The sequence below is a fragment of the Treponema vincentii F0403 genome (assembly GCF_000412995.1).
Taxonomy (GTDB): Bacteria; Spirochaetota; Spirochaetia; order Treponematales; family Treponemataceae; genus Treponema; species Treponema vincentii.
In genome coordinates, this window is the sequence record NZ_KE332512.1 from 937,847 (window position 1) to 995,517 (window position 57,671).

Annotated in this window: 53 protein-coding genes, 1 tRNA gene and 1 pseudogene (1 of these 55 cut by a window edge); 25 read left to right on the plus strand and 30 right to left on the minus strand. The window is 45.9% G+C overall.

The genetic code is table 11. From position 1 onward, the window contains the following. Positions 1–603 precede the first annotated feature (603 nt). The 7 genes and pseudogenes from HMPREF1222_RS04135 to HMPREF1222_RS04165 all read left to right on the plus strand — a co-directional run bounded on the left by HMPREF1222_RS04135 (position 604) and on the right by HMPREF1222_RS04165 (position 7,247). Positions 604–2,205: a peptide ABC transporter substrate-binding protein gene (locus HMPREF1222_RS04135; RefSeq protein WP_016518342.1), complete on the plus strand. Its 1,602-nt coding sequence runs from the start codon at positions 604–606 to the stop codon at positions 2,203–2,205. A 94-nt stretch (positions 2,206–2,299) separates the two neighbouring features. After that, entirely contained in the window at positions 2,300–3,229 is a 930-nt protein-coding gene (gene oppB, locus HMPREF1222_RS04140; protein ID WP_006189604.1) for an oligopeptide ABC transporter permease OppB, read from the plus strand. An 8-nt stretch (positions 3,230–3,237) separates the two neighbouring features. Continuing rightward, on the plus strand, positions 3,238–4,338 hold the full coding sequence (locus HMPREF1222_RS04145) for an ABC transporter permease (RefSeq protein ID WP_016518343.1): 1,101 nt from the start codon (positions 3,238–3,240) through the stop codon (positions 4,336–4,338). A gap of 2 nt (positions 4,339–4,340) precedes the next feature. Then, a pseudogene (locus tag HMPREF1222_RS04150) lies at positions 4,341–5,402 on the plus strand (ABC transporter ATP-binding protein). Positions 5,403–5,416: 14 nt separating this feature from the next. After that, on the plus strand, positions 5,417–6,427 hold the full coding sequence (locus HMPREF1222_RS04155; RefSeq protein WP_016518346.1) for an ABC transporter ATP-binding protein: 1,011 nt from the start codon (positions 5,417–5,419) through the stop codon (positions 6,425–6,427). Positions 6,428–6,610: 183 nt separating this feature from the next. Further along, complete coding sequence (locus HMPREF1222_RS04160) at positions 6,611–6,967, plus strand: type II toxin-antitoxin system RelE/ParE family toxin (protein WP_016518347.1); 357 nt, start codon at positions 6,611–6,613, stop codon at positions 6,965–6,967. Then, positions 6,960–7,247, plus strand: coding sequence for a helix-turn-helix domain-containing protein (locus HMPREF1222_RS04165; protein ID WP_016518348.1), 288 nt, complete (start codon positions 6,960–6,962; stop codon positions 7,245–7,247). The genes HMPREF1222_RS04160 and HMPREF1222_RS04165 overlap by 8 nt, the downstream gene beginning before the upstream one ends. Before the next feature lie 306 nt (positions 7,248–7,553). Here HMPREF1222_RS04165 and sppA read toward each other — a convergent pair whose 3' ends face one another. Then, positions 7,554–9,374, minus strand: coding sequence for a signal peptide peptidase SppA (gene sppA, locus HMPREF1222_RS04170; protein ID WP_016518349.1), 1,821 nt, complete (start codon positions 9,372–9,374; stop codon positions 7,554–7,556). A 211-nt stretch (positions 9,375–9,585) separates the two neighbouring features. Further along, a tRNA-Leu gene (locus tag HMPREF1222_RS04175) sits at positions 9,586–9,669 on the minus strand. Between the two features lie 80 nt (positions 9,670–9,749). On the opposite strand from HMPREF1222_RS04175, the gene HMPREF1222_RS04180 reads away from it, so the two are divergent. The 4 genes from HMPREF1222_RS04180 to HMPREF1222_RS04195 are packed head-to-tail and all read left to right on the plus strand — an operon-like array spanning position 9,750 to position 11,777. Further along, positions 9,750–10,232 (plus strand): flagellar basal body-associated FliL family protein, encoded by a 483-nt coding sequence (locus tag HMPREF1222_RS04180; protein WP_016518350.1) that lies wholly within the window; start codon positions 9,750–9,752, stop codon positions 10,230–10,232. 25 nt (positions 10,233–10,257) lie between these two features. Next, positions 10,258–10,626: a hypothetical protein gene (locus HMPREF1222_RS04185; protein WP_006189610.1), complete on the plus strand. Its 369-nt coding sequence runs from the start codon at positions 10,258–10,260 to the stop codon at positions 10,624–10,626. A 10-nt stretch (positions 10,627–10,636) separates the two neighbouring features. Continuing rightward, positions 10,637–11,290: an RNA polymerase sigma factor gene (locus HMPREF1222_RS04190; protein WP_016518351.1), complete on the plus strand. Its 654-nt coding sequence runs from the start codon at positions 10,637–10,639 to the stop codon at positions 11,288–11,290. Between the two features lie 10 nt (positions 11,291–11,300). Further along, positions 11,301–11,777: a hypothetical protein gene (locus HMPREF1222_RS04195; RefSeq protein WP_006189612.1), complete on the plus strand. Its 477-nt coding sequence runs from the start codon at positions 11,301–11,303 to the stop codon at positions 11,775–11,777. Positions 11,778–12,009: 232 nt separating this feature from the next. On the opposite strand, the gene HMPREF1222_RS04200 is transcribed toward HMPREF1222_RS04195, so the two are convergent. Continuing rightward, entirely contained in the window at positions 12,010–12,561 is a 552-nt protein-coding gene (locus tag HMPREF1222_RS04200; RefSeq protein WP_016518353.1) for a phosphoglycerate mutase family protein, read from the minus strand. Between the two features lie 132 nt (positions 12,562–12,693). Between HMPREF1222_RS04200 and HMPREF1222_RS04205 the strand changes: the two genes are divergently transcribed. Further along, positions 12,694–12,981, plus strand: a complete 288-nt coding sequence (locus tag HMPREF1222_RS04205) for a BrnT family toxin (protein WP_016518354.1) — start codon at positions 12,694–12,696, stop codon at positions 12,979–12,981. After that, positions 12,953–13,294: a BrnA antitoxin family protein gene (locus HMPREF1222_RS04210; protein ID WP_006189617.1), complete on the plus strand. Its 342-nt coding sequence runs from the start codon at positions 12,953–12,955 to the stop codon at positions 13,292–13,294. The genes HMPREF1222_RS04205 and HMPREF1222_RS04210 overlap by 29 nt, the downstream gene beginning before the upstream one ends. 34 nt (positions 13,295–13,328) lie before the next feature. On the opposite strand, the gene HMPREF1222_RS04215 is transcribed toward HMPREF1222_RS04210, so the two are convergent. The 12 genes from HMPREF1222_RS04215 to HMPREF1222_RS04270 form a co-directional block, all read right to left on the minus strand. Beyond that, positions 13,329–14,786, minus strand: coding sequence for an ABC transporter ATP-binding protein (locus tag HMPREF1222_RS04215; protein ID WP_016518355.1), 1,458 nt, complete (start codon positions 14,784–14,786; stop codon positions 13,329–13,331). 2 nt (positions 14,787–14,788) lie between these two features. Continuing rightward, entirely contained in the window at positions 14,789–15,448 is a 660-nt protein-coding gene (locus HMPREF1222_RS04220) for an energy-coupling factor transporter transmembrane component T family protein (protein ID WP_016518356.1), read from the minus strand. A gap of 2 nt (positions 15,449–15,450) precedes the next feature. Continuing rightward, positions 15,451–16,038 carry an MptD family putative ECF transporter S component gene (locus HMPREF1222_RS04225; RefSeq protein ID WP_016518357.1) on the minus strand — a complete coding sequence of 196 codons (588 nt, stop codon included), beginning with the start codon at positions 16,036–16,038 and terminating at the stop codon, positions 15,451–15,453. A gap of 91 nt (positions 16,039–16,129) precedes the next feature. After that, entirely contained in the window at positions 16,130–17,101 is a 972-nt protein-coding gene (locus tag HMPREF1222_RS04230) for a helix-turn-helix domain-containing protein (RefSeq protein ID WP_016518358.1), read from the minus strand. Positions 17,102–17,105: 4 nt separating this feature from the next. Then, positions 17,106–18,149 carry a HoxN/HupN/NixA family nickel/cobalt transporter gene (locus tag HMPREF1222_RS04235; protein WP_244870111.1) on the minus strand — a complete coding sequence of 348 codons (1,044 nt, stop codon included), beginning with the start codon at positions 18,147–18,149 and terminating at the stop codon, positions 17,106–17,108. Positions 18,150–18,152: 3 nt separating this feature from the next. After that, a complete protein-coding gene (locus HMPREF1222_RS04240) occupies positions 18,153–18,809 on the minus strand; it encodes a DUF1007 family protein (RefSeq protein WP_016518360.1) in 657 nt (218 codons plus the stop codon). 142 nt (positions 18,810–18,951) lie between these two features. Then, positions 18,952–19,143, minus strand: a complete 192-nt coding sequence (gene rpmB, locus HMPREF1222_RS04245) for a 50S ribosomal protein L28 (RefSeq protein ID WP_006189625.1) — start codon at positions 19,141–19,143, stop codon at positions 18,952–18,954. A gap of 139 nt (positions 19,144–19,282) precedes the next feature. Further along, positions 19,283–19,684 carry a DUF6672 family protein gene (locus HMPREF1222_RS04250; protein WP_016518361.1) on the minus strand — a complete coding sequence of 134 codons (402 nt, stop codon included), beginning with the start codon at positions 19,682–19,684 and terminating at the stop codon, positions 19,283–19,285. After that, positions 19,684–20,811, minus strand: coding sequence for an ABC transporter permease subunit (locus tag HMPREF1222_RS04255; RefSeq protein WP_016518362.1), 1,128 nt, complete (start codon positions 20,809–20,811; stop codon positions 19,684–19,686). Before HMPREF1222_RS04255 ends, HMPREF1222_RS04250 begins: the two co-directional genes overlap by 1 nt. A 3-nt stretch (positions 20,812–20,814) precedes the next feature. Beyond that, positions 20,815–21,855, minus strand: a complete 1,041-nt coding sequence (locus tag HMPREF1222_RS04260; RefSeq protein WP_006189628.1) for an ABC transporter permease subunit — start codon at positions 21,853–21,855, stop codon at positions 20,815–20,817. Next, complete coding sequence (locus HMPREF1222_RS04265; RefSeq protein WP_016518363.1) at positions 21,856–23,436, minus strand: sugar ABC transporter ATP-binding protein; 1,581 nt, start codon at positions 23,434–23,436, stop codon at positions 21,856–21,858. It lies immediately after the preceding gene. Between the two features lie 353 nt (positions 23,437–23,789). Continuing rightward, positions 23,790–25,046 carry a DUF3798 domain-containing protein gene (locus HMPREF1222_RS04270; protein ID WP_016518364.1) on the minus strand — a complete coding sequence of 419 codons (1,257 nt, stop codon included), beginning with the start codon at positions 25,044–25,046 and terminating at the stop codon, positions 23,790–23,792. Between the two features lie 338 nt (positions 25,047–25,384). Here HMPREF1222_RS04270 and HMPREF1222_RS12480 point away from each other — a divergent pair, with 338 nt between their 5' ends. Then, positions 25,385–25,957, plus strand: a complete 573-nt coding sequence (locus tag HMPREF1222_RS12480) for a GTP-binding protein (RefSeq protein ID WP_016518365.1) — start codon at positions 25,385–25,387, stop codon at positions 25,955–25,957. Here the strand turns inward: HMPREF1222_RS12480 and HMPREF1222_RS04280 are convergent. Together HMPREF1222_RS04280 and HMPREF1222_RS04285 are read right to left on the minus strand one after the other, a co-directional pair. After that, the gene (locus tag HMPREF1222_RS04280) at positions 25,854–26,570 is read right to left on the minus strand and encodes a hypothetical protein (protein ID WP_016518366.1); all 717 of its coding nucleotides are present in this window, start codon (positions 26,568–26,570) and stop codon (positions 25,854–25,856) included. The two genes, HMPREF1222_RS12480 and HMPREF1222_RS04280, sit on opposite strands and share 104 nt — an antisense overlap. Before the next feature lie 73 nt (positions 26,571–26,643). Further along, on the minus strand, positions 26,644–27,216 hold the full coding sequence (locus HMPREF1222_RS04285) for a C40 family peptidase (protein WP_016518367.1): 573 nt from the start codon (positions 27,214–27,216) through the stop codon (positions 26,644–26,646). 81 nt (positions 27,217–27,297) lie between these two features. On the opposite strand from HMPREF1222_RS04285, the gene HMPREF1222_RS04290 reads away from it, so the two are divergent. Beyond that, on the plus strand, positions 27,298–29,040 hold the full coding sequence (locus HMPREF1222_RS04290; protein WP_016518368.1) for an AMP-dependent synthetase/ligase: 1,743 nt from the start codon (positions 27,298–27,300) through the stop codon (positions 29,038–29,040). Positions 29,041–29,125: 85 nt separating this feature from the next. Here the strand turns inward: HMPREF1222_RS04290 and HMPREF1222_RS04295 are convergent, their stop codons facing one another. From HMPREF1222_RS04295 to HMPREF1222_RS04315, 5 genes are all read right to left on the minus strand, one after another. Next, positions 29,126–31,240 carry a methyl-accepting chemotaxis protein gene (locus tag HMPREF1222_RS04295; RefSeq protein WP_006189635.1) on the minus strand — a complete coding sequence of 705 codons (2,115 nt, stop codon included), beginning with the start codon at positions 31,238–31,240 and terminating at the stop codon, positions 29,126–29,128. Between the two features lie 311 nt (positions 31,241–31,551). Further along, the gene (locus tag HMPREF1222_RS04300) at positions 31,552–32,607 is read right to left on the minus strand and encodes an ATP-binding cassette domain-containing protein (RefSeq protein ID WP_016518369.1); all 1,056 of its coding nucleotides are present in this window, start codon (positions 32,605–32,607) and stop codon (positions 31,552–31,554) included. A gap of 29 nt (positions 32,608–32,636) precedes the next feature. Then, positions 32,637–33,353 (minus strand): GTP-binding protein, encoded by a 717-nt coding sequence (locus HMPREF1222_RS04305; RefSeq protein WP_006189637.1) that lies wholly within the window; start codon positions 33,351–33,353, stop codon positions 32,637–32,639. Positions 33,354–33,438: 85 nt separating this feature from the next. Next, on the minus strand, positions 33,439–34,026 hold the full coding sequence (rdgB, locus tag HMPREF1222_RS04310) for an RdgB/HAM1 family non-canonical purine NTP pyrophosphatase (protein ID WP_006189638.1): 588 nt from the start codon (positions 34,024–34,026) through the stop codon (positions 33,439–33,441). Beyond that, positions 34,011–34,925, minus strand: coding sequence for an HTH domain-containing protein (locus tag HMPREF1222_RS04315; protein WP_016518370.1), 915 nt, complete (start codon positions 34,923–34,925; stop codon positions 34,011–34,013). The genes rdgB and HMPREF1222_RS04315 overlap by 16 nt, the downstream gene beginning before the upstream one ends. 567 nt (positions 34,926–35,492) lie before the next feature. Between HMPREF1222_RS04315 and HMPREF1222_RS04320 the strand changes: the two genes are divergently transcribed. After that, positions 35,493–36,296, plus strand: coding sequence for a MetQ/NlpA family ABC transporter substrate-binding protein (locus HMPREF1222_RS04320; protein ID WP_016518371.1), 804 nt, complete (start codon positions 35,493–35,495; stop codon positions 36,294–36,296). A 261-nt stretch (positions 36,297–36,557) separates the two neighbouring features. Then, positions 36,558–37,238, plus strand: a complete 681-nt coding sequence (locus HMPREF1222_RS04325) for a tetratricopeptide repeat protein (protein ID WP_016518372.1) — start codon at positions 36,558–36,560, stop codon at positions 37,236–37,238. 57 nt (positions 37,239–37,295) lie between these two features. Here HMPREF1222_RS04325 and HMPREF1222_RS04330 read toward each other — a convergent pair whose 3' ends face one another. Genes HMPREF1222_RS04330 through HMPREF1222_RS04340 form a run of 3 tightly spaced genes read right to left on the minus strand, consistent with a single transcriptional unit; the run spans position 37,296 to position 42,901 of the window. Continuing rightward, the gene (locus HMPREF1222_RS04330; RefSeq protein ID WP_016518373.1) at positions 37,296–38,198 is read right to left on the minus strand and encodes a TIGR03943 family putative permease subunit; all 903 of its coding nucleotides are present in this window, start codon (positions 38,196–38,198) and stop codon (positions 37,296–37,298) included. 59 nt (positions 38,199–38,257) lie between these two features. Further along, positions 38,258–39,301: an FAD:protein FMN transferase gene (locus tag HMPREF1222_RS04335; RefSeq protein WP_016518374.1), complete on the minus strand. Its 1,044-nt coding sequence runs from the start codon at positions 39,299–39,301 to the stop codon at positions 38,258–38,260. Positions 39,302–39,304: 3 nt separating this feature from the next. Next, positions 39,305–42,901: an alpha-amylase family glycosyl hydrolase gene (locus HMPREF1222_RS04340; protein WP_016518375.1), complete on the minus strand. Its 3,597-nt coding sequence runs from the start codon at positions 42,899–42,901 to the stop codon at positions 39,305–39,307. Positions 42,902–43,084: 183 nt separating this feature from the next. Here HMPREF1222_RS04340 and HMPREF1222_RS04345 point away from each other — a divergent pair, with 183 nt between their 5' ends. Continuing rightward, a complete protein-coding gene (locus tag HMPREF1222_RS04345; protein ID WP_016518376.1) occupies positions 43,085–43,972 on the plus strand; it encodes a fructose bisphosphate aldolase in 888 nt (295 codons plus the stop codon). Between the two features lie 186 nt (positions 43,973–44,158). Here the strand turns inward: HMPREF1222_RS04345 and HMPREF1222_RS04350 are convergent, their stop codons facing one another. Next, positions 44,159–45,640, minus strand: coding sequence for a HEAT repeat domain-containing protein (locus tag HMPREF1222_RS04350; protein ID WP_016518377.1), 1,482 nt, complete (start codon positions 45,638–45,640; stop codon positions 44,159–44,161). 269 nt (positions 45,641–45,909) lie between these two features. Here HMPREF1222_RS04350 and HMPREF1222_RS04355 point away from each other — a divergent pair, with 269 nt between their 5' ends. From HMPREF1222_RS04355 to HMPREF1222_RS04380, 6 genes are all read left to right on the plus strand, one after another. Beyond that, positions 45,910–47,124 (plus strand): DHH family phosphoesterase, encoded by a 1,215-nt coding sequence (locus tag HMPREF1222_RS04355; RefSeq protein ID WP_016518378.1) that lies wholly within the window; start codon positions 45,910–45,912, stop codon positions 47,122–47,124. Further along, complete coding sequence (locus HMPREF1222_RS04360) at positions 47,121–47,747, plus strand: epoxyqueuosine reductase QueH (RefSeq protein ID WP_006189649.1); 627 nt, start codon at positions 47,121–47,123, stop codon at positions 47,745–47,747. The genes HMPREF1222_RS04355 and HMPREF1222_RS04360 overlap by 4 nt, the downstream gene beginning before the upstream one ends. 477 nt (positions 47,748–48,224) lie before the next feature. Beyond that, positions 48,225–48,545: a TfoX/Sxy family protein gene (locus HMPREF1222_RS04365; RefSeq protein ID WP_016518379.1), complete on the plus strand. Its 321-nt coding sequence runs from the start codon at positions 48,225–48,227 to the stop codon at positions 48,543–48,545. Between the two features lie 168 nt (positions 48,546–48,713). Then, positions 48,714–48,974 carry a type II toxin-antitoxin system RelB/DinJ family antitoxin gene (locus HMPREF1222_RS04370; RefSeq protein ID WP_002681992.1) on the plus strand — a complete coding sequence of 87 codons (261 nt, stop codon included), beginning with the start codon at positions 48,714–48,716 and terminating at the stop codon, positions 48,972–48,974. Further along, entirely contained in the window at positions 48,974–49,240 is a 267-nt protein-coding gene (locus HMPREF1222_RS04375) for a Txe/YoeB family addiction module toxin (protein ID WP_016518380.1), read from the plus strand. The genes HMPREF1222_RS04370 and HMPREF1222_RS04375 overlap by 1 nt, the downstream gene beginning before the upstream one ends. Before the next feature lie 74 nt (positions 49,241–49,314). Next, a complete protein-coding gene (locus tag HMPREF1222_RS04380; protein WP_016518381.1) occupies positions 49,315–50,940 on the plus strand; it encodes an ATP-binding cassette domain-containing protein in 1,626 nt (541 codons plus the stop codon). On the opposite strand, the gene HMPREF1222_RS04385 is transcribed toward HMPREF1222_RS04380, so the two are convergent. From HMPREF1222_RS04385 to HMPREF1222_RS04400, 4 genes are read right to left on the minus strand one after another with little or no spacing between them, the layout of a single operon-like run. Continuing rightward, positions 50,895–52,112 carry an ABC transporter permease gene (locus HMPREF1222_RS04385; RefSeq protein WP_016518382.1) on the minus strand — a complete coding sequence of 406 codons (1,218 nt, stop codon included), beginning with the start codon at positions 52,110–52,112 and terminating at the stop codon, positions 50,895–50,897. The two genes, HMPREF1222_RS04380 and HMPREF1222_RS04385, sit on opposite strands and share 46 nt — an antisense overlap. A 5-nt stretch (positions 52,113–52,117) precedes the next feature. Then, positions 52,118–52,603, minus strand: a complete 486-nt coding sequence (locus HMPREF1222_RS04390; RefSeq protein ID WP_016518383.1) for an FMN-binding protein — start codon at positions 52,601–52,603, stop codon at positions 52,118–52,120. Positions 52,604–52,634: 31 nt separating this feature from the next. Then, entirely contained in the window at positions 52,635–54,623 is a 1,989-nt protein-coding gene (abc-f, locus tag HMPREF1222_RS04395; RefSeq protein WP_016518384.1) for a ribosomal protection-like ABC-F family protein, read from the minus strand. Next, positions 54,623–55,951: an SH3 domain-containing protein gene (locus HMPREF1222_RS04400; RefSeq protein WP_016518385.1), complete on the minus strand. Its 1,329-nt coding sequence runs from the start codon at positions 55,949–55,951 to the stop codon at positions 54,623–54,625. Before HMPREF1222_RS04400 ends, abc-f begins: the two co-directional genes overlap by 1 nt. Before the next feature lie 139 nt (positions 55,952–56,090). Here HMPREF1222_RS04400 and HMPREF1222_RS04405 point away from each other — a divergent pair, with 139 nt between their 5' ends. After that, positions 56,091–57,671, plus strand: partial view of a tetratricopeptide repeat protein gene (locus tag HMPREF1222_RS04405; protein WP_016518386.1) — the 5' portion only. It continues 1,071 nt past the right edge of the window; the window shows 1,581 of its 2,652 coding nt (coding positions 1–1,581); its start codon is at positions 56,091–56,093; its stop codon lies off the right edge, out of view.

The window sequence follows — 57,671 nt, forward strand, 5'->3', positions numbered from 1 at the left end:
TACAATCAATGCAAAAGATGCTATGCGATTCTTTTTCATACGTTTTTCCCCCATTCGTTCGGTAAAACGCTCAACACACGTATCCGCCTCAAATATCGGCAGAACTAATCCGGAACTTTAAAAATTAACTTTTATAGGAATTCTCTAAAAATCCTATTTTTAAAGAATCCTTGTTTTTAGTATTACGTTTAACGGATGATTGTTAGAACACGGTATGCTGCCGTATATACTGTTATGGGAACCTCTAAAAACTGCAAGCCTATCGGCTTGTTCTGTAAAGAAATTCATTAAGTTATCCGCTTCGCGGACTGCGAATCAATTTTTAGAGGTTTTCCTTAGATGTAATTTGCTTCCCGCTAAAATATGGAAAGCTTTAGAAAATATCAATTAAATACTGTTTAATATATACAGCTAATAGACTGCTTTGTCAAGGATTTAGTTCGGTTCTCACCCGCTTTACGCCGCTGTATTTGCCGTCACCTTAAAAAATGCAAAAATATACGGTTTTTTATGATTTATTGTATAAATATACTTGATATAAAGAACGGATTGTGTATAATTTAGCTACTACCTATAACTACAGTTTAAAAGGAGAAGTAGAGTATGAAGCACAAGATGTTATGCTTATTAGCTGCTTTGATGAGCGCCGCACTTATTTTAGCAAGCTGCGGCGGACAGAGCGGCGAAAAAAGCGCTGCTGCCGGTAATGCCGACGCAGAGTTTATTATCGGTAACGGTGCCGAACCGCAGAGCTTGGATCCTGCAAAAGTTCAGGGTGTACCGGAACACCGCATTAATCTGGCGTTGTTTGAAGGTCTGGTTACCTATGATCCCAAAACCGGTAATGCAATACCGGGCGTCGCCGAATCATGGGATATCAGCGAAGACGGCATGACATATACCTTCCACTTGCGGAATACCGAGTGGAGCGACGGTACGCCGATTACTGCAAAGACCTTTGTCGATTCATGGCTGCGCACACTTGCCCCCGAAACGGCTTCTCAATATGCCTTTATGATCAATATGATTGTAAAAGGAGCCGAGGATTACAACTCCGGTAAAGCGGATGCTTCTACCGTCGCTATCAAAGCTGTTGACGATAAGACGTTTGAAATGCAGCTGACCGGTACAGCCCCTTATGCGATCGACGTTGTTGCGCACTATGCCTTTAATCCGGTTCCGCTGCATACAATTGAAAAATTCGGCGCCGATTGGATTAAACCCGGCAACTTTGTCGGAAACGGCCCCTTTGTGCTTGAAGCATGGACGCCGCAGGAAAAGGTTACCGTCGTACCGAACGAAAAATACTGGAATAAAGCAAACGTTCATCTTTCACGCATAACATTCTTACCGATCGAAGACAGCAATACGGCTTTTGAAAAATACAAGGCCGGCGAGATAGATTGGAATACCGGTATTCCTGTTCCGCGTATCGATGAAGTAAAACTGCTGCCCGACTATCAGGTCGCACCTCAGCTTTCTACTTACTACTACATCTTTAACGTAAAGCGCGGCCCGCTGCAGGATGCCCGCGTACGCAAGGCATTAACAATGGCACTTGACCGTCAAGAGTTGGTAGAAAAAGTAACAAAGGGCGGCCAGCTTGCAACCCGTTCCATTGTTCCTCCGATGGCAGGTTACACACCCGGTGAAGGTGCAGGCTATGATCCCGAACAGGCAAAAAAACTGCTTGCGGAAGCGGGATATCCCGACGGAAAAGGCTTCCCCTCATTAACGGTTATCTATAATACGTTGGAAGGGCACAAGCTTATTGCCGAGTATGTACAGGCGTCATGGAAGCGCAATCTCGGCGTCGATATCAAGATTCAGAATTATGAATGGAAAACATTCCTTGATATGCGTAACCAGCATGAGTTCGATATTTCCCGTGCAGGATGGGTAGGAGACTATCAGGATCCCAATACCTTCTTAGAGATATTCCTAACCAACAGCGGCCTTAATGACGGTCAATACAGTAACCCCAAGTATGATGAATTGGTGCGTAAAGCTGCGAATATGAAAGGCGGACCGGAACGTTTCCAAGTTCTACACGATGCGGAAGCGGTATTCTTGGAAGAAGATCAGGGAATATTGCCGATGTATTCGTATGTCAGCCAGAACCTTATCGATACGACAAAGTGGGAGGGTTGGTATGTCAATCCGCAGAATATTAATCCCTACGTCGGTATTAGAAAAGTGAAATAACGGGCAACATCAAAAATCTTAAAAAGTAATAAGCTCTGCAGGTTATCTGCCGGCAGAGCTTATTTTTTAGAGAGTCAGAGAATTTGGGGGAAGCATGATTCGATTTATCATACGTCGGTTAATCAGTTTAATACCGACGCTCTTTTTAATTGTAACATTCAGCTTTTTTATCATGAAAGTTGCGCCCGGAGGCCCTTTTTCCGCTGAACGGAATCCTCCGCCTGAGGTGCTTGCAAACATCAATAAGGTCTATCATTTGGACGAGCCGTTACCCAAACAATATGTGCGGTATTTGGGGAATATGCTGCGAGGAGACCTCGGCCCGTCTTTCAGATACAAGGACTATACCGTTAATGATTTAATAGGCAATACCATGCCGAACTCGCTTATTCTCGGTATTACAGCCCTTTGCAGTGCTCTTGTTTTCGGATTACTGGTCGGGCTTGTTTCTGCAGTAAAGCGCAATTCAGCTGCCGATTATGCTGCGATGTCCGTAGCGGTTATCGGAATTTCGGTTCCGTTGTTTGTTGTCGGCCCGCTTTTAATGCTCCTTTTTGCAATAAAATTGAAATGGCTACCTACCTCCGGCTGGATCACCGGTCGTCAAGGGCTTAAAACGCTTATTATGCCGGCGCTTGCGCTGTCTCTGCCTTATTTTGCATATATTGCTCGTCTTTCCCGTGCCAGTATTTTGGAAGTGCTGCGTTCGGATTATGTCCGTACTGCGTATGCAAAGGGGCTTTCGTATCCGGTAGTTCTCTTTAAACATGCACTAAAAGGCGCAATGCTGCCGGTTATCAGCTATCTCGGCCCTGCTTTTGCCGGTATTATCACCGGTTCCGTTGTTATCGAAAGAATATTCTTGGTTCCCGGGCTCGGTACCTTCTTTGTACAGTCCGCGCTTAACCGCGACTATACGCTGATTATGGGAACGGTGGTTATGTATTCCATCATTTTAATATTTATGAATTTTGTTGTTGATATTCTCTATGCGGTTATCGACCCCCGCATTTCATATAAGTGAGGCTTAAGATGGACGTTAAACAAACGGACGGTACAAACCAAACTACGGACGGCGCACCGGTTAAAAAGAAAGGCGGCGTTCCCGTTAATGAATTCAACCAATCGATGAAGCCGATATCCCTTTGGGATGATGCATGGAGGCGGCTGAAGAAAAATAAAATGGCGCTTATGGGACTGTTCATCGTAGGCTTTTATGCAGCGCTTTCGCTTTTGGCGCCGCTGCTGCCGATTTATTCTTATTCGGAGCAGGCGATTATCCATCAAAACCTGCCGCCTTCTCTTAGTAAGGCTGGAGATGTGATGGTGCGCGCACTCCGTGCGGATATGATGCGGACGGCAAAAAAAGAAGGCCGAAATGAGCTTTCCGAAAAGCAAAAAGCCGAGCTTGCCGCTTTGCAGCAGGAGGTAAAGAATAATCCGGTACATAACCGCCGCTATCTTTTGGGCACCGATGCCCTCGGACGGGATATGTTTGCCCGTGTCGTATACGGCGGACGTATTTCCATTATGATCGGCCTTATCGGTACGATTACCTCGCTTTTTATCGGTGTATTGGTCGGTGCTGTCAGCGGGTATTTCGGCGGCTGGCTCGATAATATATTGATGCGCTTTGTCGATATTATGTACGGTTTACCGTATATGCTTGTCGTTATCATTATGATGGCGATCTTGGGGCAAAATATCGTCATTCTGTTCGTCGCAATCGCACTCGTTTCATGGCTGACCATTGCACGCGTTGTACGCGGACAGGTTATCAGCTTAAAGAACGCCGAATTTGTCGAGGCAGCCCGTTCGATGGGAGCTTCCACGCCGCGTATCATCTTTAGGCACATACTGCCGAACACGCTCGGTATTATCATTATTTATTCAACGCTTTCCATTCCGGGTTTTATTATGAACGAGAGCTTCCTTTCGTTCTTAGGACTCGGTGTTTCCGCCCCGCGCGCTTCATGGGGTTCGCTTGTTTCCGACGGAGTAAACGTTATGACGCTCTACCCGTGGCAGCTGTTGGTTCCGGCAATCGCAATGACGGTTTTCTTATTTGCAATGAACTTTCTCGGCGACGGCCTCCGCGATGCCTTCGATCCTCAGAGTAAAAACAGGGTGTAACGATGAACAATCAAAAATCAGACGAGAAAATCTTACAGGTTAAAAATTTACAAACATGGTTCTGGACTGATGCCGGTATCGTAAAGGCTGTTGACGGCGTTTCTTTCGATTTGCACAAGCGCGAAATGCTTGCGATAGTCGGCGAGTCCGGTTCGGGAAAGAGCGTAACCAACTTAGCGATTATGAACCTCATTCCGAATCCGCCGGGTAAAATTATCGGCGGCGAGGTATGGTACGGCGGAAAAGACGTGCTCAAGATGGATAAAAACGAGATCCGCCAGCTACGGGGAAACAAAATCTCGATGATTTTCCAAGACCCGATGACGAGTCTTAATCCTTTCTTAAAAATCTCTACGCAGATGATCGAAACGATTCGGCTGCATCAGGGCTGATCAAAAAAGGATGCGCGCGATAGGGCGATTGAAATGCTCAAGCTTGTCGGCATTCCTGCGGCAGAAAAACGGGTAGACTGCTATCCGCACCAGTTTTCCGGCGGTATGCGCCAGCGCGTTATGATTGCAATGGGCCTAAGCTGCGATCCTGAGGTGCTGATTGCCGACGAGCCGACCAGCGCATTGGACGTTACCATTCAGGCGCAGATTTTGGACTTAATCGGCGACTTGAGTGCACGGCTCGGTACTGCCGTTATTCTTATTACCCACTCGCTCGGATTGGTTGCCGGTATGTGCGACCGCGTATGTGTTATGTATGCAGGGCGTGTTGTTGAACAGGGCGAGGTAGATGAATTATTTGCAAATCCTGCGCACCCTTATACGCGCGGACTGATTAAATCGGTGCCGCGGATGGACAAAAAAAATGCCGGACGGCTCTTTTCCATCAGCGGACAGCCGCCGAACGTTATCGATTTGCCGCCGTGCTGCCCGTTCTATCCGCGCTGCAGCGAAGCGATGCCGCAGTGTAAAACGGAGTACCCCGCTTCATATAGCCTTTCCCCTAGTCACCGCACCAGTTGCTGGCTCTATCAGTCGGGGAAGCCGGCAGGGGAAGCGGCTGCAACGGTATCGAACAATGCTGCAGCTGAATCTGCGGGAAATAACGAATAGGAGGATGCGGATTTATGGAAGAAAGATATAACGAATCGGAAGCATTATTGACCGTTAAAGACTTAAAGATGCATTTTCCGTTTGCGGAAGGGGGACTCTTTTCGCGCAAAAAAGGCGCTATCCGTGCGGTAGACGGTATCAGTTTTTCGGTTAAAAAGGGAGAAACCCTCGGTTTAGTCGGGGAGTCCGGTTGCGGAAAATCAACCGCAGCGCGCGCCATCGCGCAGCTGTATACGCCGACATCGGGTTCAGTCCGGTTTAAGGGGATGGAACTTGCGGGATGTTCGCCCCACACGCTGATGCAGGCGCGCAAGGATATGCAGATGGTATTCCAAGACCCCTATGCATCGCTGAATCCCCGTATGACGGCCGGAAACATTATCGCGGAGCCGATGCGGATTTTAATGCAGCGCGGTATCCTTTCGTACACCAAACAGGAAATTGACGACCGGGTTGAAGTGTTAATGGAAAAGGTCGGGCTATCTCGCTTTTTCCGCAACCGGTACCCGCATGAGTTTTCAGGCGGGCAGCGGCAGCGTATCGGTATCGCCCGTGCGCTTGCGCTTCAGCCGGAACTGATCCTTGCAGACGAACCGGTCAGTGCGCTCGACGTATCCATCCAAGCGCAGATTTTAAACCTGTTTAAGGATTTACAGGATGAGTTCGGCCTGACCTACGTGTTTATCGCGCACGACCTTGCCGTTATTCAGTACATTTCCACGCGGGTTGCTGTTATGTACCTCGGCGTTATCGTGGAAATTGCGAATGCCGAAGAGCTTTACTCAAAGCCGCTGCATCCGTACACGGAAGCGCTCCTTTCCGCAGCGCCTATCCCGGATCCGGAAATCGAACGCAAGCGCAAGCGAATTATCTTATCGGGAGATGTGCCTTCACCTACGGAACAGCGCACGGGCTGCTACTTTTATGACCGCTGCCCCAAGCGTATGGAACACTGCAAAAACACTATCCCGCAGCTGAAAGACAAGGGAAACGGCCATCAAGTAGCGTGCTTCCTCTGCGAATAAGCCGCTGCCATTTTCGGCAAGCAGCTGAAAATTGCTATGCTGTAAGGACTAAGACGGCAAACTTTTAGCTGCTATTATTAACACAAAAAAGCGCTGATTAATTCGAAAACGGATAAATTAGCGCTTTTTTGTATTTTTAGGGAATATCTTGCAAAGTATAAGTGGATATGTTAAGGTTCTACAGTGTATAGAAAAGTAACATTTTATAAAACGATTGATGGGAAATGTCCTGTTGCCGAATTTATTGATGCCCAACCGTTGAAGGTCGCAGCAAAAATAGCATGGGTGTTAAAGCTTGTTCAAGAATTGGAGGTTATTCCTAAAAGCTATTTAAAAAAAATAACAGATACGGAATTTTATGAATGTCGAATAGAAATGAGCGGTAATATATATAGAATTTTAGGATTCTTTTATAACGGTAATTTAGTAGTTCTTACCAATGGGTTTCAGAAAAAAACACAAAAAACACCTACAAAAGAAATAAACATTTGTAAAGAACGGATGAAAGATTTTATTAGCAGAGGAGACATCAATGGATAATAGAACTTATGATCTGGACGATTATATTATCGCAAAGAGTATAAAAAATCCTGAATTTGAAAAAGAGTTTAATGCAGGATACGAAGAATTTAAAATCGGTGCAATAATTAAAGGGCTGAGAATAGAATCGGGAATGACACAAGAAGAACTTGCAGAAAAACTCGATATAAAAAAAAGTGTTATTTCAAGGATGGAAAATCATTCTGATGATGTAAAGCTTTCTACTCTACAAAAAGCTGCCGCCGTTTTCGGTAGGCAGCTGAAAATGGCAATACTGTAAGGACTAAACTTTTTTCAGGAGTAGCAGAGCAAACGCATCAGACGGAATCAACACCCCCGACGCAAGCGTCGGGGTATGTTGTTCTCATAAGGTGGTTGCAGTCGGCTTTAATACCCTTTGTTACGACGCAAGCGTCGGGGTATTAAACCCTCCGCACGAATAAATGAGAATTGCAAAATAAATAGGCTGTGAGACCATTTGAACCATCTTCAACTGATGTACATCCGTGGCGGTTCTGATTAGATAGGGGCGTAGGGGAAGACTTTCCTTTTTATCGAAAAAAAAGAAAAGTCTTCCCCTACACTATTACTCTTCCGTTGGCGCTTTAATAGGCGTGTATACGTAAAAGCCTTTTTTGGAGCGCAGGCCGAAAAGCTCGTGCAATACTTGCAGATCGGCGGTTTTATAGAATCGGGCATTTTCTGCGAGCAACGTTTTTAAGATTTCATCGGCTACGGGTGGCTCTTTATATAAAACCTTTAACGAATATGTTTCCTTTATGCCTGCCTTTGTCGCTGCATAATTGACGGCATCGGTAAAACCGCCCAGCTCATCGGCAAGCTGAAGCTCCTTTGCCCGTGTGCCGGAATATATCTTCCCTTGAGCCAATTCTTCAACCGTTGCACGCGGGAGATTTCTGCCTTGCGCCACCTTATCTAAAAAGACCGAGTACGTATGCATCACTTCCAATTCCGATTGCGTTTTTTCTTCATCAGTCGGATTGCGGAAAAGCGAATAAGGCATACGGCCTGTTGCACTGATGCCGTCTACATGAATCCCGAAGTACTCTTTTACGGCATTTTGGATAGTCGGGGAAACGGCAAAGACACCGATTGAACCGGTAATGGTATAGGGGGAGCAAAAAACATAGTCGGCGGAAGATGCAATCCAATACGCGCCCGATGCCGCGATACTGCCCATCGATACTACGACAGGTTTACCGATCTTTTTAGAGAGCCTATCCACGCTTCTTCTAATGTCCTCCGAAGCATTGACTTCCCCGCCGCCCGAATCAATCCGCAATACAACCGCTTTAATTGAATCGTCGTCGGCAGCTTGATCGAATAAGTCCGTCAGGGTGGGGCTATCCGCGTTATCGGCGGTATTGTCGGCTGTCCCCGTAATCGAACCGGTTAAATAAATAACGCCGATTTGATTATCCGTTTCTTTCTTTTTAAAGGTCTTGTTGTAGTCGTCATAGTTGATAAAATCCCGAGAAGAAAGATTATATGTTTCTTCGTCCAACACACCGAGTGCAACACCGCATTCTTCGTAAGTACCGATGTCGGTAATCAAATTTGCATCTAACGCCGCTTGAGCGCTGTCGCCCTTTGCTTTTTGAAGTGCATCGTTATAATGCACTGCGTACGCTTCCAGAGAATCTGCATCGGATGCCCTATTTGCCGCTATATCCTGTAAGTATGTCTGCCATAAGTCTGTAAACACGGATAGGTGATTACTGTGTACCCCGGCAGACATACCGGTGCGGGTATAGGTTTCCGCCATCGACTTGAATGCTCCGGCATGGACGGCATTCCACTGAATACCGAATTTTTTTTCCATTTCACCGTAAAAAAGCGATTCGGTATAAAAGCCCGATAAATTCACCTCGCCCATCTGATCAAGGTATATATGATCCGCAAAAGAAGCGATGTAATAGCGCCCTAACCCGTAGCCGGTAGAAAATGCGTAGAGCGGTTTATTGGAGTCCTTGTATTCAAGAAGTGCCGTTTTTAATTCGGTAAAATGGCCTGACGAAATACCGTAAAGTCCGCTCAGGTCGACCAAAACCGCTGTAATCCGCCGGTCATGTGCAGCGCGGCGTAACGCATCGGTAATATCCGATAAAAGAATTGAATCGGATGCCGTTTCGGACAGCAGATAATTCCGCCAGATAAATTCGTCGGGTTTTTCGGTCAGACGTCCGGCAGGATTAATCAGTAGGAGGGAATCGGCATAAACCGTAATGCGGCTATTCTTTGCTTTTCCTTTGTCGTCATTATATTTATAAATACCTGCAATAACTAAAAAGAGACAGAAGAAGAATATAAGATTGAGGATAATAAGGCGGATAAGATTGAGGCCGCGAAAGAGCGAATAAAAAAAACCGCGTTTTTTATCTTTCATATTGAATTCCTCCGATGCAGCGCTTTCAGAAAAATGATTGTGTTAAAGCTATTGGAAGCCTCTAAAAATCTAACCTAGTTGTTAGAGATGCCCTATTGCCGGTTGAAAAAGCTTATGCGGTGTAGTTTGGAATAAGAGGACGCGGCCAGGGATTATTCGGCAATCTTATCACGGCTGCCGAAGTTATACTTGCCACATCTGATAGAAGGACTGCCCTGGGGGGGACTTGAACCCCCATGCCCGTGAAAGCACTAGTACCTGAAACTAGCGTGTCTACCAATTCCACCACCGGGGCAAAAAGCGCATTGCAATGAATTCATTATAGATAAAAAGAGGCTTTTGTCAATTGCTTTTTTTTGATATACTTCGCTAAATATGAGCGTATATCCGTCGGACAAACTGTTTAAACTGTTGCGAAGCATCATTATTGTTCTAATCGCAGCGATTGTGATCGGAACCGTTATAGCCTTTGTCAAAAAGGCAAAGGAACAAACTTCCGGCCGGCAAGATGAAGATTCGGAAACGGGCGCCGCCTATATTCCCCCTAAGGAATATGCGTTGTATGGGGATCTCGGCCAGCTGCGCGCCGTTACCGCCGATAATCCGCCGATTACCGTTGTTCTCAAGCCGTTCCTTGAATATAAGGCTTCGGATACTGCGTTTCAGGAAGAGTTGGTTGCAAAAAAAGAAGCGCTTAAAAAAAGCATCCTCGACTGGTTTTCGCTCGAAAGCGCGTATCGGTTAAGCAGCGAATTGCCGCAGGATGTAAAGCTGGCGCTTATGGACAGGATAAATAAACAGCTTGTATTGGGAAAGATACATAATATCTATTTTGAAGAATTCGTTATTCTTTATTAAATTAATGGATGGAGGAAACATAAAAATGGTTGCAGTACAGATTATTATCGCAGTAATTCCGATTGTCGGAATTGTGATGGGAAGCGTTCTTGTCTTTTTTTATTTTTTGTGGAGACATCAGCAGATCATGCTCCAGATTAAGACAAATACTTATATCCGTCCTGTCTTTAATGTCCGTCTCTTTTGTCTGCTGTTGGGTATTATGCTTACGGTAATCGGCAGCGTTTTATTCTGTTTGTTCTATTTTATTGCAGGCGCCGGTTATATTTTACTCGGCGGCCTTATTCCGCTTGCACTCGGTATCAGTCTTACACTCTTTTATACGATTACACAGCGCAGCCGGAATAAGGAAGTGCAAAATTCTTCAGTGCCGGACTCATCAACGGAAGGATAGGTAGGTGACGATGAATGACGATTATACCGGCGTACATAACCATAAAACGGAAGGGCTTAATCAAGCGCTGCGGGATTATGAGGTGTGCAAAGCGGTGTTAAACGGCAATACACAGGCCTTTGCCATATTGGCGGCACAGTATCAAAAGCGGGTCTACATGCTCGGCTTGAGTTTTTTTGACAATACCGACGATTGTGAAGACTTTGTACAGGATGTAATGCTAAAGGCTTATTCTGCACTAGGAACATTCCGTGCCGAAGCTCCGTTTGCGACATGGCTGATGCGTATTGCCTATAATACGGCGCTCAATTCGGTTAAAAAACGGAACCGTTACAGCTCGCTTGCAGACGGTACCGAAATCGAATATCGGGGGGATAATCCCGAAGAAAAACATCTCAATGAATGTATTGTGTTATCGGTGCGCGAGGCGGTAAATAGCTTACCCGATAATTACCGTATTTGCATCGACCTGTATTTCTTTTACGACATGAGCTATACCGATATCGCGGCCGTTACCGAACTGCCGCTGAATACGATTAAATCCCATATCTTCCGTGCCAAAAAGATTTTACGGGAATATCTTAAAGAAGACCGTACCGTCTTTGAATACACTCATCGGAGACCGAGTCTTTCCTACCCGGCCGTTGTACAGCAACATCATTAATGGAGAAACTATGAACTGCGATATTTTCTTAAATCGGTATTTGTCACTTGATAAAAATGAGCCGCTTTCTGCCGGTCTTAGGCTGCATATTTTATGCTGTAAATCATGCCGGCATAGTGTGAACCGGCTAACTGCCGCAGAAAACGTTCAACGGCGGATATTGGATATGCCTATCGATGCAGACGAACGGATGCTAAGCGCCACCATGAATGCGATATACTTACTCAACAAACAGGCTGCTCCGGTTGCTGCCCTGCAGGAAGAAAGTAAAACACTGCTCTCGTGGCTTGCTGTCGGCGCCGTTTTGATAATCGGATTTATTCTTTTGCCGTTCAGCGATATTGGAAAAATCGGTCTAATGCAATTCGGCGATTCTTTTTGGATTTCGTTCTCCTTGCTGTGCGCCTGCTCCGTTATCGTTTATTTTGCCGTGTTCCTTGCAAAGAATTTGGTCTTTTTTACCGAAAAATTTACGAGGCAAGTGTAAGGCGGAGTACAAGGTAAGCCGATTTTAAAAATGCATTTTGCAGCTTAGAGAAGCCTTTGTATATGGTGGAGATAACCGGGGAATTTTGATGTGTGTTCATAAAATGCTCCCTTCATTTACTGTGTAATTGACAATGTTAAGCGGAGAATGAAGAAGTGTGTTTTCTCATTACCCATTATGCATAATTTTTGTTCCAAGCACTTTCTCCAATCTCCACTGAGGCGGAACTCCGTCATTGCTTCTCATAAACAAAACATTTCACTATGTCTAAATTTTTTATGTGAATCGGTTTTTGAACGGGATAGCGCCGTGCTAATATGCTCAGCATTGTCCGCATCTGAAAGCCGTGTCCTACAATCACTGTATTTTTATTTTCTATTAAAGATATCAATGCTTCGACTTCATGCTCGACCATCCGCTTTGTTCTTTCCTGCCGCGGATTGTTGCAAAACCACTGCATCCGTCCCCAGAATAGCCACCGCCAGAGCGAAAGCGGCTTATCAGAATCTCGATACGGATAAATCGGTATTTCCGAAAGCTCTGGCAACCGCATCGGTGTTTTATCAGGAAAGAGCAGTACCGCCGTGTCAATGCTTCTTTTTAACGTACTCGTATAAAGTTCAAAATACTCCGGTAATTCATCTCTGATAGAGCGAAGCTGCGAATCGTTGATCTGTTCTATCGGTGCTTCATCATACTCAGCCTGTGCCTGAGCAAAGCCCTCAGCCGTATATTTCTTTTCCCAATTAAAAAGCACGTGTGCATGCCGTATCAAAATAAGCATAGGATAAAAATGGTATGGCAAAGAGGGGGGAGTGTCAAGCGTAGATAACTCAGGTAACTATTAATCACATAAATTGAAAAGCACTTGACTGTGTACACAAAATAATGCAAACTAACAATGGAGCAGATAACAATGCTGACCTTTGAATGGGATGTAGAAAAAGAAAAATCCAATATTGAAAAGCATGCAGGAATAACGTTTACAACAGCTTCAAAGGTTTTTCTTGATAGCCATGTTCTCATAAAATATGATAGTAAGCATTCGTCTTTTGACGAGGATAGATGGAATGCGATCGGTATGGTTAAAGATATTTTATTTGTTGTTTTTGTAGAATATACACAGGATAGCATTAGAATAATTTCCGCTCGCCCGGCAGAACAGGAGGAAATCGATGAGTACTATCGTAACTATGACGCTTGAAGAAGTTATGAATGCACCGCTGACGCAGGAAGAGATATTGAATATCCGTCAAGCTGCCGCTAAAGTACCATCAAAGCAGACAGAATACGACCCTGAATGTCCAAAACAAACCAAAGAGGAACTTGCTCAATTCCGCCCGCTCAAAGAGGTAAAACCTGAACTGTATGCGAAACTTCATCCTGAATGGTGCAAACCTAAAAAGACGGAAATTCATATAAGAGTTGATACCGATGTCTTAGAATGGTACAAAGCACAGGGCAAAGGATATCAGACAAAAATGAATGCCGTTTTACGCGCTCATGCGTTCGGGTAATCAATACCTTCGATGCAGAGTATCGAGGCAAGGTTTATTCCTGTTGCAAAATGTTCAATATCTTGTCTTTATCGCTTGCAGCAGTGTATTCCGTAAATGAATTTCCGTTTAAGTGTAACACAATACTGCAAATCTCCATTAAAAATTCATAGTCGTGAGAAATAACAATAACGATTTTATCTTGTGCTTGCAATTCCTGCATTTTATCGGCTATAAGGCGCATATTCTTTCCGTCTAAGCCGCTCGTCGGTTCGTCGAAAATATACGCGTTCCTTTTTAATAATGAGGCGGCGGCGATTGCCAGTCGTTGTTTTTGTCCGCCGGAGAGGATTTGCGGATGTGTCTCCGCAACGGTATCTAAACAGTAATCTTTTAGGATTTCAGTAGTGTCGGCGGCGGAATCGTTTAATCGCAGTTCTTCTGCAGCGGAAACTTCAAAAAGATTACTGTCAAGGTTATTTGACAAATAGTATATCGTTTTCCTCCGTGTACGGCTGTTGAGTTTTATGTCATTGCAGCTGTCTTTTCCGCACGAATAAATACTGCCGTGTTTTTCACGCAGCAATCCGCTCAGTACTTTTGCGAAGGTGCTTTTACCGGCGCCGTTACCGCCGATGATGCCGTATATCGTGCCGCTTATAAAACAATAGCTTAAATTTTTCAGTAACGATTGTCTGTTGTATGAAAAAGAGATGTTATCGATTTTCAGGCACCGTGTTCCGGACATTGTTTTTCCGTGCGGTTCAATACAGTCAAGGGAATATAAGCGTAAGCCCTGCTGCCGAAAAAATTCAACCGGTGAATGTTCAAATATTTCCTTTGTATAGCAGCGGATAATTTTTCCGTCTTCTATGTAATAATACCGATCGATGATATCTTTGAGATAGTAGATTCGATGTTCGGAAACGATAAGCGTTTTCCCTTTCTTTTTTAACAAAGCCATTAATCGTTTTAGCGCTTCCACACTTGCCATATCGAGATTTGCGGAAGGTTCATCAAATACATAGACCGGCGGATCAAGTGCATTGATTGAAGCAATCGCGACTTTCTGTCTTTCGCCGCTTGAAAGCTGAAATAGATTTCTTGTTCGTAGCGTTTCGCCGTTAATCATACGTAGAGAGTCGGTAATACGCTTGACAATTTCGGTACGTTCGATGCCGTAATTCTCCAAGCCGAATGCAATTTCATCTTCTACAACTTCTGCAAAAAACTGACTTTTAGGATTTTGAAAAATAGAACCGACCATTCGTCCTATCTCATATAATTCCTTTTTAGTCGTGTCGATACCGTTAATCGATATACTGCCTTTCATTTTGCCTGAAAAAAATGTATAGGCAAGCCCGTTGAGGATTCGTGTTATCGTTGTTTTTCCGCATCCGCTCAATCCGATTAAAGCGATAGCCTTTCCGTCTTGTATCTCCATCGTTATATCATCAAGATTTTCTTTTGACGATTGCGGATATGAATAGTAGATATGATCTAATGTAATCATTTTTAATGCAGCTCCCAATAATATAATCCAGCGGATATAACAAGAGCGATCAGTGTGATAGCCCAATCGACAGCGGTAAATACGATAGCCCGCTTAGAGGTGTGTACTCCGGCAGCGGATATCCCCCGTACTTCCGCAGCAGCAGCTAATTCTTCCGCTGTTTTAGAAGCGGAAAACATCATTGGGATAAAGACATATTCCATTGTTTGCGGTGGTTTTGTTAAGGTAAATAATCCGCGCAATTTTAAGGACTCGATAATCTCTTTAAATTCATTTCCGATAACCGGAAAAAAACGCATCATAAAAATAAAAGATAACGCAATATTTCTATTGATTTTCAATTTGTTTATAACAGCGGTCAATTCTCCCGGCGGTGTTTTAATGATTGGAATAACCGATATAAGCACAGCGATCATTCGAGTGATAATAAATAAAAACATTTCCGGCAGCAGTGTTCCTAATCCGTTACCCTTTGAAATAAGCTGTATTGTTTCGACAATGAGTAAAACAAAAACGCAGCGGAATATACTGCGATAGTGTTTTTGAAAAACGCCATACGCTGCCAATAAACCGATTAAACAGAAAAATACGGTATTCTTGGAAATAACCGACACCAAAAATACCGTACAAAAGAATATCGCCAATTTAGTACGGAAATCCATACCTAATTTAACAACCCTGTTTTTATAAAATGTTTTTTAAGCATTTTATTGCCTATATAGCAACCGAGCATTGCAGCAATAACAGTAAGGATTAACGAGATTGCGACCCATTTAGGATCGGTATAGTATTGCGTTTGTATATCTATTTGTTCCTTCGAAACACCGGTCTTTACAAAAGCATTATAGAAAAACCAAATTTCGCTCATACCGTGTGTGGCTCGTGTAAGTGAAGTAATAATCCACGCTATGGTAATTCGCTTGCAGTTCCGGTAGCTGTCTTTACCCCACATGGAAAGTTCGCCGATAATTCCGCCGACAAAAAACCAAGGGAACATAAACGGCCCCATAAAGACGGTTGTTAAAACAGCATGCAGCGTATTATAAATAAGAACCACGCCCGGTTTATTGACCTTCATTGCCATATACACAAAAAACGGTGCAAGTATAAACGCTGCAAACACGGCATTCAACACCATATTAAAAAATAAGGATGCGCCGGTGATCATCGAGAATGCAATAAACACAACGATCATTATTGCCGAAAAAATACCGATCGTTGCCAAATCCTTTACGGATAACCTATTTGACATAATAATACCTCCAGGTAGGAAGATATTACCATCGGTTTACATTATTGTTCTTTCCGAATCGGACAAGTTGTACCAAATAAGTCGGATGGTTTTATTCGTGCTTGATTAATTTTTTATATTCGCTCGGCCGCAGGTTATAGGTCTGCTTAAAGGCTTCCGAAAATTTTGCATGACTTGAGTAGCCGATTTCCAAAGCAATTTCCGTAATGTTTGCGGAGGAGTTTTTAAGAAGATCGATTGCTTTTTGAAGCCGCGCTTTTTTGACCGTTTCGTGAATGGTTGTTCCATAAACCGATTTATAGCAGGTTTTCATTGTTGTCGTTTTAATATGAAAGATGGCGGAAAGCTGCGCATAACTGTAGTTTTTATTTGAGTTTTTTATGACAAACTGGTGGAGGCGTTTGATAATTTCCCGATTGTTTTTTTGCGCGTATTCACGATCGGTAAAATCGATGCCGCTTTTTAATATGCTTAAATACAAAAACAATTCCTGTATTTTTACTTTTAAATACGGAACGGCAATTTCTTCCGGCACGTGATACATTTCGTGAAATATATGGTCAAGTTCGGGGGTTGCTCGTTTCAGAAAGAGGGTTCCGTTCTTACACAGGTGTTCTAAAATGATTCCGTAATCGATACAAAAATATTGCTGCAAGGTGCGGGCTTCTTCTCCTAATTCCGCCGGAATAATGTAAATGCTGATACCGTGATAGTGCCGTATCGGAAACCGAGAATGCTGCGAACAATTTTCTAAAGGATTGATTGCAAAGTCACCGGCATTCATGCTGACTTGTGTTCCGTCTTTTAATATCGATTCAAATGCGCCTTCTCTGCAATGGTTCAGTTCGTATTGCTTGATATTGTTATTGAGCAGATCCGCAGCGGAAGGTGGACATAATGTATCGGTATGGATGTCGTTAAACATAACATTCACACCGGGGAAAATACGATACGATGTAACGTAGCACATTCCATTCCGTGTTTTGACGGTATGCACTGCTCCATGCTGTAATTTTTTTACGGTTTTTATATCTCTGCCGTAGAGGTGGTTTAGGTAGTCCATTGAGTTACCCTATCACGCTTTTGATGAAAGGCAGTACCGCCGTAAGCGAAAAGATAAAGATAGCGCCGTAAGCGATTAGCGCGAGTACCGATGCAGCAATTTCGGCATATTTTTGGGTTTTGCCTATCCGTGTAAACAACCGCTGCCGTCCCGTCCACGCAAGGTATGCCGCAGCGGTGATGGGAATTGCCATTCCTGCCGACATACCGATAACCGCGATGATGCCGATACCCGCCGCATCCAACGTAGAAACCAATACCAATACAAGCAGCGCTGCAGGGCAGGGATACATGCCGCTGAGTAAGAACGTACCCCACTGTATGTTGCCGGCGCTGTGATGCTGAGGTCGGTAGTTTTTATACCGTGCGGAACCGTAGCCGGCACTATTGTATGCAAGCTTCCCGTTTTGCGTAGGTGCCGGTGAGCGGCGGCTGAAACGGAAATGCGGAAAACGGTTGGGGAATAAGCCGGACAGCAGATGCAGGATAGAAGCTCCCGAAAGCAGCAGCAGCAGGATGAACGAAAAACCTTCAAGGTAAATGGTTGCGGAGTCCGTATGCGCGGACAAAGCGCCGCTCACATTACGGAAAAGCAGCAGTAATAGGATGCTTGTTATGCCGTGCAGCCCCGCTAAGGTGAGGCTGGTTACGGCAGGTTCCCACGCGGGGGCTTGGCGTGCCAGATAAAATGAGAATACAAGCGCTTTCCGATGCCCCGGCCCCAGTGCGTGCATAATTCCATAAAAAAAGGAAAGCCCGATAATTGTCCAAAAGGCTTGTGCCGAATGCGCCTGTGTCCATTCATAGATGGCATCACCGAGTTTTGTATGGAGCTGTGCTTGCCGGTTCACAAGAAAATCAGCGGTTTTTTCCGTGCGGACGGGGGCAGGCGTATCTTTTTTGCCGGTAAAAGGATTCGCCCAAAGAGTGCTGCTCATCATACAGAGCACAGCCAAGATAATTCCGTGCCGTATCGTTTCTGTCCCGACGTGATACCCTTTCAAGCAGCTCAAAACATTTTTGTACCGGTTTTTCAGCACTATCAGCATTCCTTAGTAGGTAATATGAATTTCTCTGGGGTAAAATGTCTGCAGTCCCGGTTTCCACGTATCATACATCGTTGTCATATCGGCTGTGTCGAAGGGATCGTAATACACGGGGTATTTTCTATTTTCGGCTATCGTATACGTTGGAGGCGTTTTACCGGAAGCTCCGGTAAAGATTACCGGTGTCTTTTCGTCATACCGGAAATCGCAGAAAAAGGTATAATCATATACGGCAAAGTAAAAATCGCCGCTGTATTGTGATAAATTGATGTAAAACCGGTACGAAGCGATTCCGTCTTTTTGCCGCACCGAAAAATCGCTCACCTTTTCGGGGCTATGCCGTTCGTTCCCTTGCCGGATAAAGGTGAAATACGCATAGTTTTTAGTATTGATAAAGGCATTGTTATACACATCCTGTGTTTCAGCCTTACTGAAAACTCCGTCCCTGTTCAGATCGTACCCTTGAATAATATCCGCGCTGAAAAAACGGTCAAATATCCATGTTTCGTACGCACCTTGGATTTTTCCGTTGTTCAAGACAAATTCGGTCTGCGTGGAGATAAACAGATGCGGATGAGCAATTCCTTGAAGCGGGGCAATAAATAGCAGCGTAATCAATAAAATAGAAACGCATAGCGCCTTTTTATATCCGTATCGTATCATTTTTACACCTTGGATTCTGTAACTGCGCGAAAAAGAATAGGACACCTCTAAAAGTTTAACAGTTTTTTTACAGATGCCCAATGAATATAAAAAAAGAGTCCCTATTCAGGACTCCTTTTAGCAAGAATAAAAAACGGGATGTTTAGACTTTTTTAACAACATAGTTGCTCTTTAAGCAGCGGGAACACAGCTTCAAGGTTAAAGTCCTTCCGTCAATTTCCGTTTTTACGTCGATAAGGTTGGGGCGCCATACGCGGCGTTGATGATTCATCGATTTACTAACCGTATTACCGCTCATCGGCCCTTTTCCACAAATATCGCATCTGCGTGCCATAGTTTACCTTCCTTAGCTTTTTCTATTAGCATTAAAAATAAAACGCAGGATAGTATACTGTAAAAAGCGTATTATGTAAAGGGTAATTATAATTCATAATTAAGAATTCTTAATTATGAATTATGAATTCCCCTGCCCTCTACTCTTCCGAAGAAGAGTATAATTCAAAGTGTGTAACGGCGTTCCCGCCTGCGGTAAAGGCCGGAATGGAAACCATCACCGCATCTTCAAAAAGCGGGATGCTGATTGTGCCGGTAACATCCTCTTGCCCGTTAAAAAAGCTGACCTTTACATGATGGGTTTGTCCCCGCAGCATAATTTTATCGCGGTCTCCCTTAAACATCTCGATCGGCTTTTCTCCGTTAAACGAAATGGTACAGCCGTCAATTGCCTTGTACGTGCCGTTCGGATCGCTGTTGTTATCAATCAGCACGGTATGGGAGCGTCCGAACAAAAACATAAGCGCCATAATGAGCAAGTAAAACACAACCAAGCCGATTTTAACCAGCCGCTGACCTTTTTTTGAACGTACCCGAATCATTATGCCCTCCCGCTTTCGGCTCGTAGCGCAGCCCGCTGTTTTTCCGCATTTTTTTGATTACGTGCTGCGTGCATTACCAGCGATAAGGCAATCGCCGCGTAACCGGAAAACTGTCTGAAATATTCGCCGATCATTGCGGAATCAAAGAGATGCTGCCCAGCCATCGGCGTAACGATGTAGAGGAAGTGCAGCAAGATAATACCGATAAAAACATTTCTAATGCTCGCCTTATTCACCGAAGCGCCACCGACGAGGATTGCAGCTGCCGCAAAGAAGCCGGTTTGATCATGCGCATTATAGGTGCTCATATTTCCCATATTCTGCAAGAAGATAATTTGCCCGATACAGGCAAGCACCGTCGAAATGACAATCGAAATAATCCGTGTCCGCTCAACCGCAATACCGGAGGCAAGCGAAACGGCCTGATTCTGCCCGATTGCCCGCATATCCTGCCCAAGCTTTGTCTTTCTAAACCACACGATAAAAAAGCACAGCGCAATGATAATAAGATACGAAAGGAGCGGAATTTTAAACCCGGCAATTGTAAGCGGGATCGCCGTATCGAGCATTTGCCGCACAGGCGCCAGTTCAAGCGTATTGCGCACACCGTATCCGCGGGACAGCATAATAGCCTTATTGTGCATCGGAATAACCGAACCGAGCAGATACAGCACAAAGAACTGATAAATCCCGTTAAAGAAGAACCCGAGGATGTAGCTGGTAACCATTTCCCGTCCGCGGGCACGGTTCAGCACCGAACCTGCGACAATCCCAAGCAGAATGGAAAGCGGCATACCGATACCGGCAGCGAATACAAGCCCATAGATACCGCCGATACTCCAGTCCATCGCAAAAATCAGACCGATCTGCCCCGCCATTGCACCGAGCACCATCCCGAAGTTAATACCCATTCCGGCCATAATCGGCAAGATTAAAGCGAACACCAAGAAAGAGTTTCTGCCGATGCGCGTTAAAATTTCGGCGATAATATGGTTTGCCGACAAGCCCGACACGGGAATAGCCAAAAATGAAATAACCAAAAATATAATGGATACCAAATTATCAAGAATAAAATCGCTTACGGAAAATTTTTCCCACTTCTTTTTAAGCATATTAGACGATATCATAATCTACCTCGCCGCCTTCGTCTTCCGCGTTAGTGCATACAAGATCATACCGTTTGACAGAACAATACGGATAACCTCCGACATATCGGTTTGCAATACGCTGTTAATAACGGAAGGGGTCATTGTCAAAATGCCCTGAAACAAAAATGTCCCCAGCATTACATTTAAAATCGACGCTTTATTGACCGATGCACCGCCGATAAGAATAGCCGCTACGGCCGGAAACGCCATAAAAAGCGGGGCTTGATACAGCTGAATAAATCCGAAACTTTGCTGATACAGCAAAATGCCGAGGCCGCCGATGACGGTGGACAGCACCGTACTGATAATCCGCGCGCGGTCTATATTCACGCCGCTCGCCCGTGCAAATTCGGGATTTGAACCGACGGCGGTCAACGCAGTTCCCGTCCGTGTCTTCATAAATACCTTCATAATAAAGAAGCAGATAAAGACAAAGAGAATAAGTCCCGTCGGGAATACGAACGAACCTATTTGAAATGCCCATAAATTGTTAAGGATTTTCAGCCAGTATCCTTCAAGGGTGATTGTCGTACGCAAGCCTTTTCCCGCATAGCCCCACACCATTGTCGGATTGCTGTACGGTAATAAAAGCCATAAAATCGACATGAACATAACCGACGCAAACCCGACATACAAAGCGATGGTCATCTCTTCGCCTTTAATCAGATTTAAAAGCTTACCGTAGGCATATCCGATTACCGCACAAATGAGCACCGTAAACAAGACGGCTGAAAAAAAGCCTCCCCATCCGGTTAAGCTCAGTTCCATTGCGATTGTTGCACCGAGCAACCCGCCGATAACACCGACAGACAAGCCGAAGTTAAGACCGCATCCTGCTTGTATCATCGGCACCATCGCAAGCACCAAGAGGGCATTCATACCGAAGCGGTTTATCGTATCCGAAAGGGAAGCACCGATACTGACGTTCACAAAAGGGGCGGCAATAAACAACGACAATAAAAACAAGAAAATAATAATACGCGGCCATCCGAATGCCGCAATCTGTTTTTTTAACTGTTCCATTTATTTTACTCCTGCCATATAAAGCGCAAATTCAGCCGGATCTTCGGACGGCTGCAGTACGTGAGCAACCTTGCCTTGGAATACGACGGCAATACGATCGCACGCAGACCGCAGCTCTTCAAGCTCACTCGAAATCATCACAACAGTAACGCCCTTTTCTCTATTCAATGTACGGATTGCTTCCAGCACAAGGGCTTTTGCGCCTACGTCAATTCCCCGCGTCGGCTCCGCAACAAAGAGCAAATCGGGTTCCAGACAAAACGCTTTTGCCAGACAGAGCTTTTGCTGATTGCCGCCGGAAAGTTCCCGTGCTTTTTGCTGGGAACCGGTGCATTTAATTTGCAGCATTTTGATATAATCGTCGGCAAGCGCTTTCATCGCCTTTTCGTCACGGACGGTGATTAACCCGCCGAGATATTTTTTTAAGTATTTATGCTTTGCCTGCATAGCCGTAAACGCGATATTCCAGTCAAGGCTTTCATCCAGTAAAAGGCCGACGCCGCGCCGGTCTTCGGAGACAAACGCAATTCCTTCCGAAAGAACTTTTGCGGTTTTGGTAATATCGAGCGGCTTACCTTTAAAGATAACCTCGCCGCCTGCACGGAAAAGCCCCATAATACCGTTGGGAATACCGATTTTTCCTTGCCCCGCCAAACCGCCGATACCGAATATCTCTCCTTTTTTAACGGAGAAACTTGCATCGTTAACCAGCTCTCCCGGCATATCTACCCATAGATGTTTTACCTCAAGGATGGTTTCGTCAAATTGCCGCACCGTCTTTTCGGCGGTTTGACCTTCCACCTTTCTCCCGACCATTGCAGCCGCAATCGCCGGAATATCCGTCTTTGCCGTTTCCGTATCTAAAATCGAAACACCGTCGCGCAGTACGACAACCCTGTCGCAAATTTCCATCACCTCATGCAGACGGTGGGAAATAAAGATAACCGCAATTCCCTTTGCCGCCAGCGCTTTGATAGATTTTAGCAGCACCTCCGCTTCGGATTCGGTAAGAACGGCGGTCGGTTCATCCAGTACCAAAAGCCGTACGTTATCGCGGTCTATTTCGCGGGCAATTTCGGTAAACTGCTTATGCCCGACAGGCATTTCGGAAATATGCGTTTTCGAGCTGATCGAAACACCGAGTTGATTGAGTGTGTTCTGCGCCCGCTCATGCATCGCTTTCCGATTCAATGTTGTAAGCCGCCGCCCAAAGAGATCCGAAATAATACTCTCCTGTTCAAGTTCGCGGTTCAGCATAATATTCTCACCGGAAGAAAAACCCGGAATTAACGAAAACTCTTGATGCACCATTCCGACACCTGCTTGAAGGGCGTCAAATGGAGTCTTAAAAACAACTTCTTTTCCCAGTATTTTTACGGTACCGCCGTATCCGCCTGTCTCGGCGATAACCGGCATACCGAACAGAATGCTCATCAATGTCGTTTTCCCGGCGCCGTTTTCTCCTACCAAACCGATCACTTCTCCCGCATGGACATCAAAACTCACGCCTTGTAAAACGGGAGTCCCGGAAAAGTCCTTCGTAATATGATCAAGTGATAAGATGACTTCATCATTATTCATAAATTTCTATAATCCTTATGGGCATCGCTCAAGATATCGTTTTTTTAAAGATGCCTTCTATAATAATATATCAATGTCTTAGGGTTACCCCTCGTACGTAAAAGCAACATAAAACCTCTTTACCATCCGTTAAAAAAAAACGGGTACACTTCAAAACTTTCCATGTACCCGTTCTTCTGAGGAGGCTTTTTTTAAATAGTCCGTATAATGCAACAGTTGAACAAAGTTTGAACTTTGGAAACTGCTGCATTCGTGCGCGAAAAGCGCACATATAATCAGCGATGTTTGCCGAACGGCAAACTCGGCGTTAAATTAAGGCACACCATCAATGTGCCTTAATTTAACAGTCCGTATTATTTATTAAATTTCATATTTAAGTATTGACGCGGTACCTCTTGCTCGGTTGTCGGCAAAAAGCCTTTCCCAAGAATATAAGTATCCATAAATACCAACGCCTGATTTTTTGCACGCACGCCGGTATTCGCATCCGTATAGTATGCGCTCTTCCATCGTGCATTAGGAGTAAACACTCCCAGCGCCTTTGACAAATCTGCAAGGCTTCCCTTCTCCGCTTCTCCGTCGATAATGCGGCGGGCATATTCGCCTAAACCTGCACTGACGGTAAAGCCGTAAGAGTATGCCCACGTACCGAACCGGCCTGCGCCGCCCTTGTCGATAACGGACTGCTCAACCTTCTTTAAGATAGCGGCAAAATCGCCCGCTTGTTCGGTAAGATCGATACCGAGCGCTCCCGGATATCCCATTAACGGAGACGGAAGATCGGCTTCTACAAAGATACCGCCGTACTGTAACAACTGCTTTAAGAGCGGCTCCGTATGGGCATCGTTCGTACAGAAGAATGCGGTTTCTTTGCCGTATTTTTCTACCCACTGCGGAACTTTTTCAAGGATAAACTGCTGCGCACCGGCAACACCGACATCACTGGTGGGGTCGGGAGCGGTTTCAAACACAAATTTTATCCCAAGGTCATTACAAGAAGCTTCCATAATCTGACGGCGGAGACCGAGTGTTTCATACGACATGTGCCGCGGGAAAGAAATATGGACAAATGTCTTTGCGCCGAGCTCTTTAGCAGCCCAAATAATAGTATATCCGCGGGATACGAAGTCATTGCTTATTGCCATATCGGCGGATGCTTGAATGACAAGCGGGTCTTCATGCGGTTCACCGGCAAACAGCAATATGTCGGGGCGTTTTTCCCGCACACGCTTAAACGCTTCTGCCGTTCCGGGAATACCCTGATTGACGATAATAGCTTTCATCAGCGGGTCATCCGCGAGTGCGGCTATTTGTGTAATAGTCGTTTCCTGCTGCGACATAAAGTCGTCAGGATACGTGATATGCTGGATCATCCCACCCGTCTTGGCGGAACCGTACATTTCTATCAGTTTTTCCGCCCCGCGGAGATCATCCTCCGATTGAGACACGGTTCCCGTTGCAATACCGATATGGTACGAAGCAGTCTTGCCGTTAGACGCCGAGTCTGTTTTCCCCGGTTGTGTTTCCGCTTTTTTGCTGCACCCTAATACGGACGCACTCAAAAGTACAGCGGCCAGTAAAACGAATACGGCATGCATTCTTTTTTTCATATTCAACCCCTTTTGATAGCAAACCTGTTCGGAAACTTCCGTTTCGGAACAGGCTACTTTGAAATGCGATGTTCTAAATCGTGCTATTTGTACGATTTAGAACTCGTCGACCTGTTCGACAACGAAGTTATTGAACAGGTCGAGTGTAAGGATATCATAGAGCGATATCGCTTACATTCGGCAGCGTTTAAAAGCTTCCTGCTTTAGAAAACTGCTGTTTTTTTGATACTAAGTTCTTATATAAAAAATGTCAAGTGTTTTATGTATAAATATGCAAGAATAAATACGGGAAATAGTATTTTTATGCATAAATCGTTAAGAGAATCGCTAAGAGCGTTTTGTGTTTACCTACTATCTTACTTCTTTCCAAAATAGAAAATACTCCAGCCGAAGAGTTAGGCCGCATCACCGCGATACTCCGTACGATAAATCCTCATGCGGAAATCCTCGACACCCCGTACTTCAACCAGCCCGCTGAATGGTGGCAAAAACTGCTGTGTACTCCGCTGAATACGCAGCGTGCAATAGCGCTCCCCAAAAAAGACCATACACCCGATTTGGAAAACATCAGTTTTACCGGTGTTGCAGTCGACACTGTCAATGACCTTCTGGAATTGCTGACCGCATTGCTCCGCGGATACTTCGGTACCGTCTACCGTGCAAAGGGTTTTACGCAGATAGGCGGACAATGGACAAAATTCGATATTGTCGATAGGCAGTACACCGTTGCCGTCTGCGATCCGATGCCCGAATCGAAAGCCGTAATCATCGGTCAAAAGCTCGATCGGGAACGGCTCCGCAAGGCGTTTACTGCAGCTGCACCTCTATCGTACCGACGGTACACAGCAGATCGATCAGCGGAATACGTACCGAAGCGCGGGAAGTTTTTTCAGTCTTCGTCGGTAACGTAACGGTTCCGACCGGAGTGATGCGCGCCGCCTGAATCTTGTACGGTACATCGACGGTTAGCACAAATTCGGCGCTGCGGAGTTCTCCTGCAAGTTTTTTTCCGTAAGCGGCGCCGATCAGTTCTTCATATTCCGCAGGCGGTATTTTATCGCCGGTAAACAGCGGCGCCATCAGCATATCAATAAAATCCCTGCTTTCCTGCGGCAGCATCTCCAAAAACGACGCGATATTTTTAGGTGAAAGGCTGACCGAAGTTTTCCGCTCGTTTCCATCGTAGCTGATAACATCTTTAAGCAGCTCATGATTATGCGGCACGGTACATGCGAGACGCAAACCCATCGAACCGTTTACGGTGATTTCTTTGACGGTGATACCCGACTGCGACAGCGTCTCCCTAAGCTCTTGGGTATTAAACACGGATTGTCCGTCAACTTGTTCATTCTTCTGTTTTAGTAACTGCGTAATATTCTTTTCCAATAAGCTGCTTGGAACAAACTCTGCAGTTAAGCTGTAATCCGCAGTATCCCGTATGACAATATGCGCCGAAGAAGAACACGCAGCCGTAATGCAGACCGCAGCACAGCAGCCCAATATGCGGTATAGTATTTTCATCATAACAACTCCCATTGGTTTATAAATTGAACAGCCTTTTCTTCGTGCAGGTATGTGTAGGCACGTGCAAGCACGGCTAAAAAGCGCTTGGTGCGTTTGTGCGGATATCGGGATGGATAGGGCAGTTCTCGGTTGTCCGCGAAAAGAACGGCACGGAAGATTCGGCTAGAAAGATATTCTCCGGTTTCATAATGCTGCCGGCAAAACGGTATGTTTTTTTCCAGTACGATTCTTGGATACTCGACACAATCACGCCGGTACGCGGCCCGTCGGATGCCGAATGAATAAATTTCCCCGCGCCGAGGTAAATACCGACATGGGAAATACCGCCTGCAGTGTTAAAAAACAGCAAATCGCCGGGCTGAATTTCTTCGTCCGTTATCCTTTTTGAATATTCGGCAATAGCATCGGAGCGGCGCGGCATTTGCAGTTTCAGCACTTCGGCGCCGTTGCGGCAGACAAGGCCGGAACAATCCATTCCCTTAGCGGAACGCCCGCCGTAACGATAGGGTGTCCCAAGATAATTTAAAGCATTATTGACAAAAGCAATGCGTTGTGAATCCTTAGGAGACGGCGCTGCAGAAAGGACAGCCGCGGAGAGTACAAGAAATAAACGGAAAAAAAAGCTTCGTATATCTTTCCAAATCATGTAAAATAGTTATACTAAAAAAAAGAAAAAATTGCAATTTTGAAAAGATTTTATCGAAAAATTGTAAAGGAGCTTATCGATATGTACGAAACGTCAAAACGGCCATGGGCATTCCTTGATGCATGGCGCGGAAAAAAGTTTACCGGCGAATGGCCGACACTGCCGGAAATGTTTGAAATTACGGTGGAACGTTTTCCGAATAGGAACTGTTTAACCGTCTTTGAAGCCGATCGTATTACGCTCACGTATCGTGAAACGCTTGCGGCGATTAAGAAATTGGCAGGATGGCTTATTGCTCACGGTGTAAAGAAAGGGACGCACATCGCCGTTTCCGGTAAAAACTCTTCCGAATGGGCAATTGTCTATTTGAGCGCACTGTATGCCGGCTGTATTGTTATTCCCATCGATTATGGCCTACACGATTATGAAATTACATCGCTTTTAAAAACGGCAAAACCGCTCTTTTTCTTTGTCGATGAAGAAAAATACGAATACTTTTTTGAACAAGCAAAGACTCAGTCATTTATAGGCGAAGTTTATTCTTTAAGCGGCAAATATACCGATCGCTACATATATAATTTGGAAGCAGAACCGCTTGCGACCTATTTCCCGCTGAGGGAAACGGACACGGCAGCCATACTCTTCACCTCCGGTACGATGGGTAATCCTAAAGGAGTTATGCTTTCTCATCGGAATATCGTGTCCGATTGTTACATTGCACAATCCAACCTTACAATCTTTGAAACGGATGTTTTTTATGCACTGCTGCCGCTCCATCACTCCTATACGATGGTTGCCGTGTTTATTGAAGCTATTTCCGTCGGTGCGGAAATCGTATTCGGAAAATCCATTGCGGTATCCCGTATGCTGCGAGAACTTAAAGAAGGGAAAATTACAATGCTCCTCGGCGTACCGCTCCTCTTTAATAAGCTGCTTGCAGGTATTTTAAAAGGAATCCGCAGTAAGGGACTTTTAGTGTACGGTATTATCCGGTTGCTTATGGGCATATCGTATCTTGTTAAAAAGACAACGGGGAAAAATATCGGTAAAACACTCTTTAAGAGCGTATTGGCGAAAGCAAATCTTACGACGCTCCGCATTGCCATTTCCGGCGGCGGACCGCTTTCAAAAGAAGTTTTTAGAGCATATAACGAATTCGGTATCGATTTTGTGCAGGGATACGGTCTGACCGAAACATCGCCGATTATCGCGCTTAACCCGAAAGAACATTTTAAAATCGAAAGTGTAGGGCGTTACTTCCATCCGTATATGGAGATGAAAATCCTCGATCCCGATGAAAACGGCCGCGGTGAAATCTGTGCAAAAGGGCCGATGATTATGCAAGGGTATTATAATATGCCGGAAGAAACGGCCGAGGTGTTATCCGAGGACGGATGGTTCCGTACCGGCGATATCGGATGGCTTGATGATGAAAAATATCTGTACCTCTGCGGCCGTGCGAAGAACCTCATCGTTACCTCAGGCGGTAAGAACGTCTATCCTGAAGAAATTGAAAATGCCTTCCAGATGTATTACAACGATATCGAGCAAATAACCGCCCGGGGTTACCATCCTGAGAATGACTTAACTAGCGAAGAGATTGAAGCGCTCATATACCCCGCCGATGAACTGTATAAAACACTGAACCTCAAACGCGGTACTCCCACAGGAGACAGCGCTGCATACAAAAAAATCGAAGCGATTGTTGAAACCGTGAATAAGGAATTGTTACCTTATCAGCGGATAACCAAAACGACGCTTTTGGATAAACCGCTCGAAATGACCACAACCAAAAAAGTTAAGCGGTATAACAAGGCCGAGTAATCTTAACAAAAGCGAAAACCCAGCACGGCGTCTATTCTTACCGGATGGACGCCGTAACTCTAGAACTTCGATATATCGATAAGGTTTAGTTTACTTTAAATTTTCCAACTTCCATAGCCAGATTCTTAATACTTTGTGTATTCTTTTGCGTAATCGCGTTGACTTCCTGCACCGCGTTGTTAATCTGTACTGCGCCTGAAGCCATTTCATTCATACCGTCGGTTATAATACGCGTTAGGTTATCCAATTTGCGCATTTCCTCCGCGACACCTTCCCCGCCTTTCAACATCTCTTCCGATCCGAACTGAACTTCCGTTGTTACCGCATTGATGTTTTTAATAGCAGTTAATACTTCGTTGCTGCCATTCGCTTGTTCGCGCATCGCCTCCGTAAGACGGTCACTCATCTCTTTTACTTGGGCGGCAAGGGTAAAAATGGCATTGAATTTTCCTTCTACCGTCTTAGACGATGCTGAAAGCGTCTCAATTTCGCTGCTCAGCATCTTAAGCGTCGTCGTAATAGTCTTCCCTTGTGTGGCAGAATCTTCTGCCAACTTGCGAATTTCATCGGCAACGACGGCAAATCCCTTTCCAGCCTCTCCTGCATGTGCTGCTTCGATGGCAGCATTCATTGCAAGTAAGTTTGTTTGCGATGCGATATGCTGAATAACGCTCGACGCTTCCATAAGTGAGCCGGATTCTTCCGCTATTTTTTGCGTTACCGTGTTGGACGTCACCAGCGCTGCTTTTCCATCTCCTGTTGCAGAGACAAGCTCTTTCACGATTGTATCGGACTTGTTGAGCGTTTGACTGATTGAAGTAATATTTGCGACCATTTGCTCAATCGATGACGAGGACTGCGCAACGCTTGCAGACTGCGCTTCAATACTACTGCTCAACTGCTTAATAGTGCGGATAATTTCTTCTACCGTAGCGGCAGTTTCGGTAACGCTCGCTGCTTGGGTCAAAACCTGTTGCTTAACACCGTCTATATTTGTACTGATCTGATTGATTGAGCTTGCCGTTTCGGACATATTCGACGCAAGCTCACTCCCGATCTCTTCCATAATGTTACTATTAGCACCGATAGATTTTATTGTAACACTGATTTTTTCTATCGTTTCGTTAAAATACTCCGATAAATCCGTAACCTCGTCATTACCGCTTATGACCATACGAACCGTTAAATCACCTTCTCCTTGCGCGATATCCCGAAGTGCTTCCACCAGCTTTTGTATCGGCTTTACGATACGGCGTGCAACAAAGTAAACGACAACCAATGCGGAAACAAAAATAATGAACCAGATAAGGTTCATCAGTAAACTCATTTCGTTTACTGAACTCATAAGCTCGTTGTATGGCGCAGTCATAATAATTGTCCAGCCTGACAGCTTACTCTTAGCATAAGAAGATATTACAGAAACGCCATCGTTATCATAATACCCAATACCCGCTTTTTGCGCTTGTAACGCTTGTTTCTCAAAGGACGCAAGCGGAGCTTGGGTCGGATCTGTTTTTGCTTCCTCGATGGAATTGTATTGATCTTCGACAAAACCGATATCTTTATCTGCAATCGTATTCCCCGTTAAACCGAGTATATAGCAATACCCCCTTTTTCCCAAAACAATATCTTTAATTGCTTCGGACAAAAGATTCGCTTCTACGGCTGCGCTTAATACGCCGACAATTTGATTGTTATCGCTAATAATAGGAACTGCATAGACAATCTTCATCGTATTTGAAATACGGGATATACGAGGCTCCGCTACAAAACTTTTTCCTGATGAAGCGGCTAAAAACCAATCTCTGTCGCCGACATATAGAGGCTCGCCGTCCTCAGTTCCATAGCGGTACCCCTCCATAGTGCTGACACCGAAATAATCTACCCGTGCATTATGACCGGCTTCATGCACAAGAATCTGGGCTTTTTGCCGATATGAAAGGGAAGAATCTCTAAGATCCGGCATACGGGCAACCCCTTCGACAAATTGAAGCGTTGCTTGTATTCTGGCATCGATAATTTCTGCGACATCGGCAGCTTTATCTATTAAATGAGTCTCAATTTTCTCCGTTACGGCCTTACGTGCAATGAGGACTGCGAGAACAACCTCAACACTGGAGCCTCCTAAAATCAGCAGTCCAAAAATCAGCATCAGTTTTTTTCGTAATGAAAAGCGCTTTTTCTTTAGTTTATCTCCCATACGTCCGTCTCCTATCGCATTGGACTCGGCTGCTCATGCGCCGACATCTATAACGGCTCCTATACAGGGCCGCACTGCCGGTTTCTATCGGATTTAACTGACTTAAATCCCGAACGGCATAGTTCGACAATTCTGAAATAGCAAAGCAGGGATATTGTTTCCCTTACCTTAGAGAAGAACTTATTTCTATGACTGATTTTATATCTAGGCAATATAAATTATATAAATTTTGATTGACTTAGTCTATCCCTCTATAAGTGGTACACGTGAAAAACCGTACAGCACAGTACAATGCGATTACTGAAGAGTCCCTACAATCGCTCACCCGCGCGTAGTTGAACCCGCAGTGCTTGGATTTTTGCGTCCATTGATTCGAGTTCATTCAAAATTGCCTTTTCATGCTCGGAAGTTTCGATAACCGCATGAATGCCGCCGTTTTTAATTACAATACGTTTATCGGCATACAGTGCAAGTGCGGGATCATGCGTTGCCATCAGCACGATTTTTTCATTTGATATTAAAAGTTGTAAGGCCTTCTTCCGGTCGATACCTGCATTTTCAATCTCGTCGATAAGAACGATCGGGGATGAACTTAAAATAGCAGTGTCGGCAATCATCAATGCCCGGGACTGTCCGCCGCTCAGCGCAGTAATCGGCGTATCCAGCCGAAACTGCTCTCCTGCCAGTTTATTTGCCGCCTCGATAATCCGTTGAACGGCTGTTTCTTTGTTTTCGACAAGCCTGCTTTCCGCGTGCAGTTCGATAAATTCCCGTACGGAAAGATCCATCACAAAGTTCATATTCTGCGAAAGCTGCGCAACCAGTTTATTGTTAATAGAAAACCTGATTGCTTTATCGGGCACTTCGCCGTTGATTAGGATTGTTCTGCCGGTCGGCGTATCCTTTTGCGCCGTCCATTCGATGTCGGCAAGCAGCCGCGATTTTCCGGAACCGGTCGGCCCGACAATCGAAATAATCTGCGACGGATACAATATCAAATCTTGAAAATTCTCCGGTTCGCCTGACTTATCCGTGCCGGGCAGTATCGTAAGGCTCTGTATGCCTTGGGCATCATCTCCGTTTAAAAAACGCTTCATTTGAATAATGTATTCAAAGAATGAGTGCGATAAGGCCTCCCTATCGATGGCATATTCTTCGCATTGCTCTCCGGAAAGACTTTGCAAGAATGCGTCAAAAGTGAGCTGCGTATTATCCGAAATATGCAGCTCCGTCAATCTGTTTTCCGCAAAAAAATCTTCAATAAACGGATACTCCGCAAGGAGCGTTTCGATTGTTTCTTTTGAAAGGTTTGCCGCCTCGCCCGCAGCGTGATGTGTTACAAGGCCGGTATCGGTATATGCAGTCATATCATAGTCCCCGTATTTTTTAAGATGCCCTATTCTTTTTTTCCGATTGTCTGCGATTCGGCAATCTTCATTTTACGGATGTTGCCCATCTGGAAGTTTTCCCCCACCCGCGTTTCGCCCAAACAGTAGGAGCACAGCGCAGCGGGCATCGGAAAGCGGAGTTCCATTCCCTGTACCGTCGAAATATCCTTATCCCGGCTAAAAAGCAGCGTGCTTAATTCAAAAGCGCCTTGCCCCGTCAGACCGTTCACCTGCATGATAACTGCCCGCGGATTAACGGTGTTGACACGGGCGCAAAACACTTCGCGCTCAGCCTGCGACACAATATCGCCTTTTGTAATGACGACAATATCCGCAGCCTTTAAAAGCGGACCGATTTTTTTCGGCGTATTGATGCCCGACAGATTATCGATAACACAGATGCCGAGAATATTTTTAATATACGGCGAGCAGCGGTTGCACAATCCGGCGGATTCCGTTATCAGGAGATCGAAATTTTCCTTTACGCCCCATTGCACAACTTCTTCGATATTGGAAACAAAGAAATGATCGGGGCAAAGAGAGCCGGAAATGCCTTTTTGAACGGGAATGCCGGCTTTTTCATACAGCACATCGTCGTCGGTGTACAGACAGTCGAATTTCACCACGCCGGCACGGAGTCCTTGCGCCCGCAGCGCATCGATTGTCTTTAAAATAACGCTTGTTTTGCCCGAAGAAGGCGGACCGGAAACAATCAAAAGATTCATAGTACGATAATCATATCATATCTATTTGCAGAATACGGTACCATTCGTTACGAAACTGCAGGGTAAACGCATCAAGTATCTTTTGTTACGAAACGGTGCGTAATAGTTGAGCGGCAATGCGCCCTGCCTTTCCTCGATGGGACAGTTCGTTTTTTTCTTGTGCCGTCAATTCCGCAACCGTTTTGCCGATTTCGGGAAGATACACGATGGGGTCATAGCCGAAGCCGTGCTCGCCGTGTGCCGATATTGCGATAACGCCCTCGCACGTTTCCTGCACCGTAAAAAAACGGTGAGCATCCAGCATCACTACAATGCAGCAGACAAACCGGCAGCTGCGGTTTTTTACACCTTCCATTCGGTGCAGGACAAGCTTATTCCGCTCCTGCGCTTCCAGCTGCACACCGTCTTTCATACCGTACCGGGCTGAATAAATACCGGGCTCACCGCCTAGCGCGTCGATACACAGCCCCGAATCGTCGGCAATTACGGGACTTTTAACGCTTTCATATAATACACGAGCTTTTAACAAAGCATTTTCCAAAAAAGTTTTTCCCGTTTCTTCAGGATCAAATACAATACCGGCATCGGAGGGAATGCTGATGCGGTGGTCTTTTAAAATAGCGGCAAACTCCTCCTGCTTATGCCGGTTACCGCTTGCTAAGTATATGTGCATGACCAACCATAACACGCTTTTTTAAGCTCGGCAAGATCGTTGTTAACTGTTGTACGGGATATTCCCAGCTGCTTTGCAAGCGCCCGATTACTCGGTCCCCGCGTATATTCCCGTATCCGCTTCAAGTATCCCTGCCAACGTGTATAGCTGTATGTCTGCTGATTTTTCAACCGCTTGATGATGGAATTATGCGACTCATCGACCTTACGCAGCTGAATTGTTGCACTTTTATACCGGACATAATAAAAATCCCGTTTAGCAGCCCACTCATTATACACGGCATCCCGTCTACCGGTCAGCTCTTTTGCCTCTTCAATCAACAGCCTCACCTTACGGACGGATATTCCCAAATGTCCGGCAACCGTATGCAGCAAATGTTCATCGATATAAAAACAGGATTTACAAAGCAGTTCCAAAAAATAGCGTGTATAGATGTCTTTTCTTTTTATTCTCCATCTGATTGTTTCCTGAATAGATTGCTCTTTTTCAGGCAATACGCTGTATGAAGGAGACGGACTTGACGCATATAATTCATAAGTTTGCAGCCCATCCTGTTCCTCCAGTATATTCTTAGCCATCCGCTCCTGATCATCTTGCGCAATAGAGGTATAAGTCGCCTGTTCGCGGTTTCTCCTAAGAAAAAGTTTCCAGTTATATGAAAGAGACATCCGTAAGTAGGTCGGAAATATTGATCGATCGGGATTATAACCGCTCATCATATCTTCCAGTTTCGGATAGATCCAAAGCAAAAAGTCGCTGCGCATATCTTCGCTTGCACAATAGACACCAAACTCACCGAGATTAAAATAAATATACTGAAACAACGCATCCACGGCTCTTTTCCGTTTGTCTTGCCGTGAAAAATCCGTCAATATCGTTTCAACGGTATTCTCTTGCATACATTCCTCCGCGGGGGCAATTTATCTGTAGTTTTGTCATAGCAAGATATATGCCAAGAATAAATTTGAAACAGCGACAAACAATAGCGACCCTTCAATTTTAAGGGCATCGCTAAAAACTCGGTTGGATTTTTAGAAGATGCCTCATCAGCAAAGCTGATAACAAGCCTTAGTTTAAATCTTTATAATGTAATGACTTAAACTAAAACGTCGCAAATTAAATCTAAGGGAACCCGGGGAGCTTTAATAAAAGAAATCGCCTTATGCAGACTACGCAGTCATACCGGCGTTTATGAAATACAATCATAATATGAGGCAGGCTTGTACAGGCAGTCAGAATATGACCGGTATAGATCAGAGACACCGCAGATATGCCTCAACATAGGCTTGATTCGATGGATATTTTTATCGTGATGAGCGGGAGCGTAAAGGGTATGAAGCAGCGCGGGAGTATGAAAAAGATCGGCTATCAATATTAAAAACATAACCACACCTCATACAACCCTAGACAGAGTTTAAAGATATATAGTAATCTACGGGTCATTCTACTCGAAAGGAGACTAGTTTATGAAAAAACTACTCACATTCCTGCTTGGCGCAGTTCTTTGCGCAAGTTTATCGGTTTCCTGTGCAAAAAAAGACAGCAACCAAAATATTTTAACCGTTGCTGCAAGTCCGGAACCCCATAAAGCGCTTTTAGAGCTGGTGGCAGAGGATCTCGCAAAGGAAAATATCACGCTCAAGGTTACCGAGTTTACCGACTACGTAACACCCAACGATGCGGTTGAAACGGGCGAGCAATTTGCAAACTTCTTCCAACACGTTCCGTATATGGATACTTTTAATAAAGAACACGGCTACCATCTGGTTAGCGTCGGCGCCGTTCATATTGAACCGCTTGCGCTGTATTCAAAAAAATACAACAGCCTTTCCGACTTTAAAAGCGGTGATACGATCGCCATTCCGAATGACCCGACGAACGAAGCGCGTGCGCTTTTGTTGCTTGAGTCCGCACATATTATCGCCCTGCGCGACGGCGCCGGTTTAGCTGCTACCCCGCAAGATATTACCGAAAATCCCTACAACTTAAAGTTCAGAGAAATCGAAGCGGCAACGCTTCCGCGCGTACTTGCGGACGTTGACGGCGCCGTTATCAACGGAAACTATGCTATTCCTGCCGGTCTTTCCGCAGCAAAAGACGGACTGCTCGTTGAAGGAAAAGATTCTCCCTATGCAAACGTCGTTTCGGTTAAGCAAGGAAACGAGAACGATCCGCGCATTAAAGCATTGATGAAAGCGCTGCAAAGCGATAAAGTACGTAAGTATATTACGGAAAAGTATCCGAACGGTGAGGTTGTTCCGGCATTCTAGAAATTTCTCAACACAGCAAGCCTAGCAGCTTGTTGTGTAAGGAAGTAATTAGAGGGAACATGGCCGTCCAAAAACTGAAAGCCTATCGGCTTTTTCTGTAAGGAAATGAATTAGTATATCCGCTAAAGCGAATTGCGTAACAGTTTTTGGACGGTTTCTTTTTTTATGAGCGTTTAGATAAGTCATTACAGTAAAAAACTTATCTGAAAACTCCGCTTTTTGCTGCGGTTCAACAGCTCACAGTCAAGAGAGGTTGTTAAAATGAATGTACAACGGCAAGCACGTAGTGTGACAAAACGTATTACGGTTATCCTTACGGTATTGATGTGCGCATCGGGATTAATATATGCACAAGAAAAAGCGGACGCGCTTAAATTATACCGTACCGGCCGCAGTTTAGACAGTGCGGGAAGATCGGAGGAAGCAAAAGAATCATATACGGCGGCAGTCGGTGTCTGCCTTGCAGAGCTCCGTCAGAATCCCCGCAATATGGACTCCTACACGGTCTATACATGGGCACTGTTCCGACTCCATCGGTACCGTGAAACGGTAACCGTCTGTAACGAAGCGCTTAAAATCACAGCCGATGCACGCATCATCGAGACCTTAGGTGAAGCCTACTTTTATCTAAATGATTACAAAGAATCTCTCCGCCAAATGGAACGGTATCTTGATATGGCGCCCACCGGGGAGCGGGCAAGCGTGGCCTACTTTTATACCGGCGACATTTACCGTTTAACGAGACGTTACCAAAAAGCTGATATAGCGTACTCTGCAGCAGTATATCTGGAACCGTCCAATTCGCTATGGTGGTACCGACTCGGCCTTGCACGTGAGCAGGCAGGGTATAAGCAAAGTGCGCGGGATGCTTTCCAACGGGCACTTAATATACGGAAAGATTATAAAGAAGCCGCCGAAGGCCTTGCCCGCGTCCAGCTTTAAAAAAGCAGCACTGCTTTTTTAATAACCGAATATTCTTTACAGATAAAAACCTGCCGCTTACGGATAAATATACTCCTGCTGCGGCGGGTCAACTTTTTTTATCGTTTCTACAATAATAAGCGGGTCAAAGCTGTTTTTATACGGTTTCTTAGACAGGGTACCGGTAACTTCGATCCATTCGCCGTCGGTAAGCGCCGGAACATCGTTCCACTGCGCTAATACACCAACCGGCTGCATATCGGCGGCGCAGCATGTCATCATCATGCGGGCTAAGGCAAATTCATCTTTTTCAAACAGTTCTCCATCCTTCCACACGGATCCTGTTGCGGTGATTTTTTTACCTACCCATGCATCGGGCTTTGTATACAGCTCGGTAAGCCATGACGCAAAAGTATCGCTGTCCATAACAATGCCGGCGCCGGAATTTTGCATTTTCTGTTCCGACATGGCGGGATTGGTCGTATCGGCAGTAACAGGGGCACCTGCAATCGGCGAGGCATCCGCAATAGAAGGCTCTCCCGTAACCGACGGCTCTGCAGCACCGAAAGCAGACCCAGCGGGATCCGCAGCTCCTACGGAAGATAGAGTATTAAAAGACGAGACTGCAGATTGTCCGCCGATTGAATCCGTATATGCAAATTGAGAAAACCGTACCGGCGTTCCCGACATAATCAGCATACCGGTCAGCGCAGCCACAAAAACGGCAAGACTAAAGAAACCTGAAGCCGTGCGGCTGCCGGAAAAAACGGACAGCGAAAGCACATTCCCCTGCCGCAGTTTTAACATACCGAGCAATAAAAATACCGCCGCCGAAAACAACAGCACCGGAACTTGCCGCTCATGCACATACCGGTATACCGAACCGGAAACAACAACACCGATAAAATACAGCCCAAAGCCGAAAAGAATTACTGCCTGCATAATATCGTACAGACGTGAATTTTTTTTTATAATTTTCATTAATGCTCCATAATCATCGCTTTGCACTAGTGCCGGTAGCAATAGTGCTAACGGGCAGCTTACTTGCCTGCAGTACCCCCGCTCGTGTCTGCCGGCCGGAATGCGGAATCTAAAATCGTAATACGGTCTTTAAGGCCATCCGTCGTGCGGATGCTGTTATCGTCAAAGATAAAGAGTGCTTCCGTGCCGGGCAGCCCGGACAGCAGCGCAACCGCCTTCTCATAGCCGAGCACAAAACACGCGGTAGACAAGGCGTCCGCATCGGTTGCGGAATTGGAAAAAACGGATACCGCAGTCAAATTATTCCGTACCGGATACCCCGTTGCAGGATCGAGAATATGGTGATAGCGGACGCCGTCCTGCTCAAAATACCGTTCATAGCTGCCGGACGTAGAGATACTTAAGTTTTCAACCGGCGTAGAAATAATCGGCTGCCCCTGCTGAACGCGCGGGTCGCGGATGCCTATCTTCCATAAGTTCCCGTCCGGCCGCTTTCCCACTGCAGAAATCGTACCGCCGATATCGATCAGCGCATGGGCAATACCGGCCTCTTTCACAATACGGGTCAGCTCGTCGGCGGCAAAGCCCTTTGCAATCGCCCCCAAATCAAGCTTCATTCCTGCTTTTTTTAAAAAGACCGCCGTGCCGGTAAGCTCCAAATCCTTATAATCGGTACGGAAAAGCGCCTCCCGGATATCCCGATCTTCCGGCTTCCGCGCATTCTCAAAGCCGATATTCCAGAGTTTTACCACGCTGCCGATGACGGGATTAAATGCACCGTCCGTTTTTTCGGCAAAAAACACCGCCCGTTTAAACAGCGGATAGATATCTGCCGGTACGCCTACCGCCGATACACCGGACGCATTATTGATATCGATAAGGGTAGAACTTTCGGCATTAGCGCTTAAGTACCGCTCCAGTTCTTCAAGGCGGCGGGTACAAGCCTGCAAGACGGGTTCAACCTCAGCTTGCGGCTTTTCCGTGAACACTTGAATACTGCACACGGTTCCGAGGGCAAACACTGTGCGGCTTTCTCTCCGGACTGCGGGTTTGCAAGCGGTAAGCATTACCGCCAGTAAGAGAAACAAACAATATTTTTTCATACGCTATTTTAACGTACCGGCAAAGAGCTTGAGATACCGATCTACCTGATAGCCTGAGCGGTGAATCGCTGAAGAAAATTCCGCATCAAAGCGGCAGTATTTTTCTACCGAAGCGGTAGTTTTCTTGATGCATTCAGCCGGTGTAACGGGCCGTGCTGCGGAAAGAAAGAGCATTGCCGCCATATCATCGGAAATCAATTCAGCCGCTTCCCGATTGAACCAGTACGTGCCGTCCCATTCGTGAATACCGAGCCGGGCAATAACGTTGGGATCCTGCGTAAGCCGGTGCACGATGCCCGTCCTGCGTATCGTTTTCTTTCCGCGGGCGGTATGTACATAGTAGAGATACTTCACCGTATCGGCTTTATTTTCGATAGAATCGATTTCAAATCCGGCTGAACGGATAAGCGTTACCAGCTTTTCTTCGAGGTGTAAAAAGGCAAAGAGCCTTCCGATATTGTCTTCCATTTTATAATAGACGGCAATATCTTCGACGGCCATCAGAAATACCGAACCGAAGGATACGGCAAGCTGGGAATTCGTCCCGCACATTTTATGAATAAATACGGTTACGGCAGGAGTCATCGCAGTCAGCGGCATTTCCTGCACCAGCAAGCCGGAAGCACAGAGGAGCAGCCGGTACATACGCGCTTTATACAGCGTCAGCAGCCGTTGGACGGAGGTTTTAACCGCCGGAACTTTTTCCTCCATGAATTGCTCGGCTTGATTACTCCGGTATGTTTCATCCAAAGCGGTTAAGAAAGCGTCCGCTAAAGGTTCAGTTTTGCGGATAAACGATTGAATCTTGGCTTCCGTTTCGTGCCGGTTTTCCGTATGCTTACAGTCCTTTATCAACTGGATACAATCCTGTATCAGTTCCTTAGAAACGCATGCCTCCAATGCATCATAGAGCTTTTTAAACTTGATTTCATTGATGCCCATTGCAACATCGGCAATACCGCTGCCGTTGAGTTTTTCGTACAACTTGCGATACTGCTCGTCGGGAGTGTCGGTTACCTCATAGATATTCAAAAACACCTGCGTTTCAAAACCGTTTAAGGCGGCGAACAAACCGTGTTCCGCAATCTCGCTGTTTTTTCTGATAAACCACAGCTTTGAATGCTGCTCTTGGAAAATCACATACCGATCAGAAGTAACCGTCAGCTGTAAACCTTGAGCAAGCGTCCGCTGTACCAGCCGCTTTTCATCATCGGCTCCCTTAACGGCGTAAGCGGCGGACATATTAATCCAGCCCGCAGCCCGCTCGTACTTGTTGTTATAAAGGATGAGGGAGCGGGCATCGCCGTATACATTCGACCACGCAAAGACATTTTCGTTTACCTGTCCATCCGCCCAAAAATCATAGAGCAGGAAGTGTTCCACCTCGGAGAACAAACGGCGTAACCGCATCAGCGGAAAAATCTCCCGGCGGTGCCGCTCAACAAGGCCGGTGTTTACCTGTTCATCATAATACGCACGGCGGTACTCCATACCGTATTTTTCTTCAAAACCTTCGATTTGTCCGTGCCCAAACATCGGAAGCCCCGGCATCGCAACCAGCATGGTACAAACGCCGAAGTATTTATCGTCCCGGCCGAACTGCACCACGGCGGTTTCTTCGTCGGGATTATTCATAAAATTAACATAGCGCTTGAGTATCTGAGGATCAAACTCAAGGGTGTTCTTAATAGTAAGCCGGTATTGCGCATTATCTTCCCGCTTGAGCATATTCATAAATGCGGAATTATACACGCGGTGCATACCGAGCGTGCGGACAAAATACCCCTCCATCATCCAAAAGGCTTCCGCTAATAGAAGGGTATCGGGAGCTTCGGCCGCACAACGGTCTACTACTTCGCGCCAAAATTCTTCGGGTATCCGCTTTTGGAATTCTTCCGTAGAAAGTGCAAAGCGGGAACGGCTTGCAATGTCCCCTCCCCTTCCCGGTTCAGGATACCAAAGCCGCCGGATATGCTTCTTTGCCAGCACCATCGCCGCGTCAAAACGGATAATCGGAAAGCTTCGCGCAACATGCAAAACCTTCCGAATGACTTCCTCGCGGGCTTCGGAATTCAGAAAGTCAATTTGAGCGGTATCGTTCCACGGCAGTCCCGTTCCGTCGTTTCCGTGATAAATATACCGGACATCGCCGGTATAGTGATCTACCCGCTTAAACACAACCGCGCAGTCCGTTTTTGAATAGTAATGATTTTCAAGATAAATCCCGACGCGGGAATCATGGGAAAGATTTTCCCCGTCAAAGTTATAGCCCGGAAAGGGACTTTCGCGGGTTTGCATAAAAAGATCCGGCCGCTCCATTACCCACTTTGAATCTATTCCGGTATGGTTAGGCACCATATCGGCTGCAAGTCTTATACCCCGCGCGCCGGCACGTCTGCGTAAATCTTCAAGCGCACCCCATCCGCCGATTTCACCGGCTATCTCATAGTCCGTTAAACTGTATGCACTTGCCGCCGCCTCCGGATTTCCGCATATTTGCTTAATCCGTGCGCTTGCAGGGGAGCGTTCCCATACCCCGATAAGCCACAGCGCATTAAAACCTGCCTCCGCAAGAAAGTTCAGCTCCTCATCGGGAATTTGATCGAGACGGGTGATAGACCGCTGATATTTTTTACTTAGTTGATCCAGCCATACCAATGTGCTTTTTGCAATCATCACAACATTCGGCATCCATTCACGATCGGCGCTGAACCGTTCATATTCCTGTGTCAGATCTTCAAAATGATAAGCATCGTGCCCGCCACCTCCGCCTCCTTGCCATACGGCTTTTTCTTCTTCGGACAGAATATCCTGACTTGTTAAAAGCCTACTGATAAATTCGCTCAGCAAATCAAGCCAATGCATTTTGATGTATTCAAGCTGCCCTTTCAGACTAAACGGCGCAAACGAGACAGGAGCTTTAAGCAGCGAAATCAAGTCCATTTTTTCAGGGCCGAACACCTCATTTTGAGACGACCATTCACGAAGGCTGTCCCAAAAACAGTTATACGACGGATGAGCTGCAAGCTGTTCATCGGTAAAAAGAGGATAAAAAGGCTGGAATGCAGGATTCTCATTTGCAAGTTTACAAAGAATCAATTCTTCAAATGCACGGTATTTATTTTCGATGCCCGATACCGGATCGGCATTCCGGAGCCAGTCTTCAACGGTCATTGTCCCGCCGTACACTTCCGCAGGAGGAAATTCCGTGCAAAAAGCAAGCAGCAATTCGTCAAGGTTCGGCAGCTTTTCTTTTGCGAGTTCCGCTTGCACAAATGCATACCCGCTGCTAAAAAAATCGGCACGTACATCCTGCCGGTAAAGTCTGCACATATAATGAAAGATTTCATCGATCAATCCCATTGCATTCAGTTGACCGGCCTTTAAATACTGCTCGGCTCGAACCGGCATACCGAATACACCGGATTCTACAACCTGATTATACTGAAAAGTAAAGGCATAGATATCGTTGATATTCCGTATAACGACATTGCCGGTAGACGAAAAGAGTGTTTTTGAAAAACGGCATTTTTCTCGAATATCCCGATTGATATGAAATTCCATATTTTGAAAAAAACTATTGCAGTATACTTTTTGCATAACACATCCTCGTACCTTTTAATTATACGCTGAAAATCCGAAGATGTGAAGACAGACTAGCGTTTTTCAGATGCATAGGATATACTAATAAATAGGTTTAACTTTAACCGATTATACGGCACAATCTTATGACACACTGAGTTTGCCGTAAGGTAAACATCGCAGACTACAGGAGGTTTTATTATGGACAAGCAAAAAATAGAACGGATGCGCACCGGAAAAGGTTTTATCGCGGCTCTGGATCAGAGCGGTGGCAGTACGCCTAAGGCATTGGCGGCATACGGCATCGGCAAAGACGCTTATTCAAATGAAAAAGAAATGTTTGATATGGTGCATGCAATGCGCACGAGGATTATCACCAGTAAAGAATTCGATAAAAGGCATATCCTTGGAGCCATTCTTTTTGAACAAACGATGGATCGCGATATAGAGGGCATCCCGACGGCGGATTACCTGTGGGATAAGCGCGGTGTTCTCCCGTTCTTAAAGGTTGACAAAGGACTTGCAGACTTGGCGGAAGGCGTTCAGCTGATGAAGCCGATGCCCGATTTGGAAGCGCTGCTGCAGCGCGCTGTCCGGAAGCATATCTTCGGAACAAAGATGCGCTCGGTTATAAAAGAAGCGAACCCTGCCGGTATTAAAAAGGTCATCGACCAGCAATTTGAAATCGGACTGCAGATTGCAAAGCACGGATTAGTTCCGATTATCGAACCGGAAGTGGATATTCACAGCCCCGACAAGGCAAAGTGCGAAGATATTCTAAAAAAAGAAATTCGCGAACACATTGCAAAGTTGCCGAAAGATGTGCTGATTATGCTCAAGCTCAGTATTCCGACACAGGCAGACTTATACAAAGAATTTATCGATGACCCGCAGGTTGTACGCGTGGTTGCGCTTTCCGGCGGCTACAGCAGAGAAGAAGCGAATGCACTGTTGGCAAAAAACCACGGCATGATTGCAAGCTTCTCCCGTGCCCTCGCGGAAGACTTGCGCGCACAGCAGTCGCAGGAAGAATTCGACAAAACGCTTGCCGCTGCAATTAAGAGCATCTACGACGCTTCGATTACATAATTGACCTGCCGCATACGCAATTCATGGGGCTGTCCAAAAACTTCAGTTTTTGGACAGTTTCCTTAGATTTAGATGCGACGTTTAAAATTAAGTCATTACTGTATAAAGACTTAATTTTAAACTCGACGGGGATGTCCCGAAAGTAACCAACTTTTGGGACATCCCCATGAATTGCCCCGAAGCGAATTATTCCAGTAACCGCTGAGCACGGCGCTGCAATGCTCCCTGTTTGTCATCCTGCGCGATAGTTTCCACTAACGCGCGGGCATCTGCGGGAGCATTTGTCTTAAACATATCAAGCCCGATGCTTTTTGTTAACACATCATCGCTTTGCAAAAAAGCTTTGCAGATTTCCCCCGTTACGGTATTTTCTACTTTTGCAATTTCTTTTCCGAACTCGTATCTCAGTTTTTTTTGCTTACTATCCGTTACGGTTGCCAACACCACCGTATCCAAATCGGCAGCGAGCGCTGCAGGATTGTGTTTCAACGCTGTGCTCAAAATCGTAACCCGTAATTTTTCACTCTTTTTAGAATCGCGGAATGTTTCGGAAAGCCAAGCATTGCCCTCATCCGTATTCAGCACCGTTAATGCTTCTACCGCTGCAAAGCGGACCGCATCCGTAGGGTCATACTTTGCACGGTACAGTATGTATGGCGCCGCTTCCTGCATCTTTGTTTTTTGTGCGGTTTTTAAAGCTTCGAGCCGCACCTTATAATAGCTGTCTTTAAACCCCTGCAGGGTAAGATTACGTGTTTCGGCCGTATCGAATGCGGCGGCGCCCCGTATTGCCGCTTCCCGCAATAGCGGTTCCGGCTGCTCGAAAAACTTAACCAGCAGCGGTATAACATCGGGGTTCCCCATTTGAGCAAGTCCGGCGATAGCGCTCGAACGGACATAGATATTTTCGTTCTCGTCCTCCGCCCGCTCCAGCAAAAAATCACGGGTATTTTCGCTATGCAGTTTTTCGAGTGCAGCCATAATCGTCTGCTTTAAAATAAGCTCTTGCTTTGCATCATCGATAGTTAGACTGTCAAAATAGGACGCTAAAAAGGCCGCTTCTTCACCGCCGCCGATTTCGCCCAGCACGGAAACCGTTTCCGCCCCGTACTCTGCCGTATCTTGGGTGAGCATGTTTTGTAGCGCTTCGTTTAAGGCGGGTGTCAGTTCGGGCTTTACCGCTGTAAGGTATGAAAGCGCAGCCTTTACCAATGTACGCTGTTGGGCTTCATAATCTTCCAATATTGCAACAGCCGATTCCGTCAGTTGAGCGTCTTCATATTTTTGATACAAGCCGAAAAGGCCTTCTCGCACGGCGGGGCTTTTTGTTTCGGTAAAAAGGCGGTTAAAATCGCCTTGCAGCGTTTCAAAATCTTGCTTATCAACCTTATTTACTACCTCAAGTATTTCGGATTCCAGTCCGTACTGCAATGCTTGGCGGGCTTTTTCGATCTCATCAAGCTCTTGTTTTTCGCCTTCCATTTTTTCGGTTCCGCTCTTTTGTGCTTCTTGTCCCTGCAGCGGTTTTTCCTGCTGCGGAGTGCCCTGCGGTAAGGTTGTATCGTTATCGGCCTTTGATACAGCGGTATCCGCAGTATCGGCCGCTATATATACCGGCGCAACCGCGAGCAAAACAGCGGTCAACATCATAAAAACAAGTTTTTTCATTCAATACTCCTGCTTCCATTATCGGAATTCGGGGATTTTACTTTTGAGCCCAGCTTATATGGGACGGTATCTTATATCTTATACGGTATTTTATATCCTATATAGAAAAATAAAGAAAGGGGAAAGCAGGGCAAACAAGAGCTATCTCTGCAGGGATTTGCATGGTTTACACTCATTGCAAATAATTCTTGTGCAAAACTTTGTTTTTTAACGAGAATTTTTTTAAAAAACGTATTTTTCGATAACATCTTATTGTAAAGTATGCTATAATGACATTTATGGATTCTAAGAGGAATAGTTTCACGCCCGATTTGCGTTCTAAACGGCAAAACATGACTATCGGCGCGAGAAACCGTATCATAAGAAATATCTATGGTCTTGTAAAGACGCACCGATCATTTTTGATTATCGGTCATCAAAGCCCTGATGAGGACTGTTATGCCTCGACAGTTGCAGGAGCTTTGTTGTTGCGTAAGTTTAATAAGCATGTCAGCGTCTTTTTAGAATCCGTACCGCCGGAAAATCTTAAATTTCTCAGTTCTATCTGCAAATATAACAAGATCAATGTGTATTACGGAACGATGCCGTCGATCCGTTCCGTTGAGGTACTGTGCATTCTCGATACGCCGAAACCGGATATGATAGCGGCAAACGGCTGTATCTACGATTTTCTGAATAATCATTCCATTTCAAAAATTGAAATCGATCATCATTTCGGTTCCGACGCCGCATTTTCCGGAGACCCCGATTATTCCTTAGTGCTTCATGCTTCAAGTACATGCGAAATTTTATGCCGGATATGCTATAAATTGGCAAACCATCCGGAAATACGGCACCTTTACAGTATCGAAGAACTTTATTCGAGAAATTTAGTGCTGACACTCTTAACCGGTATGCTTGGGGATGCCAAAATGGGAAACTACATCGCTAATCCCCACGATAAAGAAATCTTCGATTATTTTTCCAAACATTTAAATCTGATGCTGCGGATAAGTACCAATTCATCGGGAAATACGAAAAAAATCGAATCGATGGAGCGGCTGCTCGATGTGATGGAAACGACCGACGCCGAAACCGAGAAAGCCTATAATGCCATTATCAACCGCGCCGTATATGCCGGACATATCGGTGCAGTCATCTTGTCGGAAGATGAGTCGAATGCGTTCCTTGAAAACATCGAATACACACAGTTTATCGGCATGATTAAGGTAGCAACCAATACCATTGCGGAAAAAGCGGGCGGAGTAGGAATTTCCGTCTATTATGATTCTCCCAATAAGTCAAATAAAATACAATGCCGAATCCGTGTAAGTGAAGCGGCACGAGGCATCGATTTACACCCGATTCTTAGTCATTTTAAGATTACGGACGGCGGCGGACATCCCGGCGCGATTGCCTTTCGGCTACCCCGCGAATTCGGAAGGTCGCTTCACTCACTGATAGCAGACATAGAAACCTTTATTAAACAAAAAATATTGCTATGAAGCAAAACTTTCAATTACTTATGGAACAAACCATCGCGGAGCTCGGCCGTTCTTTTACTGCCGAAAAGCCGCCGCGTCTTATGCTTCATTCATGCTGTGCCCCGTGCAGTTCGTCGGTAATAAGACGGCTTGCCGGGCATTTTAAACTGACGGTTTTTTATTATAACCCCAATATCGATACGCAGCTTGAATACCGCACCCGGGCGGATGAGCAGATTCGTTTAATCGAACACTATAATAACTCAAAAGAATTCCCGTACAGGATTGACTACGCGATACAGGACTACCGGCATGAACAATTTTTGGAAATAGCGGAAGGTCTTACCGATGTGCCCGAAGGCGGCGAGCGGTGCTTCCGCTGCTACCGGCTCAGGCTTGCGGCGACGGTACGCGAGGCAGCCGCCCAAGGGTTTGATTTTTTCTGTACGACACTTTCGCTCAGTCCGCTTAAAAGCGCAGCAAAAATTAACGAGATCGGCATGGAACTTGCCACAGACAACTGCCGGTGGCTGCCGAGCGACTTTAAGAAAAAAGACGGCTATCTGGAGTCTATCAGGCTTAGCAAGGAATTCGGATTGTATAGACAAGACTACTGCGGCTGCGAATTTTCCCGCACCTTTTGAAAATATACGGTGTATCTGCGTTGTCGCTTAACAAAAAAACAGTCCTCGACGTACAAAAAGTACGCCTGCGGGTGTTTTTTGTACGCTCCTAGCATCTACACCGTCTATTTCAAAAGGCTTACGGCAAATGGTATTTCAGAACGGGCAGGATGTCCGTGGTTCTATGCAGCAACAAGTTTGCCTGCAAACTTGCAGCCCAAAAATGTACACGGATGTATATTTTTGGGCGAGGATGGCGGTGGTTCCACGCAGAAGCGAGTTCGCTTGCGAACTCGTAGCCCAAAAATTGACAAGGAGGTCAATTTTTGGGCGAGGATATCCGGGGTTCAAGTGCCTGAATCTTGGGCGAAGGCTTCCCACTGTTCGGTGAGTGCTGCGGCGGTTTCTTGTAAGACTTGAATCTGCTGCTGAACGCTGCGTACTTTTTCGCCGTCGGCGTAGACAAATAAGAGTTAAAAACAGTAGACTTTAGTAATTATGGCATCGAGTAAAACATATTTAGACTTCATTTTGGAGCAGTTATCGGAATTGCAAGATATACGCTATCGCGCAATGATGGGAGAATTTATCATTTACTATCGAGATAAAATTGTGGGCGGTATCTACGATGACCGCTTACTGGTAAAAGCGGTTCCGTCGGCAATTGCGTATATGCCGAACGCTTCCTACGAATTGCCGTATCAAGGTGCAAAAGAAATGCTTTTAGTAGACGAAGTTGATGACAAAGCATTTATAACGGGCTTGTTTAATGCAATGTATGATGAATTACCGGTGCCGAAAATGAAGAAGAAAAGATAAAAAGTGTGCAGTATTTATACTATGGAGCTGCTCCACATTAAGTTTTAGACTGAAAGCGATATTAAAAATAATCAACAACCTCTCCGCACGAATAAATTAAATTTTTAACAGACAGGATACTTGATTTCTGGAAGCTCATGTATTACATTGTAGTAAGAGGTGTTAGAAATGACTACAATATCAGCAAAAATCACACAGAATGACAAAATAAGTTTTGAACGAATCTGTGATTCTATGGGAATCAATATTTCTTCGGCTATAAATTCTTTTGTAAAGGCCACGATTCGGGAAAACGGCTTGCCCTTTGCACTGAAAGCATCCGAGGATCCGTATATTTATTCGGAAGAAAATATGAAATATTTGCGTAAAAGTATACATCAGATTGAAACCGGAAAATGTCAAATTCATGAACTGAAGGAAACTGATTGATGGTAAAAATTTGGTCTGATATTGCATGGAAAGATTATTGCCAACTTTTTGATAAACATCAGCAAAAATTGATAAAAAGTACACATGATTTAATTAAAAATATTGAAAGAAATGGCATTGATAAGGGAAAAGGACAACCTGAACCATTAAAGCATGAATTATCAGGGTATTGGAGTAGAAGAATAGATGCGGCAAATCGACTTGTATATAAAGTTGAAGATAATAAATTATATATTGTTCAGTGCGGTACACATTATCATCAATAAAAAAATCGTAAGGCATCGGTAATTATAGCATCGAGTAAAACATATTTAGATTTTATTTTGGAGCAGTTCTCGGAATGATAACACTACAAGATATTTCTTTTTCATATCCGGATTCTGCGGAGATATTATTCGACGGATTCTCCGCAGCACTTGGAGGAGCATCCCATTGGACATGTATTACCGGTGCAAACGGCTGCGGAAAAACGACATTACTCAAATTAATCGCAGGGATGCTTCCGCCGCTTTCAGGGATAATTAAATGCGAATCGGCAGTATACTGTGCGCAAAACAGTACGGAACTGCCCGATACTGCGTATACATTGTTCTGGGATGCGGATAACGAAGTGCGTCGCTTTTTCTCGCTGCTTAATATTACGGCAAAACAGCTTGAACGCTGGGAAACACTTTCGGGCGGAGAAAAGAAGCGGCTGCAAATTGCCTGTGCTTTAGCGGAGCGTCCTTCGGTTCTGCTGCTTGACGAACCGACCAATCACTTGGATGCCGTTTCAAAAGAGCTCATTATAAATGCCTTAAAACTGTTTACCGGCACAGGGCTGATTGTCAGTCATGACCGCGCCTTTGCCGATTCATTGTGTACCGCTACCTTCTACTTATATCGGGAATCGGCAGCGTTCGCAGACGGAGCCGATTCAATCAGAGGTAAGCTCTATGCTGCGAATGTAAGTACAGCGCTTGAACTTTGGGACACAGAGCGAGCTTCCTGCCTTTCGGAATGGCATAAAGCGGATGCAGGGGTTTCAAAAGCAAAAGCACTTTCAGATATGTGGCAGCGCGAGGCAGAACATTCTAAGAACCGCCTGAGGAATGTATACGGCGGCAAAGATCACGATGCAGCGCAAAAAATTCGCCTTGCCATTGTTACCGGTAAAGACCGTACGCCGGGCATCGTAAAAAAATGTTTTGACAGCCGCCGTGAACAAGCCGAAAAACGCCGCGATACTCAAGCAAAACCGCTGAACCGTAAGGAAGGGTTTTCACCGGCGCAAGCAGACACGTCTGTGTTCATTCCGAAGGTACTCATACACCTGCCGCCGCAAATCATCACTGCAGGAGAAGATGGCAGTTATACCTTGCAGATTCCCGAATTGACGGTGCAAAAGCAGTCCCGCATTGCGCTGACGGGAGTCAACGGAACAGGAAAGACATTGCTTGCACATACAATATTAAACCGGATACGGGAAGCTGATCTGCAAAAGAAAAGCGATGGAGAAAGTCTTTCATTTTATCTGCCGCAGGAAATTCCGAAAGCAGAAGAACAAGCAGTGTTAGCACACTTCTTCTCGCTCGATAAAGAACTGCGAAGTGAAATTCTTTCTACGGTGTACCGCATGGGATCGAATCCCAAAGCGCTGCTTACCTTTACTGACAGCAAGCGGATCAGTCCCGGCGAACTCCGCAAGCTCATGATTGCACTTGCAATGTCAAACCCACTCAAAGTTCTTATTTTGGACGAACCGACCAATCACTTGGATATTCTTTCCGCCAGACTTCTCGAAACTGCCCTTGCAAAAATATCATGCGCACTCATTATCATCAGCCATGACAGTGTTTTCCTGCAAAATTGCAACTGCACGGAATTGTGGCGGATTATCAAAACCGGCAGTTGCGGAATGTTGGAACGGATAGATAATCCCTACCCTTGCAGCTGTAACGCAGGCTCTTGCTTGGTAAATCCGTGAATGGTTTTAAGCGCAGCAAGCGGGCCGATAACCGAAATAGCCGATAATGTTAAAAAGGCGCACAACAGCATCCACAAAACCGGCGGCGTAAGAAAGGGCATTTTAAGACCGGCGATAATTGCCTGATTAAACAAGAGGACAATTAAGCAGGACAGTACCGTTCCAATTCCCGCACCTGATGCACTGATGATAAACGCTTCGGTAGAAGCAAGCTGCGCAAGTTTTTTCTTTGTACCACCGATAATCCGCAACATTCCGAATTCTTCTTTCCGCTCATGGAATATCGAAGAAAACGACACCGCAAGTACAATGAATGACAAAAGCCAGAGCAGTGCAAGCAGCACATAAATATACACATTGAGGTTTGCGATACTCGACGAAATATTCGTCATCATCCGCTTGGAAATAAGGGGATAAATCTGCTCGCCTTCAAACTCTTTGAGTATACGCTGCGAAACGGCTCGTGCATCGGCGTTCGGCTTTAACCGCACCATAACGCTGGAAATAAGATCCTCATCCTGCGCAACCGGATGCTCCATAATCCGCTCATATTCTTTTGCAAGCCGCTTCGCATTCTCAATCGTCATAAACACGGAGTTATCAAATCCCATGCCGGTTTTCGCGAGCCTCCCGGCAATCACAAAAGGCTGATTAAAAAACTTAACCTGCGAATGCGTATCTCCGACGATGTTGCTGCCCACGACGATCTGATTATCGGTAAGCGGCAGCCGTATCTGTTTTTCAAGCCACGGCTTAATGTTAAAGTCGGAATCAAAGTCGATACCGATTACCTGCAGCGGGAACGAACAGCATCCGGCGGAAAGGGTTGCAATAAAAAGCTGCGGAGAAGCGAGGTCAACCCCTTCAATCTTTTTAAGGCGGTCTACAACCTCGGATTTAAAATAAAAACTGTTCGGTTCCCCCCGCAGCAGCGCACTTTCGATTTTTGAGTCATACCCCTGCGGCACCACAATGATGTCCGCCCCAAGCCGGTTTGACAGCGACTGCATTCCGCCGTTCAAACTCTTTACCAAAAAGCTGCCGGAAAAAAGACTGAACGCCAGCACCGCGGTAAGCACAATCAAACTCACCGTCCTAAACGGCTTGCGTTTAAGATTCAGTTTAGCAAGTTCAATAACCGTTAATTTTTTGACCGGTTCGGAAGCAGCCATCGTTATTACTCCGCCTTTGCCTCTTTAAGCGCAATACCAACCACATTCTCAAACAGTTCATACGATACGGTCGCGCCTGCAATCGCATCGACTTTATCAAGCTGCTGCGTTTCAACCAGTTTCGGACCATACTTTTCGGCATTCTTAATTGCGTTCTGCGCAATTTTGTATAAACCGGCATTCTTAATCACTCCGTCGGTTTTGCCGTAGTCCTCGCCTTTCAGCGTTCCGTCCTTCTCGTAAGATAGAAATTCACAGTCGGTAATTTTACCGTCTTTAACGGTTATCGTTACCTCGGCATTTCCGCCCCAATCGTCTTTAATACCGGAAACCGCTTTGTAAACGCCATCCTTATACCGTACCGTAGGTTGTACAGCTTGTGCCGATTGTCCGACCTGCTGCGCTGCGCCTTCATTTTTACTACACCCTGCGAAACAAAATGCCGCAAGTGCCAATGTAATTGTGAATATACGCAAAGTTGTTTTTTTCATTCTTTACTCCTATAAAAAGTCAATTAACGCATTAATTAAGCGCTTCCCACTGTTCGGTGAGTGCTGCGGCGTTCTCCTGTAAGGCTTGAATTTGCTGCTGCACGCTGCGTACTTTTTCGCCGTCGGCGTAAACTTCGGGGCTTGCAAGCTGTGTTTCCAGTTCTTTTATCTTGTCCTCGGTTTGTGAAAGCTCTGTAAAAATACGTTCTTCTTCTTTCTCGCGTTTGCGTTTTTCGGCCCGCTGCTTTTTCTGCTCATCATAAGAAAGGGCTGTACCGCCCGTATTGGATGACGCTATTCCCGATTGTAAACCGGAAGAGTCAGCCTCTGCCTTACCGGAGGAAGCACTTGTTTTTCCATCGTTTCCGCCGGCTTCGGAGCTGCCGTTCGCTTCGGCAGCAATCCGGTACAGGTAATAGTCGTAGGTACCGGGGAAATTTCTGATGCGGGTACCCGCTGCGGGGGAAGAGCCGGCTGTAAGTTCAAGGATACGGGTTGCAAGGCCTTGGATAAAAAACTTATCGTGCGAGACAAAGATAACCGTCCCTTCAAACCGCTGCAGCGCATCCAGCAGCACATCTTTGGAGTGAAGGTCGAGGTGATTGGTAGGTTCGTCGAGGATGAGGAGATTCAGCGGCTTTAACAGCAGCCGGAGCAGTGCAAGTCTGCTTTTCTCCCCGCCCGACAGCACGGAAAGCTGCTTATAGATGTCGTCTCCGCGGAACAAAAAGGCGGCGAGCATATCGTAGAGCTTAGGGATAAGATGCGTCGGCGCTTCCCGTTCCACCTGCTGTATGATGGTTTCGCTGCCGTTAATCCGTTCGGCCTCATCCTGCGAAAAATAACCGGTAATGATACCTGCCCCGTACTTAACGGTTCCGGTGTACGCCGAATCCTCGCCTGCCAGTATGCGTAAAAAGGTGGTTTTACCGGCGCCGTTCCGTCCGGCCAAGGCAATCCGTTCCTGTTTGGTTACAGTCAGTTCCGCATCTTTCAGCACGAGCCGTTCCCCGTAAGCTTTGGTGATACCTTCGGCTTGCAGCGCAATATTCCCCGAATGAGGGGCAGGCGGAAAGCTAAAGTGAATTTTCTTTAAGTGTTCGGGCAATTCGATACGCTCAAGTTTTTCCAGCCGCTTTACCCGATCCTGCACCGCAGCCGCCTTTGTCGCCTTATACCGGAACTTTCTGATAAAATCTTCGGTTTTTGCGATTTCCAGCTGCTGCTGCGCGTACGCTTTTATCAGCGAAGCGAGTTCAACCTCCCGTGTTTTTTCGTAGTTGGTATAGGTTCCGGCGTAGCGTTTCAGCGTTCCGTTAAACAATTCGTACGTTTCGTTAACGGTCGCGTCTAAAAACGAGCGATCATGGCTGACCAGCAAAAAACCGCCGGTAAATTTCTTAAGCCACAGTTCAAGCCAGCTGCGCGCTTCGATATCGAGGTAATTGGTCGGCTCGTCCAAAATGATGATGTCCGCCCCGCTCAAAAGAATCTTCGCAAGCGCGATGCGCATCTGCCATCCGCCCGAAAATTCATCGGTCAGACGGGTAAAATCTTCGGCGGTAAACCCGAGTCCGCGCAGCGTTTCATCCGCCAGCCGCTGCCTAAAGTACCAGCCCGATTGTTCAAGCTCGGTTTGCAGGGCGTGATAATCGTGCGCAAGCCGTTCCGCCTTCGCAGCATCGGCTTCTTCGCTCATCAGTTTTCCGACTGCCTCGAGCTGCTCCAACAGCTGCGCCCCGCGGGAAAAGGCGGTATCCGCTTCTTCCGCCAGCGTTTTACCCGTGTGCACAATGCCGGATTGCGGCAGGTAGGCAACACGGGTGTTCTTTTCCATCGAAATGGCTCCGGAATCGGCCTGCATCACCCCTGCGATAATCTTCATCAACGTAGACTTACCGCTGCCGTTAGCGCCCGTGAGCGCCGCCTTTGTCCCCTGCGTCAGCACAAGCGTGATATTTTGCAGGATATCGCGGTCGCCGAACGCAAGCGAGATATTTGAAAGCTGAACAAACGGCATTATTCTTCCAAACCTTCCGTCCCGAAAAAGAGGATGACGGGATTGAGGTTCCGCACAGCGGCAACACCGTCGGTGATATTTTCAGGCTGCACATATTCGAGCTTGACGCCCTGCTTGGACACCGTATAAAAGAAGTCGATCCAGTCTGCGCTGCCGTCGAATTTAAACGACAAGACTCCCATGTATTCGGTTCTAAGCTTAGCGCTGATAAAATACCGGATAGCAACGGAACCGGAGTTCCCCGCTCCTCTCGGAATAATCGCCGGAGACAACACCTGATACCCGTTCCAGATGAAACGGCCGCCGTCTAAAAATTGGAGTACGCCGTAATTGACGGAATTAAACGCCGGACCGGTTGTAACGAGGGTTTGCAGTGCAGCGTTCCGGCGCTCCGTCTCTGCCTGCGCAAGTGCCTGCGGGTCTTCAGTGAGGGTAATAAAATACTGTATTTGTACCCTCCCCTTCTCATCGGTATAATTGACGGCAATAGTATCCGAATCTCTAATTTGTAAAAGGAGCGGAGAGCCTTCAAACTGATAGGCGCCCATCCTGTTTTTTGTAATACCGGTATAAGAGAAAGCAAGCTGCTCATCTTTCAGCATAATACGCGCAACGCCGGTTCCTTCGCCGGGGAAAAAGCCGAAGTTCTCCGTCATCCGTTCAGGGTCAATCTGCTTTTTCCGGATCATATCGCGGTAATATTCCGGATACCATCGGCTTTTTAAAATACTTGCCAGAACGTCATCCGCTACCGTTTCTGCTGTCTGTGGAGAGGCGGAAGGCTCTCCCTCATCGTATGTAAAAAGATTATAAGAAAAACACCAGCCGCGGGTACCGTCGTTGGTCATCACATAAAGCCAATCGCCTTCCAACGGCTTATCGCGTGCAACAACCGGCGCTCCTTCCCCTTTCCAGAGAACCTTTACAATCTGGCTTTCGCGCAGCCGGTACACCTGTTTACCGGTATTGTCGGGCGTAGAGCGAAGCGGCAGACCGTCCAGCTTTACCGCGGCATACACCGAACGGTATTCTGCAGTCTTTTTGATATAGGCTTCCGCTTCCCGCTTTGAAGCACAAAAGGTAAGCTGCCAAAGCGGAATCTCTATTTTTTGCTTATTCAACTCGGCGATATACACCTTTGAAATATTCGAGCGGACGAGAATCGGCACCACATCCGATGCCGTTAAGTTGTATTCGGGGATCGACCAATTGACAACGCCGTAGCCGATCTTCTTAGAGCATCCGGTTATCATAAAAATACCGGAGCAAACTACCGTTAAAATGAACAAAATGAGCTTAGTATTGTAAAAATAACGCAATTTTTTCATACCTGTGGATTATACTTTAAAGCCCGTATCCGCGCAAGGATATTGCCGCAGAGTAAACGCATCAGGCAGATAAACACATATCGCAAAATAAAGAGGCTATTCGACCAGAACTGCCTGTTTATTTTGCGGGGTATTCACAATGTCTGATGCGTTTACCCAGTCTCTCCGCTCGATAGACTTTTTTTATATTTTCCGCTATTTTTACGGTATGGGGATGCTCAAACTTTACATCGATTATTTTAAAAGTAAGCTTAAAAATCTGCGGAAATCTAAAAAAGAAATTCCGATCGATTATGAAGAAATTGTTGAAGAACAATGGCAGGCCGATTTTTCCAAACCGGAAAACTGCCGGTTTGTTGCCGAAACGGGCGACGGATACAGTGCCGCTTTTACGCCGCACACTACTGCCGAACCCGGCACGGGCGGTATAACGCTTGAAGCGCAGCGGAAGCATCTCTATGCATGGACGGTAAATCCGGTCTTCCGCTATAAAGATGTCATTATCGAAGCCGATATTCGGCTGCCGGAACCTGCAAAAAAAACAAACGGTGCGGATGTTCCGCCCGATACCTCCGATAAAGCGGGAGCTTTTGCCGCAGGGCTTTTGTTCCGTTATATCAACCAGAGCACCTTTTATGCATTGCTGATATCGGATGCCGGTTGGGTGCGGCTCGATGCGGTGGTCAACAGTACCCCGATGCCCCTTTTAGGCTGGGTAAAAATTCCCCATGCCGAGCAGGAGGGCACTACGGATGATACTGCCGCAGAGCATACCTATTCAATTAAACTTATCGCTAATAATACGACAATCACCATTGTGATAAACGGGCACTGGATTGCCTGCTGCGAAGACGACACCATTCAAGCGGCAGGAAAAATTGCTTTTGCGATTCAAAACTGGGAGACCTATCCGCAAGCGGCAGCCCTGCTCTCCCGCTTTTCGTTAAACTCCATTCCGATGGCGGTAGAAACGGCATACACGGAAGCAAACGAATTTTCCGCAGTACCGCCCGATGCACGCATCAGTCTTGCCAAAACGCTCTATGCGATGGGGCGGTATGTTCCCGCCCTGCTCCAGCTGCGGGCTGCGGCACGGTTACGGGAACCGGCGGAAGCCGACAGGATATTGGCAGGCCGCATCTACTTTGCGCAGCGGATGCTCGACGAAGCGGAGCAGGAGTTCAAAGCGGTGTTGGAAGCGAATCCTTCCAATGAAGAAGCCGTTGCGGAACTCGGCGGTATTTATTACCGTGCGGAACGATATGAAGATTTACAGCACTTGCTGAATCAGGCGCCGAAATCGATGACAGCGCAATCATCATTCCTCTCCAATCTTGAAGGCCATTTATTCCACGCGCTCGGAAAACACGAAGAAGCGGCCGAAGCGTACCGGCGCGCATTTATGGTGAGTCCCGATCAGGGGCTTTTCGCATTTCACCAAGCAAACGAACTGTACGATTGCGGAAAGAAACCGGAAGCGGTGGATGCATACATACAGGCGGCACGGACTTTTTTACAGCACGAAGCTTACGACGATCTTGCAGAAGTCATCACGATATTGGAACGGATAGCCCCGGACAATCCGCAGATTCTTTCGATCGCAGGGAAATACGCTTATGCGATAGGCCGATACGACGAAGCTTTGCTGAAATTAAAAGCCGCTTGTAAAAAAGGTTCCGACGATTCCGCCGACTGGTATCTGTGCGGATTGCTCCTGAAA

What these genes read in the sequence shown, in the direction of transcription:
- HMPREF1222_RS04135 (WP_016518342.1), top strand. Translation starts at nt 604, where the DNA reads ATGAAGCACAAGATGTTATGCTTATTAGCTGCTTTGATGAGCGCCGCA.
- oppB (WP_006189604.1), top strand. Translation starts at nt 2,300, where the DNA reads ATGATTCGATTTATCATACGTCGGTTAATCAGTTTAATACCGACGCTC.
- HMPREF1222_RS04145 (WP_016518343.1), top strand. Translation starts at nt 3,238, where the DNA reads ATGGACGTTAAACAAACGGACGGTACAAACCAAACTACGGACGGCGCA.
- HMPREF1222_RS04155 (WP_016518346.1), top strand. Translation starts at nt 5,417, where the DNA reads ATGGAAGAAAGATATAACGAATCGGAAGCATTATTGACCGTTAAAGAC.
- HMPREF1222_RS04165 (WP_016518348.1), top strand. Translation starts at nt 6,960, where the DNA reads ATGGATAATAGAACTTATGATCTGGACGATTATATTATCGCAAAGAGT.
- sppA (WP_016518349.1), bottom strand. Translation starts at nt 9,374, where the DNA reads ATGAAAGATAAAAAACGCGGTTTTTTTTATTCGCTCTTTCGCGGCCTC.
- HMPREF1222_RS04180 (WP_016518350.1), top strand. Translation starts at nt 9,750, where the DNA reads ATGAGCGTATATCCGTCGGACAAACTGTTTAAACTGTTGCGAAGCATC.
- HMPREF1222_RS04185 (WP_006189610.1), top strand. Translation starts at nt 10,258, where the DNA reads ATGGTTGCAGTACAGATTATTATCGCAGTAATTCCGATTGTCGGAATT.
- HMPREF1222_RS04190 (WP_016518351.1), top strand. Translation starts at nt 10,637, where the DNA reads ATGAATGACGATTATACCGGCGTACATAACCATAAAACGGAAGGGCTT.
- HMPREF1222_RS04195 (WP_006189612.1), top strand. Translation starts at nt 11,301, where the DNA reads ATGAACTGCGATATTTTCTTAAATCGGTATTTGTCACTTGATAAAAAT.
- HMPREF1222_RS04200 (WP_016518353.1), bottom strand. Translation starts at nt 12,561, where the DNA reads ATGCTTATTTTGATACGGCATGCACACGTGCTTTTTAATTGGGAAAAG.
- HMPREF1222_RS04205 (WP_016518354.1), top strand. Translation starts at nt 12,694, where the DNA reads ATGCTGACCTTTGAATGGGATGTAGAAAAAGAAAAATCCAATATTGAA.
- HMPREF1222_RS04210 (WP_006189617.1), top strand. Translation starts at nt 12,953, where the DNA reads ATGAGTACTATCGTAACTATGACGCTTGAAGAAGTTATGAATGCACCG.
- HMPREF1222_RS04215 (WP_016518355.1), bottom strand. Translation starts at nt 14,786, where the DNA reads ATGATTACATTAGATCATATCTACTATTCATATCCGCAATCGTCAAAA.
- HMPREF1222_RS04220 (WP_016518356.1), bottom strand. Translation starts at nt 15,448, where the DNA reads ATGGATTTCCGTACTAAATTGGCGATATTCTTTTGTACGGTATTTTTG.
- HMPREF1222_RS04225 (WP_016518357.1), bottom strand. Translation starts at nt 16,038, where the DNA reads ATGTCAAATAGGTTATCCGTAAAGGATTTGGCAACGATCGGTATTTTT.
- HMPREF1222_RS04230 (WP_016518358.1), bottom strand. Translation starts at nt 17,101, where the DNA reads ATGGACTACCTAAACCACCTCTACGGCAGAGATATAAAAACCGTAAAA.
- HMPREF1222_RS04235 (WP_244870111.1), bottom strand. Translation starts at nt 18,149, where the DNA reads ATGCTGATAGTGCTGAAAAACCGGTACAAAAATGTTTTGAGCTGCTTG.
- HMPREF1222_RS04240 (WP_016518360.1), bottom strand. Translation starts at nt 18,809, where the DNA reads ATGATACGATACGGATATAAAAAGGCGCTATGCGTTTCTATTTTATTG.
- rpmB (WP_006189625.1), bottom strand. Translation starts at nt 19,143, where the DNA reads ATGGCACGCAGATGCGATATTTGTGGAAAAGGGCCGATGAGCGGTAAT.
- HMPREF1222_RS04250 (WP_016518361.1), bottom strand. Translation starts at nt 19,684, where the DNA reads ATGATTCGGGTACGTTCAAAAAAAGGTCAGCGGCTGGTTAAAATCGGC.
- HMPREF1222_RS04255 (WP_016518362.1), bottom strand. Translation starts at nt 20,811, where the DNA reads ATGATATCGTCTAATATGCTTAAAAAGAAGTGGGAAAAATTTTCCGTA.
- HMPREF1222_RS04260 (WP_006189628.1), bottom strand. Translation starts at nt 21,855, where the DNA reads ATGGAACAGTTAAAAAAACAGATTGCGGCATTCGGATGGCCGCGTATT.
- HMPREF1222_RS04265 (WP_016518363.1), bottom strand. Translation starts at nt 23,436, where the DNA reads ATGAATAATGATGAAGTCATCTTATCACTTGATCATATTACGAAGGAC.
- HMPREF1222_RS04270 (WP_016518364.1), bottom strand. Translation starts at nt 25,046, where the DNA reads ATGAAAAAAAGAATGCATGCCGTATTCGTTTTACTGGCCGCTGTACTT.
- HMPREF1222_RS04280 (WP_016518366.1), bottom strand. Translation starts at nt 26,570, where the DNA reads ATGATGAAAATACTATACCGCATATTGGGCTGCTGTGCTGCGGTCTGC.
- HMPREF1222_RS04285 (WP_016518367.1), bottom strand. Translation starts at nt 27,216, where the DNA reads ATGATTTGGAAAGATATACGAAGCTTTTTTTTCCGTTTATTTCTTGTA.
- HMPREF1222_RS04290 (WP_016518368.1), top strand. Translation starts at nt 27,298, where the DNA reads ATGTACGAAACGTCAAAACGGCCATGGGCATTCCTTGATGCATGGCGC.
- HMPREF1222_RS04295 (WP_006189635.1), bottom strand. Translation starts at nt 31,240, where the DNA reads ATGGGAGATAAACTAAAGAAAAAGCGCTTTTCATTACGAAAAAAACTG.
- HMPREF1222_RS04300 (WP_016518369.1), bottom strand. Translation starts at nt 32,607, where the DNA reads ATGACTGCATATACCGATACCGGCCTTGTAACACATCACGCTGCGGGC.
- HMPREF1222_RS04305 (WP_006189637.1), bottom strand. Translation starts at nt 33,353, where the DNA reads ATGAATCTTTTGATTGTTTCCGGTCCGCCTTCTTCGGGCAAAACAAGC.
- rdgB (WP_006189638.1), bottom strand. Translation starts at nt 34,026, where the DNA reads ATGCACATATACTTAGCAAGCGGTAACCGGCATAAGCAGGAGGAGTTT.
- HMPREF1222_RS04315 (WP_016518370.1), bottom strand. Translation starts at nt 34,925, where the DNA reads ATGCAAGAGAATACCGTTGAAACGATATTGACGGATTTTTCACGGCAA.
- HMPREF1222_RS04320 (WP_016518371.1), top strand. Translation starts at nt 35,493, where the DNA reads ATGAAAAAACTACTCACATTCCTGCTTGGCGCAGTTCTTTGCGCAAGT.
- HMPREF1222_RS04325 (WP_016518372.1), top strand. Translation starts at nt 36,558, where the DNA reads ATGAATGTACAACGGCAAGCACGTAGTGTGACAAAACGTATTACGGTT.
- HMPREF1222_RS04330 (WP_016518373.1), bottom strand. Translation starts at nt 38,198, where the DNA reads ATGAAAATTATAAAAAAAAATTCACGTCTGTACGATATTATGCAGGCA.
- HMPREF1222_RS04335 (WP_016518374.1), bottom strand. Translation starts at nt 39,301, where the DNA reads ATGAAAAAATATTGTTTGTTTCTCTTACTGGCGGTAATGCTTACCGCT.
- HMPREF1222_RS04340 (WP_016518375.1), bottom strand. Translation starts at nt 42,901, where the DNA reads ATGCAAAAAGTATACTGCAATAGTTTTTTTCAAAATATGGAATTTCAT.
- HMPREF1222_RS04345 (WP_016518376.1), top strand. Translation starts at nt 43,085, where the DNA reads ATGGACAAGCAAAAAATAGAACGGATGCGCACCGGAAAAGGTTTTATC.
- HMPREF1222_RS04350 (WP_016518377.1), bottom strand. Translation starts at nt 45,640, where the DNA reads ATGAAAAAACTTGTTTTTATGATGTTGACCGCTGTTTTGCTCGCGGTT.
- HMPREF1222_RS04355 (WP_016518378.1), top strand. Translation starts at nt 45,910, where the DNA reads ATGACATTTATGGATTCTAAGAGGAATAGTTTCACGCCCGATTTGCGT.
- HMPREF1222_RS04360 (WP_006189649.1), top strand. Translation starts at nt 47,121, where the DNA reads ATGAAGCAAAACTTTCAATTACTTATGGAACAAACCATCGCGGAGCTC.
- HMPREF1222_RS04365 (WP_016518379.1), top strand. Translation starts at nt 48,225, where the DNA reads ATGGCATCGAGTAAAACATATTTAGACTTCATTTTGGAGCAGTTATCG.
- HMPREF1222_RS04370 (WP_002681992.1), top strand. Translation starts at nt 48,714, where the DNA reads ATGACTACAATATCAGCAAAAATCACACAGAATGACAAAATAAGTTTT.
- HMPREF1222_RS04375 (WP_016518380.1), top strand. Translation starts at nt 48,974, where the DNA reads ATGGTAAAAATTTGGTCTGATATTGCATGGAAAGATTATTGCCAACTT.
- HMPREF1222_RS04380 (WP_016518381.1), top strand. Translation starts at nt 49,315, where the DNA reads ATGATAACACTACAAGATATTTCTTTTTCATATCCGGATTCTGCGGAG.
- HMPREF1222_RS04385 (WP_016518382.1), bottom strand. Translation starts at nt 52,112, where the DNA reads ATGGCTGCTTCCGAACCGGTCAAAAAATTAACGGTTATTGAACTTGCT.
- HMPREF1222_RS04390 (WP_016518383.1), bottom strand. Translation starts at nt 52,603, where the DNA reads ATGAAAAAAACAACTTTGCGTATATTCACAATTACATTGGCACTTGCG.
- abc-f (WP_016518384.1), bottom strand. Translation starts at nt 54,623, where the DNA reads ATGCCGTTTGTTCAGCTTTCAAATATCTCGCTTGCGTTCGGCGACCGC.
- HMPREF1222_RS04400 (WP_016518385.1), bottom strand. Translation starts at nt 55,951, where the DNA reads ATGAAAAAATTGCGTTATTTTTACAATACTAAGCTCATTTTGTTCATT.